At 33.0% G+C, this 57,671-nt stretch carries 51 protein-coding genes (1 of these 51 running past the window's edge); 10 read left to right on the top strand and 41 right to left on the bottom strand.

Annotation, left to right across the window (positions count from 1 at the left end; all coding sequences use genetic code 11):
* Positions 1-124: 124 nt before the first annotated feature.
* The 7 genes from ACU68W_RS05210 to ACU68W_RS05240 all read right to left on the bottom strand — a co-directional run bounded on the left by ACU68W_RS05210 (position 125) and on the right by ACU68W_RS05240 (position 6,301).
* Complete coding sequence (locus ACU68W_RS05210; RefSeq protein WP_002835653.1) at positions 125-808, bottom strand: methionine ABC transporter permease; 684 nt, start codon at positions 806-808, stop codon at positions 125-127.
* A gap of 1 nt (position 809) precedes the next feature.
* Positions 810-1,775 carry a methionine ABC transporter ATP-binding protein gene (locus tag ACU68W_RS05215; RefSeq protein ID WP_094223112.1) on the bottom strand — a complete coding sequence of 322 codons (966 nt, stop codon included), beginning with the start codon at positions 1,773-1,775 and terminating at the stop codon, positions 810-812.
* A gap of 1 nt (position 1,776) precedes the next feature.
* A complete protein-coding gene (locus tag ACU68W_RS05220) occupies positions 1,777-2,580 on the bottom strand; it encodes a DUF169 domain-containing protein (RefSeq protein ID WP_446756218.1) in 804 nt (267 codons plus the stop codon).
* A gap of 32 nt (positions 2,581-2,612) precedes the next feature.
* Positions 2,613-3,296, bottom strand: a complete 684-nt coding sequence (locus ACU68W_RS05225) for a TVP38/TMEM64 family protein (RefSeq protein ID WP_094223110.1) — start codon at positions 3,294-3,296, stop codon at positions 2,613-2,615.
* 86 nt (positions 3,297-3,382) lie between these two features.
* Positions 3,383-4,648, bottom strand: coding sequence for a dicarboxylate/amino acid:cation symporter (locus tag ACU68W_RS05230; protein WP_094223109.1), 1,266 nt, complete (start codon positions 4,646-4,648; stop codon positions 3,383-3,385).
* A 36-nt stretch (positions 4,649-4,684) separates the two neighbouring features.
* Positions 4,685-5,530 carry an SDR family oxidoreductase gene (locus ACU68W_RS05235; protein WP_094223108.1) on the bottom strand — a complete coding sequence of 282 codons (846 nt, stop codon included), beginning with the start codon at positions 5,528-5,530 and terminating at the stop codon, positions 4,685-4,687.
* 9 nt (positions 5,531-5,539) lie between these two features.
* Positions 5,540-6,301 carry an exodeoxyribonuclease III gene (locus tag ACU68W_RS05240; RefSeq protein WP_311437219.1) on the bottom strand — a complete coding sequence of 254 codons (762 nt, stop codon included), beginning with the start codon at positions 6,299-6,301 and terminating at the stop codon, positions 5,540-5,542.
* 173 nt (positions 6,302-6,474) lie between these two features.
* Here ACU68W_RS05240 and ACU68W_RS05245 point away from each other — a divergent pair, with 173 nt between their 5' ends.
* The gene (locus ACU68W_RS05245; RefSeq protein ID WP_446756219.1) at positions 6,475-9,375 is read left to right on the top strand and encodes an insulinase family protein; all 2,901 of its coding nucleotides are present in this window, start codon (positions 6,475-6,477) and stop codon (positions 9,373-9,375) included.
* A gap of 240 nt (positions 9,376-9,615) precedes the next feature.
* On the opposite strand, the gene ACU68W_RS05250 is transcribed toward ACU68W_RS05245, so the two are convergent.
* The 4 genes from ACU68W_RS05250 to ACU68W_RS05265 all read right to left on the bottom strand — a co-directional run bounded on the left by ACU68W_RS05250 (position 9,616) and on the right by ACU68W_RS05265 (position 14,415).
* On the bottom strand, positions 9,616-10,707 hold the full coding sequence (locus ACU68W_RS05250; protein ID WP_446756220.1) for a type II secretion system F family protein: 1,092 nt from the start codon (positions 10,705-10,707) through the stop codon (positions 9,616-9,618).
* Positions 10,697-11,857: a GspE/PulE family protein gene (locus ACU68W_RS05255; RefSeq protein WP_306478976.1), complete on the bottom strand. Its 1,161-nt coding sequence runs from the start codon at positions 11,855-11,857 to the stop codon at positions 10,697-10,699. The genes ACU68W_RS05250 and ACU68W_RS05255 overlap by 11 nt, the downstream gene beginning before the upstream one ends.
* Positions 11,858-11,960: 103 nt before the next feature.
* Positions 11,961-13,709, bottom strand: coding sequence for an ABC transporter ATP-binding protein (locus ACU68W_RS05260; protein ID WP_094223103.1), 1,749 nt, complete (start codon positions 13,707-13,709; stop codon positions 11,961-11,963).
* A gap of 106 nt (positions 13,710-13,815) precedes the next feature.
* Complete coding sequence (locus ACU68W_RS05265; protein ID WP_094223102.1) at positions 13,816-14,415, bottom strand: hypothetical protein; 600 nt, start codon at positions 14,413-14,415, stop codon at positions 13,816-13,818.
* 384 nt (positions 14,416-14,799) lie between these two features.
* Between ACU68W_RS05265 and ACU68W_RS05270 the strand changes: the two genes are divergently transcribed.
* Positions 14,800-16,695 carry an alpha/beta hydrolase family protein gene (locus ACU68W_RS05270; protein ID WP_094223101.1) on the top strand — a complete coding sequence of 632 codons (1,896 nt, stop codon included), beginning with the start codon at positions 14,800-14,802 and terminating at the stop codon, positions 16,693-16,695.
* A 3-nt stretch (positions 16,696-16,698) separates the two neighbouring features.
* Complete coding sequence (locus tag ACU68W_RS05275) at positions 16,699-17,553, top strand: YihY/virulence factor BrkB family protein (protein WP_094208269.1); 855 nt, start codon at positions 16,699-16,701, stop codon at positions 17,551-17,553.
* A 522-nt stretch (positions 17,554-18,075) separates the two neighbouring features.
* Here ACU68W_RS05275 and ACU68W_RS05280 read toward each other — a convergent pair.
* Entirely contained in the window at positions 18,076-19,158 is a 1,083-nt protein-coding gene (locus ACU68W_RS05280; protein WP_446756221.1) for a CdaR family transcriptional regulator, read from the bottom strand.
* Positions 19,159-19,261: 103 nt separating this feature from the next.
* Between ACU68W_RS05280 and ACU68W_RS05285 the strand changes: the two genes are divergently transcribed.
* A complete protein-coding gene (locus tag ACU68W_RS05285; RefSeq protein WP_446756222.1) occupies positions 19,262-20,392 on the top strand; it encodes a glycerate kinase family protein in 1,131 nt (376 codons plus the stop codon).
* 1 nt (position 20,393) lies between these two features.
* The gene (locus tag ACU68W_RS05290; protein ID WP_446756223.1) at positions 20,394-21,659 is read left to right on the top strand and encodes a GntP family permease; all 1,266 of its coding nucleotides are present in this window, start codon (positions 20,394-20,396) and stop codon (positions 21,657-21,659) included.
* 48 nt (positions 21,660-21,707) lie between these two features.
* Here ACU68W_RS05290 and ACU68W_RS05295 read toward each other — a convergent pair whose 3' ends face one another.
* The 13 genes from ACU68W_RS05295 to ACU68W_RS05355 all read right to left on the bottom strand — a co-directional run bounded on the left by ACU68W_RS05295 (position 21,708) and on the right by ACU68W_RS05355 (position 34,365).
* Positions 21,708-22,820 (bottom strand): ABC transporter permease, encoded by a 1,113-nt coding sequence (locus tag ACU68W_RS05295; RefSeq protein ID WP_446756224.1) that lies wholly within the window; start codon positions 22,818-22,820, stop codon positions 21,708-21,710.
* Positions 22,807-23,904 carry an ABC transporter permease gene (locus ACU68W_RS05300; RefSeq protein WP_446756225.1) on the bottom strand — a complete coding sequence of 366 codons (1,098 nt, stop codon included), beginning with the start codon at positions 23,902-23,904 and terminating at the stop codon, positions 22,807-22,809. Before ACU68W_RS05300 ends, ACU68W_RS05295 begins: the two co-directional genes overlap by 14 nt.
* A 1-nt stretch (position 23,905) precedes the next feature.
* Positions 23,906-24,844: an ATP-binding cassette domain-containing protein gene (locus ACU68W_RS05305; protein WP_446756226.1), complete on the bottom strand. Its 939-nt coding sequence runs from the start codon at positions 24,842-24,844 to the stop codon at positions 23,906-23,908.
* A 165-nt stretch (positions 24,845-25,009) separates the two neighbouring features.
* Positions 25,010-26,305 carry a branched-chain amino acid transport system II carrier protein gene (brnQ, locus tag ACU68W_RS05310; protein WP_446756227.1) on the bottom strand — a complete coding sequence of 432 codons (1,296 nt, stop codon included), beginning with the start codon at positions 26,303-26,305 and terminating at the stop codon, positions 25,010-25,012.
* A gap of 178 nt (positions 26,306-26,483) precedes the next feature.
* Entirely contained in the window at positions 26,484-27,668 is a 1,185-nt protein-coding gene (locus ACU68W_RS05315; protein WP_446756228.1) for a TVP38/TMEM64 family protein, read from the bottom strand.
* Positions 27,669-27,680: 12 nt separating this feature from the next.
* Positions 27,681-28,412 carry a YdjY domain-containing protein gene (locus ACU68W_RS05320; protein ID WP_094223091.1) on the bottom strand — a complete coding sequence of 244 codons (732 nt, stop codon included), beginning with the start codon at positions 28,410-28,412 and terminating at the stop codon, positions 27,681-27,683.
* A gap of 92 nt (positions 28,413-28,504) precedes the next feature.
* Positions 28,505-29,014 carry a hypothetical protein gene (locus ACU68W_RS05325; RefSeq protein ID WP_446756229.1) on the bottom strand — a complete coding sequence of 170 codons (510 nt, stop codon included), beginning with the start codon at positions 29,012-29,014 and terminating at the stop codon, positions 28,505-28,507.
* A complete protein-coding gene (locus tag ACU68W_RS05330; protein ID WP_242433512.1) occupies positions 29,014-29,460 on the bottom strand; it encodes a DUF4430 domain-containing protein in 447 nt (148 codons plus the stop codon). Before ACU68W_RS05330 ends, ACU68W_RS05325 begins: the two co-directional genes overlap by 1 nt.
* Positions 29,461-29,462: 2 nt before the next feature.
* Positions 29,463-31,040: an ASKHA domain-containing protein gene (locus tag ACU68W_RS05335; protein ID WP_446756230.1), complete on the bottom strand. Its 1,578-nt coding sequence runs from the start codon at positions 31,038-31,040 to the stop codon at positions 29,463-29,465.
* On the bottom strand, positions 31,024-32,049 hold the full coding sequence (locus ACU68W_RS05340) for an MtaA/CmuA family methyltransferase (protein WP_094223089.1): 1,026 nt from the start codon (positions 32,047-32,049) through the stop codon (positions 31,024-31,026). The genes ACU68W_RS05335 and ACU68W_RS05340 overlap by 17 nt, the downstream gene beginning before the upstream one ends.
* A gap of 7 nt (positions 32,050-32,056) precedes the next feature.
* On the bottom strand, positions 32,057-32,710 hold the full coding sequence (locus ACU68W_RS05345) for a corrinoid protein (protein WP_094223088.1): 654 nt from the start codon (positions 32,708-32,710) through the stop codon (positions 32,057-32,059).
* A 1-nt stretch (position 32,711) separates the two neighbouring features.
* Entirely contained in the window at positions 32,712-33,494 is a 783-nt protein-coding gene (locus ACU68W_RS05350; protein ID WP_094223087.1) for a uroporphyrinogen decarboxylase family protein, read from the bottom strand.
* Positions 33,487-34,365: a GTP-binding protein gene (locus ACU68W_RS05355; protein ID WP_446756231.1), complete on the bottom strand. Its 879-nt coding sequence runs from the start codon at positions 34,363-34,365 to the stop codon at positions 33,487-33,489. The genes ACU68W_RS05350 and ACU68W_RS05355 overlap by 8 nt, the downstream gene beginning before the upstream one ends.
* A 378-nt stretch (positions 34,366-34,743) precedes the next feature.
* On the opposite strand from ACU68W_RS05355, the gene ACU68W_RS05360 reads away from it, so the two are divergent.
* The gene (locus tag ACU68W_RS05360) at positions 34,744-35,817 is read left to right on the top strand and encodes a uroporphyrinogen decarboxylase family protein (protein WP_094223085.1); all 1,074 of its coding nucleotides are present in this window, start codon (positions 34,744-34,746) and stop codon (positions 35,815-35,817) included.
* A complete protein-coding gene (locus tag ACU68W_RS05365; protein WP_446756232.1) occupies positions 35,804-37,126 on the top strand; it encodes a Na+/H+ antiporter NhaC family protein in 1,323 nt (440 codons plus the stop codon). Before ACU68W_RS05360 ends, ACU68W_RS05365 begins: the two co-directional genes overlap by 14 nt.
* 67 nt (positions 37,127-37,193) lie before the next feature.
* Here the strand turns inward: ACU68W_RS05365 and ACU68W_RS05370 are convergent, their stop codons facing one another.
* From ACU68W_RS05370 to ACU68W_RS05445, 16 genes are all read right to left on the bottom strand, one after another.
* Positions 37,194-38,660, bottom strand: a complete 1,467-nt coding sequence (locus tag ACU68W_RS05370) for a C69 family dipeptidase (protein WP_446756233.1) — start codon at positions 38,658-38,660, stop codon at positions 37,194-37,196.
* Positions 38,661-38,785: 125 nt separating this feature from the next.
* Positions 38,786-38,995 (bottom strand): AbrB/MazE/SpoVT family DNA-binding domain-containing protein, encoded by a 210-nt coding sequence (locus tag ACU68W_RS05375; protein WP_294685200.1) that lies wholly within the window; start codon positions 38,993-38,995, stop codon positions 38,786-38,788.
* Between the two features lie 28 nt (positions 38,996-39,023).
* Positions 39,024-39,863 carry a metal ABC transporter permease gene (locus ACU68W_RS05380; protein WP_094208151.1) on the bottom strand — a complete coding sequence of 280 codons (840 nt, stop codon included), beginning with the start codon at positions 39,861-39,863 and terminating at the stop codon, positions 39,024-39,026.
* A complete protein-coding gene (locus tag ACU68W_RS05385; RefSeq protein WP_094208150.1) occupies positions 39,857-40,528 on the bottom strand; it encodes a metal ABC transporter ATP-binding protein in 672 nt (223 codons plus the stop codon). The genes ACU68W_RS05380 and ACU68W_RS05385 overlap by 7 nt, the downstream gene beginning before the upstream one ends.
* Entirely contained in the window at positions 40,529-41,845 is a 1,317-nt protein-coding gene (locus ACU68W_RS05390) for a metal ABC transporter substrate-binding protein (protein WP_094223870.1), read from the bottom strand.
* Positions 41,846-41,913: 68 nt separating this feature from the next.
* A complete protein-coding gene (locus ACU68W_RS05395) occupies positions 41,914-42,588 on the bottom strand; it encodes a ZinT/AdcA family metal-binding protein (protein ID WP_094223871.1) in 675 nt (224 codons plus the stop codon).
* A 339-nt stretch (positions 42,589-42,927) separates the two neighbouring features.
* The gene (locus ACU68W_RS05400) at positions 42,928-43,830 is read right to left on the bottom strand and encodes a nucleoside hydrolase (RefSeq protein ID WP_094223872.1); all 903 of its coding nucleotides are present in this window, start codon (positions 43,828-43,830) and stop codon (positions 42,928-42,930) included.
* Positions 43,823-44,641 carry an energy-coupling factor ABC transporter ATP-binding protein gene (locus ACU68W_RS05405; protein WP_094206314.1) on the bottom strand — a complete coding sequence of 273 codons (819 nt, stop codon included), beginning with the start codon at positions 44,639-44,641 and terminating at the stop codon, positions 43,823-43,825. Before ACU68W_RS05405 ends, ACU68W_RS05400 begins: the two co-directional genes overlap by 8 nt.
* Complete coding sequence (locus ACU68W_RS05410; RefSeq protein ID WP_094223873.1) at positions 44,641-45,477, bottom strand: energy-coupling factor ABC transporter ATP-binding protein; 837 nt, start codon at positions 45,475-45,477, stop codon at positions 44,641-44,643. Before ACU68W_RS05410 ends, ACU68W_RS05405 begins: the two co-directional genes overlap by 1 nt.
* Positions 45,477-46,208 (bottom strand): energy-coupling factor transporter transmembrane component T family protein, encoded by a 732-nt coding sequence (locus ACU68W_RS05415; RefSeq protein WP_094223874.1) that lies wholly within the window; start codon positions 46,206-46,208, stop codon positions 45,477-45,479. The genes ACU68W_RS05410 and ACU68W_RS05415 overlap by 1 nt, the downstream gene beginning before the upstream one ends.
* A complete protein-coding gene (locus ACU68W_RS05420; protein WP_094208144.1) occupies positions 46,205-46,828 on the bottom strand; it encodes an ECF transporter S component in 624 nt (207 codons plus the stop codon). The genes ACU68W_RS05415 and ACU68W_RS05420 overlap by 4 nt, the downstream gene beginning before the upstream one ends.
* A gap of 134 nt (positions 46,829-46,962) precedes the next feature.
* On the bottom strand, positions 46,963-47,373 hold the full coding sequence (locus tag ACU68W_RS05425) for a GNAT family N-acetyltransferase (protein ID WP_094223875.1): 411 nt from the start codon (positions 47,371-47,373) through the stop codon (positions 46,963-46,965).
* An 85-nt stretch (positions 47,374-47,458) separates the two neighbouring features.
* Positions 47,459-51,565, bottom strand: coding sequence for a cell wall-binding repeat-containing protein (locus tag ACU68W_RS05430; RefSeq protein ID WP_094223876.1), 4,107 nt, complete (start codon positions 51,563-51,565; stop codon positions 47,459-47,461).
* Between the two features lie 259 nt (positions 51,566-51,824).
* Positions 51,825-52,121: a helix-turn-helix domain-containing protein gene (locus tag ACU68W_RS05435; RefSeq protein WP_094223877.1), complete on the bottom strand. Its 297-nt coding sequence runs from the start codon at positions 52,119-52,121 to the stop codon at positions 51,825-51,827.
* Between the two features lie 156 nt (positions 52,122-52,277).
* Positions 52,278-54,371: a Tex family protein gene (locus tag ACU68W_RS05440; RefSeq protein WP_094223878.1), complete on the bottom strand. Its 2,094-nt coding sequence runs from the start codon at positions 54,369-54,371 to the stop codon at positions 52,278-52,280.
* 126 nt (positions 54,372-54,497) lie between these two features.
* A complete protein-coding gene (locus ACU68W_RS05445) occupies positions 54,498-54,905 on the bottom strand; it encodes a hypothetical protein (protein ID WP_094223879.1) in 408 nt (135 codons plus the stop codon).
* Between the two features lie 214 nt (positions 54,906-55,119).
* Here ACU68W_RS05445 and udk point away from each other — a divergent pair, with 214 nt between their 5' ends.
* From udk to cls, 3 genes are all read left to right on the top strand, one after another.
* Entirely contained in the window at positions 55,120-55,728 is a 609-nt protein-coding gene (gene udk, locus ACU68W_RS05450) for a uridine kinase (RefSeq protein ID WP_094223880.1), read from the top strand.
* Positions 55,729-55,953: 225 nt separating this feature from the next.
* Positions 55,954-57,201: a tyrosine--tRNA ligase gene (gene tyrS / locus ACU68W_RS05455; protein ID WP_446756234.1), complete on the top strand. Its 1,248-nt coding sequence runs from the start codon at positions 55,954-55,956 to the stop codon at positions 57,199-57,201.
* A 102-nt stretch (positions 57,202-57,303) separates the two neighbouring features.
* Positions 57,304-57,671, top strand: partial view of a cardiolipin synthase gene (gene cls / locus ACU68W_RS05460; RefSeq protein WP_446756235.1) — the 5' end (the start) only. 1,156 nt of this gene lie beyond the right edge of the window; the window shows 368 of its 1,524 coding nt (coding positions 1-368); it begins with the start codon at positions 57,304-57,306; the stop codon falls past the right edge of the window.

A 57,671-nucleotide genomic window follows, 5' to 3' on the forward strand; every position in this document is an offset into this window, starting at 1 on the left:
AACTTACATACCGAATATTTAGTTGTTATTTAGTTTTTCTAAGCCTAATTTTTAGGCTTATTTGATGTGCCATAAATTACAAGATTAATTATTTTTTATTTTCTCTTGACATTTGATAGCTGGTCTATTTTACCTTATTATACATTATATTCCCTATTTTTTGAATAACCATAACTAATAAAATAAGTAATATAACTATAAAATACATAATTGCATAATCAAATCTTTGATAGCCATAAGTTAGAGCTACAGCCCCTAATCCCCCAGCTCCTACGGCTCCCGCAATAGCTGACATGTTTAATAAATTAATTATCATTATTGTGTAATTTTGTATTAAACTCGGAAGTGCTTCGACTAATATCACTTTTGTTATAATTTGAAAATCAGTTGCTCCGAAAACTTTTGAAGCTTTAATTACTCCATTATCTACTGTGCTAAATGCATTTTCTGCCATCCTAGTTGCAAAAGGTATACATCCAATGGTTATTGTAAAAATTGCCGGTACAATGCCAATTTTACTACCTAAAATTGCTCTTGTAATCGGCGTAAGGGCAACTATTAATATCATAATAGGAAAAGCTCTTAATATATCAGTTATTTTACCTAGAATTGCATTTATAATTTTATTTGGTTTCAATCCATTGATATCCGTAATAAACAAAATAATACCAAAAATTATTCCAAAAATTATCGAAAAAATCGCTGAAACAATAACCATAGTTAGAGTTTCAATAATTGCTGGTATAATAACTTTCGGCATATATCTTATTAAGTCTGTATCTCCCAAAAAACTTAAAGTATAAATCATATTAATATCCCTCTATTTCATAATTAAGTTTTTCATCATTTAAAGCAGTTACTGCTTCCTTTAATTTTTCATTTGATACGATAATTTTTATTAAAATAATATTCTCGTTATCTAATTCGATCTTTTTTATATTCTCAAGTTTAAAAGGAACATCAAAACCAGATAATTTATCATTTATTAACAGTAATTCATTATTTGAATATGGAACTTTTATAATTATTTCTGTTTCATTTTCATTGGTTTTAGTTTTATCATATATGAATGTGTTAATATCTTTATCTCCACTTAGCAATAGATCTCTTGTATATCCTGTTTTAATAATTTTTCCATCTTTTAATAGCCCTATCTTATTACAAGCTTTTTCCAATACATCCATTTCATGAGTAACGATGATTATAGTTACTTTCATTTCTTGTTGTATCTTTTTTAACAGCTTTAAAATAGAGTTGGTTGTTTTTGGATCTAGGGATGAAGTTGCTTCATCACATAATAAATATTTTGGTTGTAATACTAAAGCTCTTGCTATGGCTACCCTTTGTTTTTGACCTCCACTTAATTCCTTTGGTCGAAATAATAATTTATCTTCAATTCCAACAAGTTTCGCCATTAATTCAACTCTTTTTTTTATATCTTCTTCTGAATAATTCCAACACCTCATTGGTAAGGCTATATTTTCAAACACATTTTTCCTATTTAATAGGCAAAAATCTTGAAAAACGACACCAACTTTCCCCCTAAATTCTCTCGATTTTTCTTGTTCAAGACCTGTAATGTCTATACCATCAATTAATATTGAACCTTCATCATATGTTTCTAACCCTGTCAAACAATTTAATAATGTTGTCTTTCCTGCACCACTATTTCCTATCAATCCGAATGTTATTTCATCTTCTATGACTAAAGATAAGTCATTAATAACATTTTTTTCTCCATCATAGCTCTTTTTTAAGTTTTTAATCTCTATCATCTTATACATCCATATAATAGTTGTATGAATATTTTATCGGATATTCTATACCTATTTTTTTTAAATTATCAACTATCGATTTCTTGTTTTTGTCATCTTCCATTATATTTATTGTCTGGAATATTCCATCTATGGTTTTATTAAACTTATCACGATGAATACCTATCGACATTTCATTATCTTTCCAACCAGCCTTGTGTCTAGTACCTACGCACAGCATAGAAATATTTATATCTTTGTTAAGTATTTGATTAGCGGTAGATTCTTGACAAATTGCCATGTTCCCTACAAGACTAATATTGTTATTTCTTCCATAATGATAGGTATATCCCTGAACTACACGCATTGCGCTATAAGGTTCTAAAATAATAATATATACATCTGGATTATCTGGAAAACTTGATGCAGGACCTATCAATACTGCATAATTTTTTTTAGCCAAAAATCCTGAATTTTTTCTTACCTCTGAACTAATTTTACTACTCTCATGTAATCCTAGTCTAGCCCAATTTTCTCCATTTGAATTCTTTTCATCTACATCCAACAATCCCAAAGCTAGTGCACCACTTTTACATAAAAAATCTTTCTCAGTAGCTTTGACTATATTACCAGAACTTGCAGCTTTTATCATTTGACAATAGTTAATTGGCTTTCTCAATTCTACTGCTTTGTATCGATCATAATCATCCTTATTTTTTAGAAATTTAACAGCTACTATCTTTCTCTTTAGATTTGGTAGAATTGCCTCTGCTAGTATAGCTGAATTTATTTTTTTACTATCATATTCAATTTTTGCTTTTGACATCTTAACCCCTTATTCTTAGCGATAATACTATTTTATATATTTTTCTTTGCTTGTTTATCGTTATAAATTCTCTTCATCAACATTCCAAGAGCAAACACTCCGAATAAAATTATAAGTCCTTTTACCCATGTAGATGGATTTGTGGATTTACTTGCTGCGTAAGAATAAATCAATGTAGCTGGAAGTTGTCCTATTCCTGTCGCGATGAAAAATTCCCAAAATCCCATTGGAGTTAATCCTGCTGCATAGCTTATCGGATCGAATGGTACGAATGGCAAAAGTCTTGCGACCAAAATTGCGTTCTTCCCATATCTGTCGAAGAATCCTTCTACTTCCTTCAACGCTCCTTTTGTTGCAAATTTTTCTGCGATATCTCTTCCCAAAAATCTCGCAATTCCAAAACAAAGCGCTGCTCCTGCCATTGCAGATGTCCAAGACAATATACTTCCTCTGACCCATCCCCAAATAGCTGCATTAGAAAATGTAATGAAGAAAGCCGGAATTGGTGCTGCAATCGATTGAAGAATCATCATCAAGAATGAAATTACAACCGCAGTCTTTCCAAATGATCTGATGTACGCTTTCACACTTTCAAGATCCTTAAAAGCTTTTGACATATTCGTCACGCCTTCTCTGAGTGGTTTGATAAATACAAATGCTAAAACCACAACTAGAATTACGACAATTTTTTTAATATGTTTATTTTCTAATTTCAAAATTATCCCTCCTTATATTCATTATATCAAATAAAAAAATAAACACTTATTGAAATATTCTATAAGTGTTTATCATTTATTATAATTTACGAATTAAATTTTTCTTTATCAAAATATTCTTCGCCAGAACTGTTAGCGACGATAACTGTACACACAGCATCCCCTGTGATATTTATCGCTGTTCTAATCATATCCAAAATTCTGTCTATTCCCATTATCATTGCAATCGCAGATATTGGAAGTCCGATTGAATTAAATACCATTGATAAAGTTATCAATCCAACTGATGGAATTCCCGCAGTTCCGACTGATGCAAGTGTAGCTGCTGCGATTACTGTCAAGAAATTTTGTGGAGTCAATTGCATTCCGTACGCATTCGCTGCAAAAACCACTGCAACTCCTTGCATGATTGCAGTTCCGTCCATGTTGATTGTCGCTCCAAGTGGAATTGTGAACGAAGAAATTTTTCTGCTAACTCCAAGCTCTTCCAATTTGTTGATGTTCATAGGAACTGTTGCATTTGAAGATGATGTGGAGAATGCAAATCCCAAAACCGGGAAGAATTTCTTCAAGAATTTGAATGGATTTACTTTCGCAAAAATCGTCAATAAAACCATATAAACTAATAAAAGTTGCAATCCCAATCCTAAAACTACTGTGAGCATGTATTTTAACATTGACAATATTGCAGATAATCCCAATGTTGCGAACGTCTTTGTGATAAGTGCAAATACACCAATTGGCGCAAACTTCATAACAATCATTGTCATATCCATCATTATGTCGTTGAATTCTTCGCAAATATTTGCTACGTTGTGTGCTTTTTCTCCCAAATTCGCCAAAATAATTCCAACTAACAACGCGAAGAAAATTATTTGCAACATATTTCCTTCAGCCATTGCCTGAATTGGATTTGTAGGAATCAAATTCAACACAGTTTCTTTGATTGAAACTGCCTTTGCTGGATCTGTTTGTGCAGCCTGACTTACTTTGCTAAGATCAATCCCAACTCCAGGCTTGATAAATGATGCCAACAAAAGCGCCAAAGTTATCGCCAAAGCAGTTGTAAACAAATAAAACACCAGTGTTTTGACTCCAATTTTTCCTAATTTTTTCGTATCTCCCATACTCATCGCGCCAGTTACAAGTGAGAAGAACACTAATGGAACCACAAGCATTTGCATTAATCTAATAAATCCTTGCCCCAATACATCGAATACTCCATTAACTAAAATGGTATCTTTTATATATGATGAAGGAACAAATAGATTAAAAACTATTCCGACCAACAATCCCAAGAATAATCCAATGAATATTTGAGTTGTCAGTCCCATTTTTTTCTTTTGTTTCATAAACATCTTTCCTTTTCTTAAAATTCAGTTTTAAAATTACAAATTATTTTTTTCGATATATTTTTCAAGAGAAGTTTGCCAATCTGTGAATTTGTAAATTTGAGAAGTATTCAACAAGAAATTTTCCAAAGCTGTGAAATCTGGTCTATGACCTTCAATTCTCAAGTTTTCATCTTCGATAACTTCTGCATCAATTCCTTTAATCCTCAAAATTTCTTCTGCAAAATCTTTTCTACTAGCAACTCCCTCACATGATGCGTGATAAATCCCGTAATCGTAAGTATCCATCAATTTCACGATAAATTCAGCTAATTGATACGCACTTGTAGGAGAAGAATATTGAGCCTTAGGAACCAAAACTTTTCCTGTTTGTTGTGCTTCTTTAATAATATCTTCTACCCTGTGATTTACTGGAGAGAATAACCAACTTGTTCTCAAAATAAAATGTTTTACGCTGAATTCCCTTACGAAATTTTCTCCCATCAATTTGCTTTTTCCATACATTGTCGTTGGGTGTGGAGTGTCGTATTCTCTGTAGGCACTTCTGGATTGTCCACTGAACACATCATCAGCAGACATGTGAATTATTTTCGCATCCACAGTGTTCGCTGCAACCGCCATGTTTCTAGCTCCCAAAGCATTTACTCTGAACGCTTCATCTGGATTTTCTTGACAAGCGACAGGGTCTGTAAGTGCAGAACAATTTATAATTACATTTGGTCTATTTCTTCTGGCAAATATTGAAGTTTCATCGGAATTTACAATATCTACAATGTATTTATCCGTTGCTAAGACTTCGTCTTCCAGAGGATCCAAATATTTCTGTAATACTTTTCCTATCTTTCCATCTGCTCCGCTTATCCAAATTCTATTTCTATTCATAATATCTCCTTATAAATTAATCTCCAACTCAACTGGACAATGGTCTGATCCCATTATGCTTTGGTGAATTTTCGCATCCACAAGATTGTCCTTCAAATCATCACTTACTATGAAATAATCAATTCTCCAGCCAGCATTTCTTTCTCTCGCTTTTGCAAAGTAGGACCAATAAGAATACTCATCTGTTTTGTCGGGATAAAAATATCTGAAAGTGTCGATATATCCGTCATTTAATAAAAGTGACATTTTGTTTCTTTCTTCGTCAGTAAATCCTGCTGAACGTCTATTTGATTGTGGATTTTTCAAATCAATTTCATTGTGGGCTACATTCAAATCCCCGCACACAATTACAGGTTTTCTATCTCTTAAAATATTCAAATAATTGTGGAATTCATCTTCCCACACCATTCTATAATCCAATCGTTCTAGTTTTTGTTTAGAGTTTGGAGTGTAGACATTCACCAAGAAAAAATCTTCGTATTCGCAAGTAATCACACGACCTTCAGTGTCGTGTTCATCAATTCCAATCCCGAAACTTACTCCAATTGGCTCAACTTTTGTGTAAACCAAAGTTCCAGAATAGCCAGCCTTGTTAGCTGAATAGGAATATCTGTGATAACCTTCAATGTTCATTTCTTCAGTCATTTGATTTTCTTTCATTTTTATTTCTTGTAAACAAAAAATATCCGCATTCAAATTATCAAATGCTTCCTTAAAGCCTTTTTTCATAACGGCTCTGTATCCGTTAACATTCCATGATATTAATTTCATATTCTCACCTCTTATTTGTTATTTATTATATCATATACAGTTTTAAAAACTGATATTTGTGAATGTAGCTAACAATTATTTATACCCCAAAAAACAAATTTTTAATAAATTTGTGATTTTGTTAAGTTTTCGCAATTTGATATAATATATTAAAAAGAAAAAAGGAGATTTTTATGCAAGATTATAAAAATTTTAAATTAATAGATACAAGAGAATTATCTGATATCAATTCAACAGCCTATCTTTTCGAACACGAAAAAACGAAAGCAAAAGTTTTGAAGCTAGCTAACGATGACGAAAACAAAGTTTTTTCAATTGCATTTAAGACAATTCCACAAGATAGTACTGGGGTTGCTCACATAATGGAGCATTCAGTTCTTAATGGATCCAAAAAATACACAACTCGTGAACCATTTATGGACTTGGTAAAATCATCGCTACAAACATTTTTGAACGCGATAACTTATCCAGATAAAACTTGCTATCCTGTAGCAAGTCGTAACGCCAAGGATTTCAAAAATCTTGTGGACGTTTATTTGGATGCAGTTTTCAATCCAATTGTTTACGAAAAAAAGAACATTTTTTATCAAGAAGGATGGCATTACGAAATAAAAAATGTCGATGATGATATCAAATACAATGGTGTAGTATACAACGAAATGAAGGGCTCCTACAGTTCAATTTATACGATTATTTTTGATGAATTGTTCAAATATTTGTACCCAGACACAACTTATGCACATTCATCGGGCGGAAATCCTTACAATATTCCAGATTTAACTTACGAAAAATTCTTGGAATTCCACGACAAATACTACCACCCATCAAATTCGTTTATTTATTTTTACGGAAATGGAAATATCGAAGAAGAATTGGATCATTTGTCAGAATATTTGGATGAATATGATTACAAAAAAATCGACTCAGACATTCCTTACCAAAAACCATTTGAGAAAGCTAAAAAAGTCCAAGTCGAATACAATATATCAAAAGACGAAAAGCCTGACGGAAAAGATGTATTGGTATATGCTGCAAATGTCGGACACATCACAAATGTAAAAGATGCATTTGTATCAACTATTTTAAGTGACGTATTGTTCTCCAACGAATCTGCGATAATCAAGGAAAAATTATTGCAAGAAAACATCTGTGAATCTGTAGAGAGCGTATCATCTTACGGCCAAGAAATCACAATGGGTGTTATCGCTGAGAACTCAGATGTAAAAAACACTGAAAAGTTTGAAGCATCGGTTAAAAGAGAATTAGAAAAAATCGTAAAAAACGGAATCGACAAGGACGAACTTACTTCTACCCTCAATAAATTAGAATATGATTTGAAAGAGGCTGGAAGTTTCCACACAAAAGGAGTTATCTATTTCTTAAAATCTGCTCTAAGTTTCATGTACTCAGATAGCTACTACGACCAATTACAATTCTCAGAAACACTTGCAGAATGCAGAAAATTGATCGATACAGATTACTACGAAAAATTCATCGAAGAAAAATTGTTAAACAACAACTTCAAATTGATTCTATCATTGAAAGCAACGCCAGGTCTTAATTTGAAAAAAGACAACGAAGTTAAGGAAAAATTAAAACAATACAAGGAAAGCTTGTCTGATGAAGAATTAAATGAATTAGTAGATTTGAACAAAAACTTGGAACAATTCCAATCAGAAGAAGATACAAAAGAACAAAAAGACACTATTCCAACATTGGAACTTTCCGATATTGACGCAAAACTTGAAGATGTAGAAAGAATCGAAAAGAAAATCGACAATTACACATTCTTAAATCCAAATCTGTTCACATCAAACATTCACTACGCATCTTTTATGTTTGATTTGTCGAAGTTCTCGCAAAAAGATTACTTCTATTTGTCACTTCTATCCGATTATATCGGACTAAGCGACACTACAAATTACGATTACAAAAAATTATACACTCAAACATATCTTGCCTCAGGTGGAATATTCACTGCTATTCATTTGAACAATACAAAAAACGGTCAAGATTTAAAATCCAAATTTATGTTCAGCTTCAAAACAATAGAAAAAACAGAAGACGAATGTATTAAAATATTGGAAGAATACTTGTTTAATGTGAAATTTGAAGACAAAAATAGATTCAAAAATATACTTCAAAACCTAAAACAAGAATATAAAACGAGAATTCTTGAAGCTGGAAACCAATTCGCATTGACACGATCAATGGCATCATTCTCAGAAAAAAGCGTATTAGAAGATGAATGTTCTGGAATTAGTTACTACGAAAAATTGTGCGACGTGTTGAATGATTTCGATGAAAAAGCAGACATCACTTTGAATAAATTAAAAGATTACTACGAAAAAATCGTAAATTCAAACGATATGATTGTAAGCATAATCAATGAACAAGAATCCGCAAACAAATTCTTCGATAAATTACAAAAAACATTGATTGCTAAAATATACACAGAAGAAATAGACATCAAATCTTCTCCAACAAAATTCTTCAAATTAAAAGAAGCATACAAGACATCTTCAAATGTGAATTACGTTGTAAAATCAGCTGATTTGAAAAAATACGGGTTTGAATACAATTCCAAAATAACTGTGTTGACCAATATTCTAAACACTTCATTCTTGTACAACGAAGTCAGAGCAAAAGGCGGTGCTTACGGAGTTGGAATGAGCGTAAGCTTGAATGGAATATTATATGTGTATTCCTACAGAGATCCTAACATCAAAAACACAATCGACATCTACGATCAAATCGATAAATTTGTTGAAAACATGAGCTTTGATGAAAAAGAAATGAAACAATTCATCATTGGAACTGTGAACCAATTCAACCCACCAATGACTACATTCACAAAAGGAAGTCGTTCGATTAACATGTATTTGTCTGGAAGAACGATAGAAGATTATGAAAATTATCTTGAAAATATGCTACACACAACTGTAGATGACTTGAAGCAATTTGCTGAAATAATCAAAAAAGCAATGAAAGAAAACCACTTAGTAGTTGTAGGAAATGATACAAAGATAGATGAAGATGCAAATCTTTTCGACAAAATAATCAATGTAGAATAAAATATCCACTAACCAAAAAATAGGACTGTGACAACAGCCCTATTTTTTTGATGATAATATTCAATGCTTTTTTAATAAAATATTCAACGCTCATGCTAAGAATATCATACGGAAAAAATTGACTTTCGTACCGCGTAAGCGAAGCGTGCTTACGATTTTAGGATTTTAAGATTTAGAAATCAACAATTTTTGTAGTCTAGATATTCGTGCATGAACGTTAATATGTTATACCACTGTTTTTTAATTAAACGAATTTATAACATCAAACATAGGAATAGTGATGGATATTACGATAAATCCTACGATTACTGCCATGAAGATTATAAGCATTGGCTCTAATATGCTAATGAATGATTTGATTGCATATTCTACTTCCCCGTCGTAAAATTCTGATAATTTTTCGAATATATCTCCCAATTCGCCTGTGTTTTCTGCAACTTTTAGCATGGAGTTGAACACTTGCGGAGTGATTTTTCTTTTATTAAATGCTTCTTCAAGTGTAAACTCTCCGGATTCTATTTCTCTAAAAATATCGGAAAGTTGTTGTTTGTAGTATTTGTTTTTCATGGATTTTTGAATTATGATGAGTCCATCCAAAATCGTCATGGAATTTTTGTGAGTTATGCTCAAACTCCTCGCAATTTCTGAAGAGATTATAATTTTTCTTTGTTTGCCAAAAATTGATTTGGTCGTTTTGAATTTATCCAGATAATATCCAAATTTTGTTCTTCGATAAGCTATAATACCTCCTGCTGTTATTAAAAGTAAAATAATGAGTAGTAATAATCCGTTCTCGTTTATTGCATTTGATAATGAAATTAAAATTCTTGTAGACAGTGGCAGCACCATGTCAGAGCTTTCAAACAAATCCACGAATGTAGGAATGACGTTTTTGAGCATAAATATCAGCATTACAATTCCCGTAACAGTGAGAATTATAGGATAAATCATAGCATTTTGTACTTTTTTGTTGATATCGTAAGTTCTCTCGTAGTATTTGCTCAAATCGTAGACTACTTTGTCGAGCCTTCCACTCTCTTCTCCTAATTTCATCATTGATGTAAAAAACATATCGAAGTTTTTGTCATTTGAAAAACTTTCCGACACACTCATTCCATTATTCAAATTCTCAGATACTTTGTCCAAACTCGGTTTAAGTTGTTTGAATTCTTTTTGTTCTTTAAGTAGATTTACGATTTCGATGATTGGAATCTTAGCGTTCAGAAGAATTGAAAACTGTCTCAAAAACAAAAACAGTTTTTTCTTCGATACTTTGAGATTTATTTCCCTCTTTAATATGCTATCTTCTTTTAATAAACTGTCAATCTTCATTGTACAACCTCATTGCTTCGTCAAATGAAGTATTGCCAAGTGCTACTTGTATCAAAGCTTTTTTGAACAAACTGTCTATTTTATTTTCTTCACCGTAATTTTTCAAAGATTTCAAGTTCATATCTTTTTTGATTAAACTTCTCAAATCATCGTCGATTTTTAGTATTTGCATGACAGCCATTCTTCCCTCGTAACCAGAACTACATTCATCGCAATTTCCCGGCTCGTAAATTTCAGTTGGATTTAATCCGTTAGATCTGAAAACTTCCATTTGTGAAGGTGTTGGCGTGACTTTTTTCTTACAATGAGGACACAATTTTCTCACTAATCTTTGCGCGATAACAACTTTAAGAGATGCTCTTATCATGTAATCTTCAATTCCCATATCCATAAGTCTGATTATGGACTGATAGCAATCGTCTGTGTGAATTGTTGAATAAACTTTGTGTCCAGTGATTGAAGCTCTAATCGCAAGCTTCGCAGTTTCCAAGTCTCTAATTTCTCCGACCATTATTACAGAAGGGTCTTGTCTAAGTACAAACTTCAACGTATTATCAAATCTCAAGCCAATTTTTTCGTTGATTTGAATTTGATTGATCCCAAAAATATTGTACTCAACTGGATTTTCAATCGTGATAATATTTTTATCGACTGTATTTTCTCGTTCTAGCATTGTGTAAAGCGTAGTTGTTTTACCACTTCCAGTTGGCCCACAAATCAATACCATTCCATTTTCAAATTTCGTAAATCCTTCTATCATTTGTTGTTCACTTTCAGAAATCCCAAGATTTTGCATCCCGATTTTAAAAGATTCTGGATTCAAAATTCTAATAACGCATTTTTGGCCGTGAATTGTGTTGATAATGCTAATTCTAAGATCTATTTTTGTGTTTTCATATGTATATGTAATTCTTCCATCTTGTGGAAGTCTCTTCTCTGCAATATCAAGTTCACTCATTATTTTAATTCTAGTAATTATTTTTGAGTGCATACTCTTGTCCACAGTTTTGTATTCCACCAAACTTCCATTGATTCTGAATCTAATCCTGACATTTTCTTCAAATGGTTCAATATGAATGTCGCTGGAATTTTTTCTGATTGCATCATCAATTATAGAATTTACAAATAAAATATTATCGCTGATTTCCATTGTTGTCTCCTTGTATATATCTAATTTAATTATATCATTAAAATAATTAAATCAATCTACAAATAAAAAAATACCAACTGCATTGCAGTTGATATCTTCTTATTTACACCAATAATCTGCCACCTTGTGTGTACAAATTATAATAATATCCTTTTTGTTCCATTAATTGTTGGTGCGTTCCTCGTTCGATTATTCCTTCTTCAGTCAACACCAAAATCAAATCTGCGTTTTGAACCGTTGTAAGTCTGTGGGCTATTGTAAGTGAGCTTCTTCCTTTTGCCAAGTTTTCCAATGATTCTTGCACGATAAATTCGCTCTTATTGTCAAGCGCTGATGTAGCTTCGTCTAATATCAAAATCGGTGGATTTTTCAAGAAAACTCTCGCGATTGAAATTCTTTGTTTTTGACCACCTGATAACATTACTCCACGTTCTCCAACATAAGTGTCAAATCCATTTTCCAAGTTCATTATAAAATCGTACGCTCCTGCTGCTTTTGCTGCATCGATTACTTCTTGTTCTGTTGCATCTGGTTTTCCGTACAAAATATTTTCTCTGACAGTTCCACTGAACAAATACACATCTTGTTGCACCATTCCGATGTTTGAACGAAGCGATTGAAGTTTGATTTTGCGAACGTCAATTCCTTCCACCAAGATTTCTCCGTCTTCTACATCGTAAAATCTAGGAATCAAATTGCACAACGTCGTTTTTCCTCCACCTGAAGGCCCAACCAATGCAACTTTCTGTCCAGGATTTATTGTGAATGAAATATTGTTTAACACATTTTCATTGTTGTTATTGTATTTGAAACTTACATCTTTTATTTCGATTTTACCTTTGACATTTTCCAAATCAACAGCGTCTTCATCGTCGAAAATCTCGATATCTTGATCCATTATTTCTGTAAATCTTTCGATACCAGTCATTCCACGTTGGAATTGTTCCGTAAATTCTACGATTCTTCTCACAGTTGTAAGCAGCGTTTGAACGTATAGGATAAATGCCACGATGTCACCGCTACTCATTTTCCCTTCTACAAGGAAAAGTCCTCCGAATAAAACCACTATAATGTACATTATTCCATCGAATGCTTTTGTTATCGTGTTAAATCCAGCCATCGATGAGTACGTTTCTGATTTTATATCCAAGAATTTCTTGTTTCCTTTTTGGAATTTTTCGATTTCGACATCTTCATTTGCGAATGATTTTACAACTTTAACTCCTAGCAAACTGTCTTCAATGTCTGCATTCAAAACTCCAATGTGGTGTTTTTGTTCTTTGAAGCCTTTTCTCATTCTTCTGTTGTATTTGGATGCAAACACAATCATAAGTGGAATTGATAAGAATAAAATCACTGTCAACAATGTGTTCAATCTAACTAAAATCGCAAATGAAACTATTATTTTGATAAGTCCAATGAAATATTCTTCTGGACAGTGATGTGAAAATTCCGTAATATCGAACAAATCCGATGTGATACGCGCCATAATTTGTCCGACTTTTGTTTCGTTAAAATACGAATCGGAAAGTTTTTGCAAATGTTGGAATACATCGTATCTCATGTCTGTTTCAATCTTCGCACCCATTATATGACCGGTTTTTGTCATGTAGAATCCTGCGAACAAATCAATTATCTTCATAATCAAAAGAAGACCAGCCATTCTGAAAATCATTTCTCGTGTCAAAGTGTATGTTCCAAGTCCTGCATTTGTCAGTCTTCTCAAAATCATTGGCAACACCATATCTGTAAGTGTTGTAAGCGCCGCGCAGAACAAATCAAACATCAGAATAAATTTGTATTTTTTAAAATAAGGCATTACCCTTTTTATCAGATTGAGATTTCTTTTCATACTTGTATCCTTTCTTTTAAAATTAACCAATACAACAATTATAGCACATTATTTTTTTTAAAAACAAACCGCCACGATGAAATTAGATTTCAAAATGGCGGTCAATTTATTTTGCGGATAATTTCTTCATTAATATTGTAATTGCGAAAAATCCTACCAATATTAAAATGTAAATAATAATATTCAGCGTGAACAAGTTTTGCTTCACTGGTCCTGAAAAAATCGAAAAATATGAAAACAAAACAATTCCAATCGCTGATATAGCAATCAAAATGTATCTGAATTTACTGTCATGAAATCTCTTTTCTTTTCTGGAAATTATAATCGGAGTTGCAATTACAGCTGCAAACATCGTCAAATAAAGTATAACTGCAGACACTGATATTTGTTTAAATTCCAATCCTAAGAAATTTTTAACTAGATTGGTAAAAAGTCCAACAGAAGTTATCAACAAAAAGTAATACACAAATTCTATTAATTTATTCGCTATACTCACATTTGAAAAATCTTCAATGTAGTTGTTGACCTTTCGAAGTTCCGATTTGTACAATTCTTCTGTAGGAAATGCTCCCTTTTTTTGTAACTGCATCAAATCAATATCCAAAAGTTTTTCACATTCACTTAACGTCTTAAAATACAGGTTTCTTGTCTTCAAATTCATCATAATTCTTTGTTTTATATCTGAAAAATCTTCATCCAATTTCATTCGTTTTCACCTCTCATATATAATACCATAAAAAAACTATAAATTATTCAATTGATATTCAAAAATTATTCACGATATTTTATCCCAAATTGTTGGTAAGTTTTTGTGGATAAATGTGGATAATGTGGATAACTTTGTGGATATCTTGAAATAAGCCAAATTTTTTCCACAAATTATCGTCAATTTTTGTGGGAAAAATTTGTATAACTTATTTGAAATGTATGTTCGATAAATTTATTTAACACTCAGTTAATAAATATAATCGAACTTTCAAAATACTTACATTAAAATTCAATTCATTTTCAATGTATTACTTTTCCTAAAGTATATCGTAGCAGTAGATTATGTTATAATTATCTTAATATATAAATGAAGGAGAGTTATATGAAATATTTCGATTACGATTCATTTAAAGACTTTACATTTATTTCAAAGTTAAAAGCTTTAAAAAACTCAGACAATATTTTCTGTGTTACAACCACAGCTAATATAGAAGAAAACAAATACGATTCTAACATACACAAAGTAGGAGACAATAAAAACTTCACAAGTTCCAACAAGGACTCTTCATTTTTTGAATTGAATGATGGAGATTTATTAATTATAAGAAATTCAGAAAAAGAAGAAAATTCTGACACAACATCTTTTTACAGACTTCCTGTCTATGGTGGAGAGGCTGTAAAAGAATTCGATATCAATTTAAAAAACGCTGAAATTCTTTTCGAATTGGAAGATTCTTTTATTGTAAAATACGAATTCGATAGACATCACGAAATGAATAAAATCACAGAAGAAGAAAAAAACGAAGATGTCGAAGTACTCACAGAACTTCCTTATTTTGAAAATGCTGTTGGGTTTACTGACAAGAAAAGAACTAGACTTGCAAGATATTTTCCAAGCATTAACAAAACAGATATACTAACAGATGAATTTTCAAATATTTCATCTGTAGACATCAATGATGACAAATCAAAACTTATTTTGGTGAGAAATTCCTACGAAAACGTAATGAAAATCGAAGATGAATTAGTTGAATACGATTTGAAATCTGGAAAAGATTCTGTGATTTTACAAGGTTTTATGATAATGTCTGCGAAATATTTCAATGACGATATTGTGATTCTCGCCACAGATGGAAAAGAGCACGGACTAAACCAAGACTGTGAAATCTACAAAATTGTAGATAATAAAGCTATAAAGCTAAACGAAGAACACTACTGCCTGTACAATTCCATAGGCTGTGATTTGAAATATTCTTCTGGTAGTCAAATCGAAAAAACTGACGACTTCATGTATTTTGTAATTTTGGAAGGATATGGCAGTGCGATTTTGAGAATGGATAAGAATTACAAATTCGATAAGATTTTCTCCACAAATAATTCTATCAATATGATTTCTGTAAAAAACGATGATGTTTACTACGTCTTGATAACTGAAAATCACGGACAAGAAGTTTACAAATTAAATGGAGAACAACTAACTCATTTGAATAATGACGAATATCATATAAGCAAAAAAGACAAGTTTACTTTTGAAAATGATGGTAATTCATTCACAGGCTGGGTGATTTATCCAAAAGACTACGACGAAAATAAAAAATATCCAGGCGTTTTGTCCGTACACGGCGGTCCAAAAACTGTTTTCGGTGAAGTATTGTTCCATGAAATGGAATTACTGTCTTCTAAAGGATATTTTGTTTTCTATACAAATCCACGTGGAAGTGACGGATACGGAAATGAATTTATGGATATAAGAGGAAAATACGGAGATGTAGATTATTCAGATTTGATGAAGTTCACAGATATTGTTATGGACAAATACCCTATCGACAAACTTGGCTACACCGGAGGATCTTACGGAGGATTCATGGCAAATTGGATGATGACTCACACTGACAGGTTCGATTGTTTTGTAAGTCAACGTTCAATTTCAAATTGGATTTCTTTCAGTTTGATTTCAGATATTGGATATTATTTTGGAACGGATCAAAACCACACTGAAACAGTGTTAGATGATTATGATAAATTGTGGGACAAATCTCCGCTAAAATACGCAAAAAATGCACACACTCCAACTCTTTTTATTCATTCCACAAATGATTACAGATGTCCGGTGTCTGAAGGAATGCAAATGTTTCAAGCTTTGAAACTTAACAACACACAAACAAGGTTTGTGATGTTTTACGGAGAAAACCACGAACTTTCACGTTCTGGAAAACCTAAAAACAGAATCAGAAGATTAAAAGAAATCTGCGATTGGTTCGATGAATATTTGAGGTAGATGATGAAAAAACAGAAAAAAGAAAAAAAGAATTTGTTCTTCAAAAAATTACTGCAATCAATAAAAGAAGACCAAATCCCATTATTAAGCGCACAGACAACTTATCATTTTATAATGAGCTTAGTGCCATTTCTAATAGTTTTATTAAATATTGTGTTGATGGTTGCTGCTAGTAAACTTGATTTGATTTTCAAATGGATGGAAGTAATTCCCTCTGAAACGAGAAATATACTAATGACATTAATCAACACGATTATAAGTAACAGATCCTCATCTGTACTTTCCATCTCTTTGTTGGTGGCGTTGTGGTCTAGTTCTAAAGCTTTGAAATCTTTAATCAAAGCTATGAACAAAGCATTTGATGTGAGAAGCGAAAACGGATTTTTGAAAACACAACTTAAAAGCATTCTATTTACAGTAGTATTGCTTTTATTGTTGATTGTGACATTGGTATTTATCGCATTTGGTGGTTTGATTTTAAATCTAATTGAGCAATATATGAAAATACGAATACCTTACTTCGCACAATTATTCAGATATTTAATCCCTATCGTATCCATGATTTTTGGATTCACATTACTATACAAATTCGCACCTGATTTCGATTCTACAAGAAGTATCAAATGGAAATCGGCAATGCTAGGAGGAACAATCGCAACCATCGGATGGCTTTTAATTACATTGTTGTATTCGTTCTACGTTTCCAACATTTCTAATATGTCCTTAACCTACGGTCCATTGGTAGGCGTGTTCGCACTTTTTGTGTGGATTAATTTATCTTCGCAAATAATCTTGATTTCGGCAGAAATCACAGCCAACTACGACCAAGTTAAAAAAGGAGTTATATATTCAACTTAGAATTAAGCGAAATAAAGTAGATTATAAGCTTTGATAAAAATGCATTGAAACAAACCAAAAACATCGTAAACAATCGAATCATTCGGAAAAAATTGTTCTAAATTCAAGCGAAATGGAACGTTTATGAGTTTTTGTGTTTTATTGTACCTTTAAAATCTTGACGTCAAGCGATTATGTAAATATATGAAATAAAAATAGACAAACCGATACGGTTAGAATATCATACGGAGAAAATAAGCATAAATTCAAGCGAAGGGAATCGTAAAAAAAATTGTGCTGTCTGAGCCGAAGGCGAGTTCACAATTTTAGATTCACAAGCTTAGAATTTATTTATTTGCGTAGTCTAGATATTCGTTCGTATCGGTGTCTATTTTCGTATATCTTGAAGCTACCTTTAGCAATATTTGTAGACAGATGAGCGGATTACGAGCTTTTGCGTTTTATTGTCTTGAAACTACCTATACATATTTTTGTAGTCTAGATATTTGTGCGTGATGGCTTTGCTACTTTTTACTACATTTTCTAATTCAATATAAAAGCCAAATACAACCTGATAAAATCTTCTACATTTCTAGGGTCAAGTCCTGTGATATCTCTAAGTTTATTCAGTCTGTACTGAACGGTATTTTTGTGTACGAACAAATCCTCAGCACATTTTGTTATGCTTTGATTATTTGTCGCATAAATTTTTATCAAATCTTTGTAAATATTGTAATCTTCGTCGGAAATATCTTTCAATACGACTTCCTTGAATTTTTTGATTCTGTCTTTTTTGATACTTCCAAGCAAAATTCCCAAATCCAATGTGGAATAATCCACAACACATTCTTTCCTTTGCAAATTATCCAACCAATCCAACGCAACCATGCAATTGTCATAGTTTTTCTTAAATTGGCTAATCATTTTAAATGACCCACTGATGCCAAAATACACCCTACTGTCTATTGCATCGTGAATTTGGTTTCTAATTTTCTCCAGTTTTTTCTTGATGATAATCTTGTCTACGTTGTTTGAAAGAATCACAATTTCTCCATAAAAAACACTGTATACGAAATTATTGGACAAATTATTCTCCAATATTTTGTAGATTTGCTCGGAGTCTTTCAACAAAAATCTGTTATCAGAGTTTTTGCCGACTATTACGTATTTTTCGTCTTCACTTTCCAGATATCTGTACAATCCGTAATCGTCCAACTCATTTATCAAACTCTCAAACAAATACTTGTTCATGTCCTTTTTTTTTAGTTTGTTCTTCTCAACGAGTTGTTCTTTGACGAGTATTTCGGTCATTTTTTTGATGATGTTTCCGTATTTCATAACTTCGTCTTTGTTTCCAGTAATGCCGATAACGGCGATGATTTCTCCGTCGATTGTAACTGGGATATTAATTCCCTTCTTTGCTCCAACGTATTCTTTTTCATTATCAACAAAAATTGTTTCGTTTAGCTTTACGCATTCCTTGGCAGCTTCGTGATAAGTGCCAATTCTATTTGAATTTGTTGAATAAATAATATATCCTTCTTGGTCAAAAAAGTTCAAATCGTAGTCAATAACATCTTTTAATTTTTCGACTATCATTTTTGCAGTGTGATCAGAAATTCTCATTTGTTCTCCATAATAATAAATTTGTTTGTTCATTTAACATTATTATTACATAAAACATACATTTGTGCAATCGTTTGTTATAAAATTGAGATAGGAGGTTGTTATGAATATATTAGTATTGATAGACTCTTTTAAAGGAAGTTTGAGTTCTTTGGAAGCAGGAGAAATCATAAAAAAAGCTTGTGAAAAAAATCCTTCTAACAAAGTAATCGTAAAACCTGTTGCTGATGGTGGAGAAGGAACTATTGATTCATTAAAGGATATTAAAAACGCTAAAATAGTTGAAGTCGATGTACATAATCCTTTGATGGAACATCACACAGCTAGATATTTGATAGTCGATGATAAACTTGCGATTATGGAAATGAGTGAATCCAGCGGACTTACGCTTATAAAAGATAACTTGGATCCAATGAATGCTACGACTTTCGGAGTTGGAGATATGATCAAGGATGCTTTGGATAAAAATATCAGAGAATTTATCATTGGTATTGGTGGCTCTGCAACTACAGATGGCGGCATGGGAATGCTGAGAAGTTTGGGAGCGCGATTTTTTGACAAAAATGGAATCGAAATCTCAAACGGTCCAATAGGAATTATAGATTTGGAAACAATTGATTTGGAAAATTTCGACGAAAGACTTAAAGAATGCACATTCCAAATAGCTTGTGATGTCGATAATCCATTGTGTGGACAACGTGGTTCGGCAAGAGTATTTGCACCACAAAAAGGCGCAACTCCAAAACAAGTCGAAGAATTGGATAAACTTTTGGGCAAATATCACGAAGTTACAAAAAAAGTTATTCCTGGTGCAAATGATACGATTGAGGGAGCTGGTGCTGCTGGTGGTTTGGGATATGCCTTCAAAAATTATTTAAATGCAGAATTAAAACCAGGAATTGAAATTATTCTGGAAATGCTTGGAGCAGATGAGTTAATCAAAAATTCTGATTTGGTTATCACTGGCGAAGGCAAGATGGATTTTCAAACATCTATGGGAAAAACTCCTGTAGGAATTGCAAAGCTCGCAAAGAAATACAACAAAAAAGTCATCGCTTTTTGCGGCGTTTGCGATAACGATGCAGTCTCTGTTAATGAAAGAGGAATCGATGCGTTCTTCCCTATTCTAAATAAATGTATGCAAACAAATGAAGCTATGGATAAAAAAGTTTCAGAAGAAAACTTGTACAGAAGTGTTGACCAAGTAATGAAATTAATAAATTTATGGAGGTAGTATGGACAACGTAACATTTTCAACGATTGGAGCATTGATAGGCTTAGCGTTATCAATTTTTCTAATCATCAAAAACTTCCACGCAACTTACGCACTTATCATAGGCGCTTTGGTTGGTGGACTTATCGGTGGAGGCGGACTTGTTGGAACAGTGTCTGCCATGGTAAAAGGTTCTGAATCAATGATGAGTTCAGTTCTAAGAATTATGACAAGTGGTATTTTGGCAGGCTGTTTGGTTAAAACGGGCGCCGCAGAAAAAATCGCCGACACGATTATCAAAAAATTAGGCGAACAAAAGGCTTTGATTGCTATTGCGATTTCTACTATGATTATCTGTGCTGTCGGAGTTTTCATCGACATTTCAGTTATCACTTGTGCACCTATCGCCCTTGCAGTTGGTAAGAAATCAAATCTTTCCAAATCAAGCATTTTATTGGCTATGATTGGTGGAGGAAAAGCTGGTAATGTAATCAGCCCTAACCCAAACACTATTGCAACTGCTGAAGGATTCAAACTAAATCTTACATCTTTGATGTATGTGAATATCATTCCTGCAATTTGCGCATTAATCGTAACGATTATTATTGCAATGGCTTTAGCAAAGAAAAAAACTGATGTCATAGATTCAAGTGATTTGGAATCTTCTGAAAGAACAAACTTGCCAAGTTTCTTCGCATCAATTATAGGGCCAGTTACTGTAATTATTTTATTGGCACTTAGACCACTTGCCAAAATCACAATCGACCCATTGATTGCACTTCCTTTGGGAGGATTTGTGTGCTTATTAGCTACAAAAGAAACTAAGAATACCAAAGAATATGTCAACTACGGTTTCTCAAAAATAATCGGAGTTTGTGCACTTTTAATCGGTACGGGAACAATAGCAGGAATTATCAAAAATTCGACATTGCAAACAGATATGATTAATTTGATTACTGCATTTAATCTTCCTGCATTTATACTTGCTCCAGTAGCGGGTATTTTAATGGGAGGTGCAACAGCAAGTACAACTGCTGGAAGTACAATAGCATCTCAAACATTCGCCAAATCATTAATCGATGCAAATGTAACTGCACTAAATGCTGGTGCTATGGTTCATGCAGGTGCGACAGTTATCGACTCACTTCCTCACGGATCATTCTTCCACGCAACTGGTGGATCTGTCAAAATGTCTATCGCTGATAGATTGAAAATTATTCCTTACGAAGCAGCTGTTGGGTTGACTACGACAATCGCATCAGTTTTAGTATATTTAATTACAAAATAATTTTTCTCAAAAGTAAAGGCTATGAGCACACAACTCATAGCCTTATTTTTATTTGTTGATATTATCGTTACCTTTTGGTTTTGCCAAAACAGAAATCACTATAAATACTACGCTAAATCCTAATATTATCAAAAGATTAGGAAGAATTTTTGAAATTTCAGGAAATTCTTCTAAGATTTCATTGTTTCTAATATAGTAAAATCCTGGGAAAATTCTACCTATTGTAAGAGCTGTTTTCCCTAGTAATTCTTGCGGAACAAATGCCCCACACAAAAACGACGATCCAAGTGAAACGATGTTCATTACTCCTTGAACTGTGTTAGAATTTTTGATTACGTTTGAAATCATCACAGCCATCGACACCACAGATATCGTGAATACAAACGAATTAAGCATCATAAGATTGACGTGAGTCTTTGTAAAATCGTATTTGTACAAAACACAGAAAAGTATCATGTAAATTAACCAGAACACAAGTCCTGTGACGATATGACCCAGCATTAACTCCATATTAATTCTAGTTCTTGGACATGGTGATACGTTGTTTCTCATAAGAATCGGCTGTTTTTTGTAGACCAAGGCGATATTTGAAACGACTAATATCACTTGTGCAAGTAGCAGGTAATTTAAAAAGTTGAAGTAGAATTTGGATTTGTCTTTTTTTGAATTTACACTTCCATCTTTAATGCTAACATCAATTTTTTTGTCCAAATCCTCATTCGCATTTTTTATAGCCTCATCTTCAGTAAATCCACTTTTTTCGTAGGAACTTACTTGGCTCAGATAAATATTTATCTTTTCTTTGATATCCATCGCATAAGCATTATTAGGAGCAACTTTGTACAAAACTTCCCTCGTTTTATCGAAATCCTCTGGAATTATCACAGCTGCGTTGATAATATCGTAGAAAAGTTTGTCGTCTACGATTGTTTCATCCATTGTTTTTATCTTGGCGTTCTTGTCCAAATAATCATACAGAGACTTGGACAGTTTGGTGTTCGCTTTGTCTTGCACATAAATATTTACATCAACGGGTTTGTAGGAAGTTTGTGTAGTGTTTTTTGTCGCAAAGCTCATCAATACGAAAAATATTATCGTGTACAAAAGTATGGGAGTTTTGTGTGCCCATGTGATTTTAAAATAATTTTTAAAGACTTTCATACTCTTTACCTCTCATGAAAAATAGTGACGCTACGACAAATACAACTGTAATTATCAAAAGATTTATGATATCTTTATTAAATCGTGCCATCGAATCGTAATAATACAACGAATATACCGCATCTGTAACGACAGCAACAGGATTTATTTTGTTGATAATGGGAAGTTTCTCTGCGATAACTACTTTTATTTCTGGAACCATCATTCCCGCTAAAAACGCCATCAACATTGTAAGTGCAATACCTATTCCGATTTTAGTATCAAGACTTTTCTTATTAGACACTCCTATTAAAATCCCGAGCGTCACTCCACAAAGTGAAGACAAACCTGCCATTGCGATTACAAGTCCCATTCTATCTCCAAATTCTACTTTTAACCCGTATTTTAAATACGCGATAAATATTACAGTTATTAAAAAATTTATTATCCAACTTACAAGAACTGATGCACAAAGCATAGTGCCTTTTTTAGTTGGAGAAACAGCATTTCTTTTAGCATTGGTAGACAAGTTCGCTTCGTATTGGAAACTAACGAACAGTCCCCACATATATCCGTAAATAGTAGTCATCCCCAAAAGAGTGTAGAAAAACACATTGACAGGATCCATGTTTTTTCTGGAAATATCTTGAATGTGATCATCCACTCCCAAGATTTTTCCAATATCAGCTGTTGGATTCTTATTCATTATCTTAGTTATCATCGACACTTTTTGCGTGTATGCATTCATAATCGTCTCCACAATCGTCTCCGAAATCCCAGATTTTTTAGTGTAGATTTTATCCATGGAATGAATGTAGGCTTTTACATCTTCGTTTTTATTCAAAATATCTTCGCTATTAGATTCTACAACCTTGAAATATTTTTCCTTTTCCATATCGTTCATGAAAATCTTAAAATTTTCATCTTGCATCAAAGTTTCATTAACAGCTACATCAATAGTTTTGAATTTGGAGTTTTCAGTAATATTTCCAAATGCAAGCTTAAAGAAAATCCCCAGCACAATTGGGAACAAAAGCGCCCAAAAAAGCATTGCTCGCTGCCTCAAAAGCACCTTGAATGTATTTTTAAATGAATGAACAAACATTTTAATCCCTCAAATCTTTACCAGTTAATTCCAAGAACACATCATTAAGGCTTGGCTTTTCAACATTTAAAGAACTATATTGAATATTTTCCTCGTCGAGAAGTTTAACCAACTTCATTAAGTATCCATCACCGTGTGCAAAGTCGAGTTTAACAGAGCCATTCTTGTTTTGAAATTCCAACAAATGTGGAAGTGCTTTTATTTTATTGATAATATCTTCGCTCAAATCCTTCGAAGTAAAACTGATTTTCTCATTCATTTCAATCATATCTTTGAGTTGTTCTGAAGTACCCTTTGCGATAACCTTGCCCTTGTCGATAATCACGATATCATCACACAAGAAATCAACCTCGTCCATGTAATGCGACGTGTAAATTATCGTGGAACCTTCCTTGTTTAATTTTTTTATTCCCTCAAGAATATTATTTCTAGATTGTGGGTCTACAGCAACCGTCGGTTCGTCAAGGATGATTATCTCAGGCTTATGGGCAATTCCACATGCAATGTTAAGTCTTCTGAGTAAACCACCCGATAATTTTTTCGGCTTAAACTTCACAAAATCATTAAGACTTACCAAATCCAACGATCTTTCAACTAGTTTTTTTCGTTCATTCTTATCTTGAATGTATAATCCGCAAAAATAGTCTACGTTTTCGTAAACTGATAATTCATCATACACCGCCACATCTTGGAACACTACGCCGATTCTTTTTTTGATATCATACGCATCAGAAGACATTTCTTTGCCAAATATCTTGACGCTGCCAGCATCCTTTTTCAAAAGTGACAATATGCAATTGATAGTTGTGGATTTTCCGCTACCATTTGGACCAAGCAGCCCTAGTATCTCTCCTTTTTTTACATCCAAATCCAAATTATCCACCGCAGTGAGTTCCTTGTATTTTTTTACAAGACCTCTTACCTCTATAAGGTTTTCCATAAGATCCTCCATAAATTTTAATTCTATTTATATTATATAATTAATCAATTAGTAATGTGTAAACAAATTGTAAACAAAATGCAAAATAAACTTTAAAAACTTTGATTTTCGACATTTTCCACAAAAAACAGCACAAAGAATATACTTTATGCTGAATTGTTTTCGTTATGCAATTTTTCTTTTATCTTGAACAAAAGCTATAAGTCCGAATACAGCCCCAGTAACAATCGCAGGTAACAGCCATTCGAATCCAACTGAGCTGAAAGGCAAAGTTTTGATTAAAGCAGTAAAACCTTCAAAAATTTTAAAATTTTGATTCAAAACTTCCACAAAACTTATCAAAAATGTAGCAAGAACTGCTCCTTTGTAAATCATATCGTATTTTATATGTTCTTCAAAAATTCCTAAAAATATAAGTACCATAATAATTGGATAAACCGTAGATAAAATTGGAACTGCTGCTTTGATCAAACCTTCAACCCCAATTAGTGAAAGCACTCCTGAAACTACAACTGTTCCTAAAACAATCGGCTTGTATCCCAATTTGCCCTTTGTAATATTCGAGAAAAAATCCCCCGCTATCGCACTGAGTCCAACAGATGTTGTCAAACAAGCAAGTGACACAGCAATACCAATTGCAATTTTACCAGCTGAACCTAAAATATTTTGCACAGTTCCAAGTAGTATGTCTACTCTTGTGTTTTGCACTGTGTATAATTTGGAAGCCGTTGCTCCAGCGTAAATCAAACCACCGTAGATAATTGTTAAAAGAACAAATGCCACAAGTCCAACCCACTTAACTAACTTTAGTCTTTCTTCGTCATTGACATATCCTTTTCTTTTCAAATCAGACACTACAATACCGGTCATAAGAGCTGCACCAAGTGCATCCATCGTTTGATATCCCTCTGCAAAACCTTTCAAAAATATTTGATTTTCAGACGCAATATTCATCACTCCGATAGGATCCACAATACATTTTCCAATAATTACTAATAAAATTATTACCAAACCAGGAGTTAAATACTTACCGATTTTATCGATAACACCCGTTTCATTAAATACAAAAATCGCAGTCAACGTGAAAAATATTAATGCAGTTACCCATTCTGGAGTTCCTGGAAAAACTTTAGACACAAAAACTTCGTGAGTTGTCGCTGCAGTTCTAGGAATTGCAAAAAGCGGTCCAATAGTTAATATGGTAACGGTTCCAAGAATCTTAGCAAATTTATTCCCAACTCTTTTTCCAAGATCTTCTGCTCCTCCACCTAGCTTAGCGGTGATGATTACGCCAAGTATAGGTAGTACAGGGTCTGTCAACAAAAATCCTAGCATCGCTTTTTTGTACTCAGTTCCCGAAAGCACACCCAAATAAGGTGGAAAAATCAGGTTTCCTGCGCCAAAGAATATTGCAAATAATGCAAATCCTACAATAATGACGTCCTTAAATTTCTTATTCAAAATATCCTCCTATGTATTTCTATATCTTTATAGAAAATGATTTCATAATTAAATTTTAATTCTAAAAAGTTTTATTGTCAAATTTATTTATTCCGTTATCAAAATAAAGCGTAAGATTTTTACAAATAAAATTTTGTAAAAAAATCATAGGCCACATCAATGACCTATGATTATAATTTTATTCTACTACTTTTCCGCCCTTTTTCTTTTGTTTGTCGTTGTAAACTTTTTTAGCTATACCAATCATGATTGATAATGCAAACAATGTCAAAAGACCCAAGAAAAGTTTTTGCGCTCCACCAGTCAATGTTCCTCCAACGTATGAATAAACAATTGTTGCAGGTAATTGACCAATTCCAGTCGCTATGAAAAATGACCAGAATCCCATGTTAGTAAGACCTGCACCATAACTTACAAAGTCGAATGAAACGAATGGTAAAAGTCTACAAATTAATATTGCATATTTTCCATATCTTTCGAAGAATACGTCAACACTTTCCATTGCACCTGTACTTGTAAGTTTTTCAACAGCATCTCTTCCTAAAGCTCTCGCTAAGAAAAAGCAAAGTGCAGCTCCTGCCATCGCTGATGACCAAGAAAGCATAGCTCCCTTAACCCATCCAAATATTGCAGCATTTGATAAAGTAATCAAGAATGCTGGAATAGGGGCCGCAATTGATTGAAGAACCATCAAAATAAATGATACAACTGCTGCTTGTTTTCCGTAAGATCTCAAATATGCTACAACTACATCAGTATCTAATTTTGAAATCGTAGAGAAAGCCTCATTAGTTTTAGCTTTAATTGAAGGTACGAAGAAATACAATCCCAATAAAATTCCAATGATTGCCAAAGCGATAATTCTTTGGATTTTCCTCTTGTGTTTGAGTTCGGCTATTTCTTCTGGTGTTTTTTCTTCTCTTAAATCGCTAAGTTTAACTTCTTCTTCTCTCATAGCTTTACGTTCTTCTCTACTATAATACTTTTGATATTTCTTCTGAGTAAGAACTATATAGAGGTTGATTAAGTTAACAATTACGATAACTGCGATTGTAGGAATGAGAATATTCTTAACTGGTCCATGATACATTATAAACTCTTTTACAATGTAGATAAGACTTTGAGTTTTTCCTCCTATGAGAGCAATCAAGGCTATAGCAATTTCTAAAGCGAAAAATACATATCTATTGATATTTGTATAAGCAATTCCTAGTATCAATCCAAAAGCCGTAAAGATAAACATTACTAGCTGCTGGCTAACCATCATCTCAAAATTTACGTTGAATAACAAAAGTAGACAACTTAAAACCCCGATAGCTACGCCCGTAGTTAAATAATAAAATATCGCTCTTAACTTTTTCACTTGATACCTCTATTAATCTTCTAAAGTATAAGTTACAGCTACATAAGTTCCATCTTCTGGAAGAACATCAGGGTTACCAGTAAATTTAACTTCGTTTCTCTTTTCTACAGCTCCATTAGTGTAAGTTGTGTTAGAAATAATTCCTACTGGACAAGAGTCCAAGCAAGTTAAGCAACCTGTTTTTTTGTTTTTTGCTCTTTCTAGGTTTCCACCAAATCTAAAATCAATTTTCTTTCCATTGCTATCTTTGATTACTTCGTTAATGTCATAATCTTTTCCAGCGCCTTCCCAAGTTACAGTAGCACCTATTTTAGATCCTTCAACGTGAGTTTCAGCTGCATTGTCTGGAGTCATGTTTTCACCAGGTTTTGCACCGATTTCGATTAAGGCGTTGTAGAAATCTTCTGGAGTAGCATAAGCTGTAAGCACTGATTTTGCACCGTTGCTACCATCTGTATTTACAGATGCGTGTCTTGTGTTTTCTGTAAAATATTTTCCATTTACTGAAGATAAAACAGTGATTTTCTTAGCTTCTTTGTCAACTTTGATTGGATTTTTCAAAGAAACTCCATTAACTTCGTCATCTGCTTTCTTTTCTTCTTTCTTAGAATCATCCTTAGCTTGTTCAGTTGTTTCAGTTTTGTTTGATTCTGTTTTCTTATCGTCTGCTTTTTGAGAGCATCCTGCTAGTCCTACGATTGCTAGACACAAAAATCCAGCTACTAATTTTTTTCTTAAATTCATAAATAATCCCTCCATTATCAATTTTATTTTATTATATCATATAAATTTAATACTGTATATAATTTAAAATTCATTACATATTTGTAAAGATTTTAATTTATGATTTTTTTCTTGCCTGTAATATAATCTTCTAACTTGTATATTAGGAAAATATATATCACAGCATTTCCAATCATATGGTTGATATCAAATGGAATTGATGTCATGTATCTTGCAATGAATACATTCATTCCCATAACAGTCATGCATTCCATCAACGTGATTATAAGTCCATACAAAAATCCCGAAAGGGACAAAAATATAGTTTTGGTTATTAATGTTTTTCTTAAATTAAAAACATTGAAAATTACATAATTAAATACAGCCAAGATAAAAAAGTCTACCACTTGAAATAATACCCATATTCCAAACCCAAGCACAAAACTTGTGACTACCATCGTGACTGCATTTACAAATAGTGACTCTTTTAGGTTTTTTTCAATTGCAAGTATCAGTATGACATCCGACAAGATTTTTACATTCGGAATTATATTCAAATAAATTCTTGTCAGGATGCATACTGCTGATAATATTGCAATTCTAGTCAAATCACTAGTTTTCATTATTTCATTTCTTGAAATTTAAATTCTATCTTGTCATTTTCGTTAACTTTGTAATCGCCGATTCCTACTTCTGCCATTTTGTCGTTAACATAGTACATCCAGTATTGTTTTTTAGCTGGATCTTGTTTTACGCCTTCTAATTCAGTCATCATACCTTTTTCAAAAACAGCTTTGTGATTTTTTTCAAGGTATTGTTGTAGATTTTCATCCTTTTTGATTTCAGCATCTTCTTTTAAGATTTCTTTGTTGTTAACTTCATCCATAACAACGATTTGAACCTTAGTTGCTTCTTTGTCTGCTGCTTTTTCTTCTGTTTTGTTTTCGTCTGTTTTTGCTTGTTCTTGTGTTTGTTCTGTTTTTTGTGGCTCTTGGGTCTTATCTTTGTCAGCGTTACAAGCTGTCAATGAGAACACAAGCATCATCAATACCAATAATTTTTTCTTCATAATCATCTCTCCTTTGGAAATTCCATCGCCTTAGCGAATATTTTTTCATAGTCCTTTGTCATTGATAGTTCTATATAATTCATATCTTCTGCAAGAGTGGACATTTCTTCTTTTATTTTATCGTTCATTAAACACATGTACGCTCCTATTAAAGATGAATTACCTACATAACTTATTTTGGATTCAATTTCGTAAGGCAGAATTCCCACACCTACGATTGAAGATGGTTTCAAATGACTTCCGAATTGTCCTGCGACAATACATTCGTTCAAGTCGGAAATATCCAATCCCTCTTCATCCAAAAGTTTTATAAAACCAGAAAGTATCGCTCCTTTTGCTAGCTGTACTTGTCTGATATCTGATTGTGTGATAACAAGTTCATCATTCATCATGAACTCTCTTTTATTATCCACAATTCTAACCAAGTCTTTTCTAAAATCATCGACAGAGTTTGGATCTATAATCCTACCTCTCTTATTGACGATTTTATTTCTAACAATTTCGCTGATTACAGCAAGAATACCACTACCACAAATCCCTTTTACAGGTTTGTCGCCAATCGTTTGTAATTTGACGTTTGACCCGTCAATGACAACATCTTCAATGGCTCCTTGTTCTGCTCTCATTCCACAGTTTATATTCATACCTTCAAGTGCAGGACCAGCTGCACAAGAACAACAGTACAATTTTTCGTTAGTCTTCAAAACTATCTCGCCGTTCGTACCAATGTCGATAAACAAAGTGTTTTCTCTGTTTCTCATGTCGGTAACATAAGCACCCGCCACGATATCTGCTCCAATGTAAGCGGAAACATTTGGCAATGTGTAAAGTTTTGCATCCAAATTAAGTCCGATGTCTTCACATTTCAAAGTCTTCGCTTCAGTGAATACTGGCTTATATGGAAATTTCCCCAAACTTCTCGCATCCACACCCAAAAGCATGTGAATCATCGTAGTGTTCGCAGCGATATCTATCTCTTTGATGCTCTTTCTATCTATTTTCGATTCGACAATCATCTTGTCTATCAATTTATTCATAGAACTTACAATGCTGTGTTGTAGAATTTTCGCTGCATTTTCATTTTCAAACTCAAACGTAATTCTCGTAAGAACATCCAAGCCGTACTTTGTTTGCGCATTAAGTGCGGAGTTTTTCGCGATGATGTCTCCAGTTTTCAAATCTACTAAATTCATGCACACAGTTGTAGTACCAATGTCCACGCAAATCCCGTAGCCGTCTCTGTATTGTTTTTCAAACTCTGGCATATCTCCTGAATCAAGTACATCAATGGAGCTGTTTTCGCTTAATGTTTCCACGATGACATCGCCACTCATTGTAACTGCACACGAAAGCCTAACTCCGTTTTCGATTTCTTCTTTTTTCAAAAGTCTTTTTTCGGTATCAGTTATTTCGTTGACATTTCCTTCTACAACTTTTATCTTACACTTTCCACAAGTTAACTTACCATTGCATGAGTTGTCGATGTAGATGTCGTTTTCAAGCAATGCATTCATCAAATTGTAGCTTTTGCCGTCTTCTAATTCAATTGTTCTGTTTAAATTATTAATTCTTATCTTCATAATCGTAATTCTTAGATGCTGTTATTATTGATTTCAAATTTTCAAGTGGCGATCTCATACCTATTCCACAAGCTGGAGACAGGATATTTGATCCGTTGTTTACTGATATTTTAGCTAGTTTTTGAATTTTTTCACTGTCTGAATATTCAAGCGCATAAGTCGACACATTGCCCATCAACACGTGATGCTTCAAAACTTTCTTCGCATCTTTCAAAGATACAATTGAGTCGAAGCTCAAGCAATCAGAGTGAATGTCGTTGCACAAATCAAGTACCGGCGTCATTCTTCCACAAATATGAACAATTTTTGGAACGTCTTTGATCCCATCCAAAAACTTATTCAAATATTGTACAGTGAATTCTTTGAAGAATTTAGGTCCCATAATTTCACCAGTACCAGAAGGATCTGAAACTGCGATAACATCTGCTCCTGCGTCTATTTGTCTATTCGCAAATTCTATTAAATGATCTGTCACATAATCCATAAATTCGTGAACTCTTTGTGGGTCTTTTCTAAGAGCCTTGTAGTATTTTACAGAATCCATTATTGAAGATGCAGTGCTAACAGGTCCTGTGATATTTCCAATAATTGGGGCATTTTTTTCTTCGTCCTTCAAGATTTTAATAGCCTCAATCACGATATCACTTCTGGAATCTTCCTTCTTGAAATCTTTTATCTTTTCCCAATCTTTGATGTTATCGAATGCGTATTCAATAACGTGTGGTTCATAAATTTCATTTCCAAAATCGACAACAGAACCCATATCTTCAGCTTCAATCGTCATGCAGAATGGAACTCCGATATTCTCAAAAATTTTCTCGTCGTAGATAGCTTTTGCCAAATCAGCCATTTTCCTAGAATCCAAGTGAGCTTCTGGAAGATAGATATCTTTCAATTCCATTAGCTCTTTGGATATCATATTCATCATTCCACCCGGACAAATCACAGGAATTCTGTCGATGAAAATATGATTTAAAGCATTCTTTAATCTATCTTTTTCATTAATCATTGTTATACTACTTATCTTTTCCAACTAATCGCTTGGCAGCTTCTACAGCTTCAACAGCGTTTTCTGTATATGAATCTGCTCCAATTTTATCTGCAAACGCTTGAGAAATAGGTCCTCCACCGATCATAACCTTGAATCTGTCTCTAAGACCTTGTTCTTTTAACATTTCGATAACTTTACCCATGTTGTCCATAGTAGTTGTCATTAAAGTTGACATACAAATCAAATCAGCGTCGTTTTCTACAGCAGCATCGATGAAGTCTTGACATTTAACATCACGACCCAAATCGATCATTTTAAATCCTGCAGTTTCCATCATTAATTTTACCAAGTTTTTGCCGATATCGTGAGTATCACCTTCGACAACTCCGATAACTCCGATTCCAAGTATGTCGTCATCGTTCATTTCAACGTATTTTTCCAAAACATCCAATCCAGCATACATAGCATCACTGCAAAGTAAAATATCTGTAATGAAATATTCTTCTTCATCATAAAGTTTGTTTGCTTCAGTCATACCTTTGATAAGTCCGTCAAATATACCAGTTTTTGGATCAAATCCCTTGTCGATATATTCTTGGCACACATCTGCGATGTCTTCATCTTCCATTTCTACTACCATTTCAGCCATTTTATCTAAATATTCTTGTTGTGTTTCCATGTTACCTCCTAATTATAATTTCATTTATTTTCTTAAATTTTCTATCCGACAAATTCATACATCTGTCTCCAAAAATCTTGTGATTTTCTTCAAATAAAAAGTCTACATATCTTTGTTCTTCATCTTTTTCAATTGGTCTAAACTCAGCTTTGTCCAAACTAATCAATGCCATTGTGGATTTTGGGCATAAGTGAAAATTAAATGGTTTGTCGATATTTTGAATATCTTCCAAAAATTTCATCAAAAACTCATCGACATAAAGTTGCATTTGTTTTGGCCCAATAATATCAGCTCCTGCCAAACTATCGGAAAAACTAATCAATTTTATTCCACTATCGACAAGCTTCTCAATATATTCTACCAAAGCTTTTCTGATTTCATCGTAAAGTTCAACGATTTTATCGTGTTTTTTCCTAAAAGATCTGAAAACCACCTCGGAGCTTGCCAAGTTATCTAATATAACCAATGGACCGGCCACCTCAACAATTACTCTTTTATCGTCCTTCATCTTATCAATCGCTTCAAACAAAGCTTTGACATGTTTTTGATTGTAATCAAAATCAATCACAATATCATCTACATTATCGTACTTGTACTTGCTGACTTTTCCAAGTTCTGCAACAGCACCCATGGCTTCTGATTCTAATGTAGAAGACATAGGAATACTTCCATAGTCCTTATCCTTGAAATGTTCTACCAAACAGTCTGCATCTTCAAATAATCCCGGATCAGTTATGGGTGTCGTCTCCATTATAATACAATCATAAGTTCCAACTTTAGCCATTATTCACCTCGATTATTACAAAATCATCACTATCATTTGTAGAATCAGAAATCTCAATTCCACTTAAAGTCTTGCTCACGAAAACTTTCTTATCTAAAAGCTCGACATTTCCTTTTGCCCTGACAATACCTTCCTTGTTCACAAACTTTTCTAATTCTTCCTTTGAATCGAATTTCAATTTCTTTTGAACATTGGTCTTAAACCTAAAATCCTCGTGAGAATGCTCATTGTGTTCGTAGTGATGATGCTTACCACAGCATTTGTGACCGTCGCCGTGACAACAACATTTGTGCTTGTCTTGCTTTTTATTATCCTCAAATTCACTTACAATATCATTTGGATTTATCTTTCTGAAATCTTCCTTATGAATAATTGCATGCTTGTTAAATTGTTCGATTGAATTCTTCACTTCTTCGATTTTTTCTTCTTCCAAGTTTTCAATGTTCGTTATGTATATTATATCAGCGTTTTTTATTTGATCATTGAAAAATTCTCCGAAATCATCGTGAAAGCAAATGTAGCTATCGCAATCGACAATTGTCACACATTTTTGTATTTGCAGATTCTCTTCGTCTTTCAAAACTTCCAATATATCCGTTAGCTTCGCAACTCCTGTCGGCTCAATTATGATGTACTCAAATTGGTCTTTGTCGATTTTGTGAATAATTTCCTTAAAATCGCTCTTCAATCCACAGCAAATACATCCCGAATTGATTTCAATTATATCGTCGTTTTTAATCAACATTGAATCAATACTCACATCACCAAATTCATTCTCCAATACCAAAGTATTTTTGGAAAAACCCAAAATGTGATTGATAAAAGTTGTCTTGCCTGAACCCAAAAATCCCGACACTATTATTGTTTTCATATTATCACCCATTTTTATTTTAACATATTTGATATTTAGTATTGTTCAAATAATAACTACTTATTGGATAATTCAATAAATCAATTTTCTATATCAGATGAAGTAAATACTTTATCATAATAAATTTTCGTGATTATTATCAGATTATTTTCCCGTATTTATGTTGAAAAATCATTATCTTAGAGATAATTTTTTATTTGATTAATATTTTTTATTCTATGTGTCCATTTTGATAAAATTTTATTTAATCTAAACGAATAATAACAAACACTTATAGAATATTTCAATAAATTAAGTGATTTTTATATGATAGAATTACTTTGAAAATTATTGCAATTTTATTTTTATAATATTTGTAAAACTTAAAGGAGGATTTATATGTTCAAAGATGAGATGAGTCCAAAGGAGAGAATGGAGGCTTTCTCAAAAGGCGAAGAAATGGATAGAATTCCAGTTGTTCCAGATATGGGCGTAACTATGAGTGATTATCTTGGATACAAAACTTGGGATTATTATTCAAATTCTGATGTAATAGCAGACACTGAAGTAGCTTTATTCAAGAGATTTTATCACGATTCTATCAGTGTATCCACTACTTTAAGGGGAATGGCTGAAGCTATGGGAACTGAAATTTGGTATCCAGAAGACGGTATTTCCCAATTAAAAGATCCAGTTGTAAAAAAAGTTGAAGATATCGAAAAATTAAAAATCATCAATCCATTAAAAGATGGAAAGCTACCAGTGTTAATAGAAGCATTGGAAAAAATCAGAGATCAAGTCGGAGATGTTGCATCAATCGGTGCTGCAATGACTGGACCATTCTCTGTAGCCGCAAGTGTTTTGGGTACTGAAACTTTACTTCGTTGGATGGTTAAGAAAAAGGATGCCGTTCATAAAATTATGGATATCATCACTATTAACAACGGAGAATACATTAAGGAAGTTGGTAGTAGAGGATTTGGAATGGGATTTGCCGATCCAGTTTCAAGTACTACTTTGATTCGTAAGAAACAATTCGAAGAATTTTCACTTCCATATTTGAAGAGAAATATTGCAGATGTTAAAAAATACTGCGGTTCTTCTGCAGGTTTGCATATTTGTGGTGATTCTAAAGATTTGTGGCCACTATTAAAAGATTCTGGAATTGGTAACTTCTCACTTGATAACTGCGAAAGTTTATTGGAAGCTAAGGAAATTCTTGGTAACGACATTGTTATCACAGGAAATGTTCCTCCAGTAGATGTTATGTATTTGGGAAATACTGAAGATGTAAAAAGATCTGTAAAAGAATGTATCGACATCGGCTACGATTCTCCATGCGGATATGTGTTATCTACAGGTTGTCAAATTCCAAAAGGAACAAAATTAGAAAATATTGATGCGTTCATGGAATATGGACGTGAATTTGGAAATTATAAAAGATTAAAGGAGCTAAAAAATGAAACCAAATAAAAAAGCACTTCTTCCACTATTAGTGTTCGTGCTGTTCTATGTATTATCAGGTGTAGTTCTTGCGATGCGTGGAATTGAAATGCCATTTTATCAAATTCCTTCACCTATTTCTATAATGATTGGTGTAGTGGTAGCATTCATTATTTTTGAAGGAACTGTTAACGAAAAAGCCGACGATTTTGTAAAAGGTTGTGGCGACGAAAACATAATTATCATGTGTATTATTTACTTATTAGCAGGAGCATTTGCTCAAGTTACTAAAGCAAGTGGCGCTGTAGAATCTGTTGTAAACTTCAGTTTATCAATCGTACCTGTAAACTTCTTGGTACCAGGAATTTTCTTAATTTCTACATTTTTGTCAATTGCAACTGGTTCATCTGTAGGATCAGTAGTAGCATTGGGTCCTATAGTTTACGGTGTAGCAGTAAAAATAGGAATCAATCCTGCTCTTATGCTTGCAGCTTTGATTTGTGGAGCAATGGCAGGAGATAACTTGTCATTGATTTCAGATACAACAATCGCTGCTACTAGAACACAAAATATCGGAATGAAACAAAAATTTGTAATGAACTCAAAATTCGGTTTCCCTGCAATTATAATTTCTACAATAATTTTCGCAATTATAGGAAGACCAGAAACGACAATTACAATGGTAAAAGAAAGCTACAACTTAGTTTATGTAATTCCTTATTTATTAGTTATCGTAACTGCTTTGATGGGAATGAACGTATTGTTGGTATTATTCTCTGGTACATTATTAGCAGGAATAATCGGAATGATTTACGGAAAATTCGACACAATCATGTTGTCTCAAAAAATTTTCGAAGGCTTCACAGGAGTATTAGACATATTCCTATTATCAATGTTCACAGGTGGACTTGCTTACATGGTTAGAAAACACGGTGGTATTGATTGGATTATAATGAAAGTTAAAAAGAAAGTTAAAGGAACAAAAAGTGCCGAAGCTGCAATCGCAACATTAGTTGGACTTACAAATGTTGCCATAGCAAACAACACAGTTTCAATCTTGATAACTGGTCAAGTTGCATCAGAAATGACAAAAGAATACGACGTAAAACCATCACGTGTTGCATCACTTTTGGATACAACAAGCTGTGTTATACAAGGAATTATCCCTTATGGAGCTCAAATCTTAATCGCATCAGGACTTTCTGCAGGAAAAGTAGCGCCAACAGATATAATTCCATTCTTGGTTAACCAATACGTATTATTGGCGATGATGATATTGACAATTATCACAAGATTCGGAACAAACTCAGACCCTGCTACAGAAGTTGCAGATGTTTAATTGCAAAAAAAACACCTCTTATGAGGTGTTTTTTGATTGCTATTAATTCATTTGTTATTGTTAAATATTAGTTATCACTTCTTGCAAATCCGTTTTTCATTTCGCAGCTTGCTGTGAATAAAACGTCGTGAAGTAATTTGTCTGTTTTTTCTTTCAAGAAGTCTGCCATTTCTTGGTTTGCTTTTTCAAGTAATTCATGAGCGTTTGCTGAATTTTTAGCAAATTCTTCGTCGTATTTGTTGATGATTTCGTTGGATTTGGATTGAACTGCTCCTTGATATCTTTCGATAAAGATTGCTGTTTTGTTGAAGTGTGCATCGCAAAGTGCAGCTATGATTCTGTTAGCCCAGTAGAAGTTTTCTGATGTTGCTTTTACTACTTGGTCTGCTACATAGCTTGGTGTTGTTTCTACATTTGCATAGAATGCAACAGCTGCGTTGAATGCGTTGCTACCGAATGACAACCATTGAATTGCTCTGATTTCTTCTGGCGCGTAAGGTCTTATTTGTGTAAAGTGAGTTACATTGTCACGGCTAATTCCTAATGGACGATACATTCCACGGTAGTTTGGATCTCCGTGTTTTGCGTAGCAATCGTAAGGTGTTCCTTCATAATGGCTAGACAATATTGTCTTCATATCTTCTACAGTGATTTTTCTTTCTGGAACCATTGCCCATGGCAAATCGTCAGATTCAGGTGTGAAATCAGCATCAACTCCGTCCCAAATCAATGTGTTTGGATTGAAATATCTAAGCATAATCCATGCTCTTGGTGTGTTGTATGTGTGATCTGAATGATCATGAGATCCGTATGCTAATCTTGGATTTACATAATCTTCTTGATCTAAGAATAGGTGATGTTTTTCGGACCATTCTTTCAAATCTTTTGAACACATGAATTCTTTTTGTTCGCCGTAAGCATCATCAAAATCAAAATAATCAATTCCCAATTGGTTTGGCATTACAACGTATGCATCATCAGGAACTCTTCTTGCCATCCAGTGATGTCCACCGATTGTTTCCAACCACCAAATTTCGTCAACATCTTGGAACGCAATTCCGTTTGATTCATAAGTTCCGTGTTCTTCTAATAATTTTCCTAATCTTTCAACACCTTCTCTGGCTGAGTTAATGTAAGGAAGAACCAAAGTTACGAAATCTTCTTCGCCAAGTCCACCGAATTTTTCATCTTTTGTTGGAGATTGAATCAAAGGATCTGCTCCTTGAACTCTTGGGTTAGTAGTGATAGTTTCAGTAGCACTCATTGAAATATTTTTTTCATTAACGCCTGATGCAGCCCAATCTCCTTCAAATGTGTCAGAGTTTGGAAGAGCTGTATATCTCATAGGATTATCTGGTAAATCCACCTTACATCCAGATAAAACTGATTCGTATTTTCTAGGTTGGTCTTCTGGTTTTACAACGATAAATCTCTTAGCTGTAAAAATTCCAGAAGGAGAATCTTCACTTCTTGAAATAATTGTGGAGCCGTCAAAGCTCGCTTCTTTACCTACTAATAATGTAGTACATGCCATAATTATATACCTCCTTAAATGTGATATCCTTTTTTAATATCCAATATCATTATACCCCTTTTTTCATCGTTTTACACTAGGAAAATAAAAAGAACTATCATAATTTTACAATAGTTCTTCTGATTTTATTCCTCTTCACCTAATGCATCAATTGTGTCGTCAGTCAATCCTTTTAATTTTTCGACGTAATTTGCATCGTGGTTTTTCTTAGGAATCAATATTATCTTGTCGTTTTCAAGTTCACATTCGAATATATCTCCAACTCTTAGGTCGTATTTTCTCATTAATATATCCGGTATTGTTATTTTGTTTCCTTTTTCTACTTCGAAATTCATATTATCCTGCCTTCTTGTAATGTTGTATCTACTTTATTTTAGCATTATTTTGTGAATTTGAAAAGTTTTTCATATTAGTTTTTTTAATTTTAGAATATATTACAAATATTATCATTCCTATAACTGCATTTACTACGATTGCTCCACCTGGTTTAATATCAAATTGATAAGATTGAACTATTCCCAACATCATATACAAAATACCGAGTATTATCGTTATGCTGTATGTTTTCTTGTAGCTTTTTGCAATTATGAGCGCTGTGGCTACGGGAAGTACAATCAATGATGTCACCATCAACGCTCCAACTATCTTCACTGCAAGGGCAATTGTTATTGCTGATAAAAATGTAAACACCGCATTGATTCTGTTTACTTTGACTCCTGCAAGACGAGCAATGTTTTTGTCGATTGAAATGGCCAATAATCCAGAATATTGTGAGATGGATACCGCCAGTATTAGAACGAAAATAACAGAAATGTTTATTACATCCATATTTGTTACAGAAGATATGCTTCCAAACAAGTACGATTCAAACGAATTTCCACCTGGTGCAAAATCCGACAATATCGCTGCTATTCCAAGTCCTGTGCTCATTATCACAGCTGTTGCCATGTCACCGTATTGTGGGAATTTTTTCCTGATTAATTCTATTAAAAACGCTGCTATAACACAGACTATTGCAGAACCTATCAATGGGTCAAATCCCAAAATCAAACCCAGACCAACTCCACTAAGTGCTGTATGAGAAAGTGCATCTCCTATCATCGATGTTTTACGATTGACCATTATTATTCCTATCATCGGTATCATTATTGCAAGCAAAAACCCTGCCACCAGTGCTTTTCTCATAAATGCAAATTCTAGCATCGTACAAGCCTCCCTTCTATCATTTCGTATTGTGTCCTATCTATATCCAAAGCTTCTATTTCTTTTATTTCGTGAGTTACCATTATTACAGTGATATTGTATTCTTTGTTTAATTTAGCGATTGTTTTGATAAATTTTTCTTTGTTTTCTTTGTCTACACCAGCTGTCGGCTCATCGAGTATAAGAAGTTTTGGCTCATTAATCATAGCTCTGCAAATCATGGCTCTTTGTTGCAATCCTCCAGACAATTCATTTACAGGTCGGTTAATGTATTCTTTCATTCCCATTTCTTCCATAATTTGTTTTGCCTTGTCGTAATGTTTTTTGCGAGGAATTTTGATAAAACCAAAATCCTCATACAAATTCAATGTTACAAGCTCCAAACAAGTTATTGGAAATGCAATTTTATTGACGATGTTGATTTGTGGAACATATCCTATATCACGATAACTTTTATATTCTTTGATGTTTTTATCCAATATTTTTATTTCTCCATCGTCTGCTTTTAATTCACCTAGCATTAATTTCAGTAGAGTTGATTTTCCACTGCCATTTCCACCTAAAATTAGAGCCATTTCTCCTTGAGTAATTTCTAAGTTCAAATCTTTAAGCACCAAGTCTTCATTATATCCAAAATTTAAGTTACTGATTGTTACTGCATTCATTTATACACCTGCCTTTCTCATGGATTCGTATAAGTTTTTCAAATTCATCTCTATTAATTCGATATAGCCCTGATTATTGTCCTGTTGTTCTTTTGTGACAAATTCCATCGAAGCCAATGGTTTAATATCTCCACCCAATTCTTCTGATAAAGTCTTCGCTTCTTTAGGAGGTTTCCCATATTCATAAAATACCGTAGTAATGTTTTTCGTTTTCGCAAAATCCACGGCTTTTTTTATTGTTTTAAGACTTGGACTTTCCATGCTAGTAAGCCCTTCTAATGGATACTGAGTAAGTCCAAAATCCCTCGCTATATATGCATAAGCGTAATGTGTTACCAAAAAGCTTTTGTTATCTAATTTACTAAATTTTTCTTTGTATTCTGCGTCAATATCTGTCAATTTATCAACGTATTTCAATTTGTTTTTGTGATAAATTTTCTTGTTATCTGGATACTTTTGTATCAATTTATCTTGGATACTATTCAAATATTTTTTTGCATTTACAACAGATAACCATGAATGTGGATCGTAAGTTATCTTGTCAAATCCTGACGAAGACCCTTCCATTACAGGTTTTAATTTGCCCTCATCTTGAAGCAATTTACCGTTAGTATCTTGTAAATAATATGGTAGCAAATCTTCGCTTATTCTGTCCGATACAAAAATCCACTTGCCCTCATCTTTTATATTGTAAAATATCTCTCCAGATTCATGGCCCATTTCAAGCCCATATACTTTTCCCTCTTCCACATCAAAAGTGTTTTTTTGGTGAACAATCTCACCTTTTTGATTCATTATTTCCTTTGCTTTTTTGACTAATTCTTTTTTGTCTTCTCCGTTATCTTTAAAAAACGCAACCCTCATAATATCTTCATGAGTATGCCCAAAATCTATCTTTCGTTTTCCTTTTGTTAAATTTAATTGTGCCATATATTGAAAATCTCCCCTTGAAGCAGCTCCCTTATATGTGATTAGCTCCACCGAGTCTGATAATTTCAATATTTCCAAGTTCGGTAAGTTTTCATGGACTTTGTCAACCCAATGCTCCATGTTTGCCCCATTTACAACGAGCAAATCTGCATCCGCTAATTTTTTCATATCCTTCGCAGAAGGCTCCCACAAATGAGGCTCCTTATCCACAGGCATAAAAGTTCTCACCTCGACAGTATCTCCTGCAATCATCTTCACCAAATCATGCACAGGAAAAAACGATGTGTAGATAACAGGTTTTCCTGAAGATTTTTTCGTGTGATTGGAACATCCCGCAAACAAAACCATGCACAAGGCTAATAGAAAACTCAAAAATCTCTTTTTCATCTAAATTCTCCTTTTCAAAAATCAAAGGACAGGTCGTCCCTGCCCTTTGTCAATTTCATATTCCAACCTTATTCTTCGATTTCTCCGATAATTTGTTTATCAGTTGTGTTTGGTTTTACGAAAGTTGGGAACCAGCCTTCCTTTGCAAATAATTCTTCCTTGTCATTACCATATCTCATGTGGAAATGTGTCAACTCTTCTTCGCCGTGAATTGGCATCATCAACAAAACTTTGTATTTTGCATTAGAATCCACAGCTTCAAAAACATCCCATTCTAGCATGTGTGATCCATGTTTTACAGCCTTTTTTTCCACAAATTTGTACTCAGTTTCAGCTATTTTCTCTCCATTTTCTGAAGGGATTTTACTTGTGAATGTAATCTTGTTTCCGTCGATTTTCAATCCGTTGAATTCACATTTTCTTTTTTCAAGATAATCTTCTTTTGCTTTTTTCTCATCAACATTTTCTTTTTTCGCTAAAGTTTTGAAAGCGCCTTGAACTTCTGGCTTATCCAAATAGCTTCCCATGTTGTTCCATTCTCCATCCCAATCAGACAAGCTTACTTCTTCTTTTTTGTCCTCAGTTTTTTCAGTAGCTTTGCTTTCTTCTTCTTTTTTGTCTTCTTGCTTTTGTTCAGTTTGCTTAGTATTTTCTTTCGGTGCATCTTTTTGCGCTCCACAACCATTCAACAACAAAGCCGCTGACATCACTCCAACCAAAGTCATCAATTTTAATTTATTCATATCAATACTCCTTATTTATATTTGTTAGCACGAAAATACAAACAGTTATTAATATCTCAAAATAAATTCGAATGCATTCCAATTTTATTAACTAATTAACTTACTACAATAAAATTTGGTTTTCTATTCTATCTTCCCTATTCAATTTTAAATATGTAATAAGTTTATTTGAGAATTAAAAACTTATTTAGTTGCAAATTACGTCTAATCTGCAAAATCAATTGTAAAAATCATCCTACTAACTTTATCCAAATACATAATAACATTATTTTTTTATTCTGTCAATAATGATAATCATTTGAATTTAAAAAAACTCCGAGATATTTCTCGGAGTAAGTTTTATTCTGTTAGAGCTTGCATCAATATTTCTCTGAATTTATCGATGTCGATTTTAGTGATTACTTTGCAGTTGAATTCACCATTTTCTTCTTTAATCAAATCTCTGTAGCTCATTCCTCTTGTTTCGTCGTTTTGTGTATCGATTTTGATGTACATATCTTCCGTTTCGAAAACTTTTGGATTATCAAGAACGATTACTGAGCAAGGATCGTGAATTCCCGCATCGTTTGATGCGTAGTATTTCAAAATTCTGTGTGCAAATTTTGTTCTTTTTGTTTCAATTGTATCCAAGAATTGAATTTGCTCATTCGTTATGCTGGCTTTTTGTGTTACGTTTAGTCCTGCCATTATGATTTTAACTCCGCTTTCAAATACGATTTTCGCTGCTTCTGGATCGACAAAAAAATTAAATTCACTGAGACTTGTGACGTTACCTCTTGTGATGGAGCCACCCATGATGCTGATTTGTTCGATTTTTCCCTTGTCTTCTGGAAAAGTTCTTAACAGTAGTGCAATGTTTGTAAGTGGTCCCACTGCAATTATCGTGATTTTTTCAGTTGAGTTTTGGATAATTTCGTGCATCATTGTAACGGAATTTTCGCTTGTAAGTTCATTCACATCTTCTGATTCAATCATATCTCTGAATCCTGCAATTCCATCATCTCCGTGAACCGTTGCAAAGAAAGGCTCTCTTACAAGTGGTACTTCTTGTCCTTTTCCCATAGGAACATTTATGTCCAAAAGTTTTGCCAAGCATTGCATGTTTCTTGTTGTGTGTTCGATTGATACGTTTCCATTTACTGAAGATAGTGCTAACAGCTTTAAATTTTTCGCATTTTTAATTGCAAATAAAGCTGCTGCATCATCAACTCCCGGATCAAAATCCAATATACAATTAATCATTAGCACCTCCAAAATTTTTGATGTAATCTACAAAATCATCCACCGACAATAATTTTTCGTTCAAATTAATTGAGTTGCAAAGTCTTTTTACCACAGGTGGTTGGATGTATGCTTTTTGTAGGATTTCATCTTCATCAAAAACTTCCTTTTTATCAGCATCTTTAATGATTTCTTTGTTGGACATCACGACAACTCTGTCGAAGTTTTCAACGACAAATTCCATATCGTGAGTTATCGTTATGATTGTTTTGTTCAAATCGTGCAAATGATCGATTACTCTTTTCAAGCAACCCATAGAATATGCATCTTGTCCTGCTGTCGGTTCGTCAAATATGAAAATGTCGCAGTCATTTGCGATTGTAATTGCTATCGTTATGAATTTTCTCGTACTAAATGGCAAATCATAAGGATGGTCGTCCAAATATTCTGAAAGTTCACAGATTTCACAAGCTTGTCTGACACGTTTGTCCATTTCATCTTCGTCGACTTTTAATGCTCTCAACGAAAAAGCGACTTCATCGTAAACTGTGGAGTTGAAGATTTGATCGTTTGGATTTTGGAAGACGTAGCCTACTTTTCTGGATATTTGTGCAGTTGTCATTTCCTTTGTGTTTTTGTCACCCAACAAAATTTCTCCAGAACTTGGTCTCAATAGTCCGTTCATTAATTTGGCACAAGTCGATTTGCCGGCTCCATTTTGTCCCACGATTGCAACTTTTTCTGAAGAATTTACGACCAAATTCAAATCGTTAATGGCTTTGAATCCGTTAGGATAAGTAAAGCTTACATTTTTAAATTCTAATTTGCTCATTAGTTTTCCTCCAATTCTTTCTTGCATTCATCTAAAGTTATAGGAACTTTTTTGAAAAATCCTGACTTTTCTTCATTTAATTTGTATGCAAGTTTTGAAACTATAGGCATAGATACATTGTGCTGTTCGATTTTGTCGTTTGATAAAACTTCGTGAGTTTCACCGTTGAAGATGATTTTTCCATCGTCCATTACCACAACACGATCTGCGTATTCTGCTATCAAATCAATTTTGTGTTCGACCAATATTATGGTTTTGTTTTGTGATTTCAAAAGTTTTAAAATATCGAAGATTTCTTCCGTTCCCAATGGATCGAGTTGACTTGTAGGCTCATCGAATATCAAAATTTTTGGATTCATAACGATGATTGATGCGATTGCAACTCTTTGAGATTGTCCACCAGATAATTCATTTGGGTTTTTGTCTTGCAAATCTTCAATCTTAAGAAGTTTTATAACATCGGTTACTCTTTGTCTGATTTCTTCTCTTTCAACTCCCAAATTTTCAAGTCCGTAAGCTATTTCTTCGAACACTGTTTTCTTTATACCAGAGATTTGGCTAAATGGATTTTGAAACACAAATCCTACCAATTTCGCCATTTCTCCACGTTTGATATCGTCGATGTTTTTGTTATCTATAACAATATCTCCCGAGATTTCTCCTTGAACGAAGTCTGGAATTATCCCTCTAATGATATTGCACAAAGTCGTCTTGCCGGAACCATTTTTGCCAATAATCCCAACAAATTCTCCTTGCTTAACGTACAAATCCAAGTTTTTTATCGTTTTTTCTTCTTGAAGTTCATATTTGAATGAAACATTTTTAAGTTCTATCATTATTTAAACCTCCACACCAATGCCAACACAACCAATGCAATGAAAACGTAAAAAATAATTCTGTCTGCAGTTGTTTTCTTGATTTCCTTGAGACATGTTTTTTCATTTTCAGATGCAAATCCACGTGCTTCAAGTGTAATTGTCTTTTCATCAATTTCTGAAAGTGAGGATATAATCAAAGGTCCAAGTGACGGGAAGAACGCCTTCGCTCTGTTTTTGATGGAGCCTGTTGTTTCAATTCCACGTGCTTGTTGTGCTTTTATAATTTTGGAACTTTTCTTAATCATTTCTGGAATCATAGTCATTGTCGCCATTATTACGTAACTTGTAACGTGACTTACTCTTTTTTGTTGAAGAGCTATCATCAAATCTTCAATGTCAGTCGTTTCAAAGAATAATAAAAACAAAGTTATAAGCGTTAGAATGAATTTTGTTTGTTCCAACCCATTTAATATTCCGTTAAGTGTCACTCTCATAAATCCTAAATTCAAATACACGTGTTCTGTTGATTTGTCCAAGAATAATTGGAACAAAAACATTATTAATAATACTAATAACAAAACTATCCACAATTTTTTCACGTATTGTTTGAATTTATTATCCAACAAAGCTAATATCAAGCTTAATGGAAGTACAAAAAGGTATGCGAATTGCCATGGCAAAACCAACGAAATAATAACTGTAACTATAACCATAAAAAGTTTTGTTGTTGGGAAAATTTTAGATATCATTTTGCACCTCTCACGTATTTGTTCTTCTTTTCTTTTATGTATTGAATTCCATTAGGATATCTCAACAAATTTCTGTTCGGAATGGATTTGATAAGGAAATACACTGCAAACGAAGTCAAAAACTTATCCAAAGTTTCTGTAAGAACAGTTGAACCAATAACAGATTCCCATAATCCTTTTCCTGTTGCAACCAAAAACGTCGTGATTGCACTTGAACCACTCGCTCCAGTAACGCCACCAAAAACCAAAACAGTAATTGGCGCAGACGTAATCATCGCCACAAGCCAAATAATAATTCCTACTACAAATGTCTTTGCTGGAGTCTTAAACATTCCCTTCTTTCCACAAATCCCTGCAACCAAACCAATCACACCACTTACAATCATGTATGGTAGTTGTGTAGGATTAGTAACAGATGTCACGATGTTTGTGACAACACCTGTAAGAAAACCAATCCAAGGCCCACACAATACACCTGTGAATACAGTTCCTATAACATCCAAATAAACCGGTAATTTTAATGCTGCATTTAAATTTGCACCAACAAAATTGATAGCTATACCAAGTGGAATTAGTAAAATTACCGACAAGTTATAGCTCATCTTAGATTTAGATTTCATAAATTCCTCCTATAAATTTTACGAAAAAATTTTCGCGTTGAATAAATTTTATCATAATGCGACCAATTGATAAATCATTTTTCGTTAAAAATATTAACAAGAATTTTGTGATACTAAAATATTTAATTCAAAGTTTACAAAACTCTTAGCATACCCTTCTTGTTAGGAAATTGTTTGAAATGAAATTTTTCGTAAAATGCATCGTAAGGAGTGTTCGCAAGCAAAATAATATACGCATCTTCATCATAATTTTCGTCCAAGTATTTGTTAATCTCATTCATTAAAACTCTTCCCAAACCATTTTTTTGATATTCTGAATCCACCATCACATCAGTAACCACAAGACTAATCGCCCCATCTCCGACAACCCTTGCCATCGCAATCAACTTATCGCCATCATAAATCGCTGTAATGAAAAGAGAATTTTCGATTGCAGTTTCCGCATTTTCCTTCGATTTTCTATTTCCAATACCAGATTTTTCACGCAATTCGTTGTAATCATCTGGACTAACTGCTGCATTTTTTATAACGTATTTTGTATTCATAACTCACCTCACAAATATTATCTATTATTTTTCTAAATTTTACAAAAAAAAGAGATATCAGCTACATGCCAATATCTCTAAGGTTTTATTTTGATATACTTTCTGTTCCTCCGATTATTTGAATTTCTTTAATTTTAGAATCATTCAAATATTTTTGAACAGATGATGGGATTTTATCTTTTTCAAGTAAAATTATTGGAGTTTTATTGATTTGTGTTATAGGTCCAGAAACCAAAGCATCCACATAGTTATATCCATTTGCTATAAGGATTTTTTCTGCATTTGGATAAAGATATTTTGCAACTTCAACAGATGTTTCAAATCTATCTTTTCCACTCAATCTAGTTATTTTTATTCTCATGGATTTAAGTTCTTGTTCAACTTTTTCTGAGATTGATAATTTCCCACCTACTATTACAATCTCATTTACATTCCATTGTTTAATAGCTTTTTTCGTATATTCATTTAATTCTTCGATTTGAGTCAACAATACAGGAATATTTTCCTTGGCAGATATGCTATTTCCACAAAGTGCATCTACCATATTAGAGCCACTTGCCAATACTATTTTGTTTTTGTTGCCAAATTTTTCTACAACTTCTTTTCCAACTTGTACAGCTGTTTCGTATCTATCTTTTCCTGAAATTCTAGTTACATTGTATCCAAGGTTTTTTAATTTAGATTCTACTTCTTTTGAAATTGTAGACTCTCCACCTACTATAAAAATATTTTTAGCATTTAATCTTTTTATTTCACCTAAAGTATTGTTATCTATTTTAGTTTTTTCACTTAAAAGTATTGGGCTTTTTAGTGAAGTTGCAAGAGGAGTTGAAGTTAATGAATCAACCAGTTCTTTTCCAGATGCAAGTACGATGTTATCAGAGTTTTTGTAATATTTCTTAGATAATTCGACTGCTGTTTGATATCTGTTTTCTCCTGAAATTCTAGAATTTGTAAAGTTTTTGAATAAATCTTCAAATTCTTTTACTTCTTTTTTATCAGAAGGATTTGTGTTATTTTCTGGAATACTTGGAGTAACTGTTCCCAGATTATTTGTGTTATCCTCTGGTTTATTTGGAGTAACTGTTCCTGGATTATTTGTGTTGTCTTCCGGTTTACTTGGATTGTCTTCTACTGGTTTCTTAGTATACTCAATTGCAATATCATTAATAGACAATGTTTTTGTTTTAATATCCAGCAAATCTTCATCTTGTTTAAATGGCAACAAGTTTAAGTTACCGTATTTATCAATTTCATAAACCGCCACAACTTTTTTATCTTTAGGAACAACTCTTTGTATTGTGAAATCACCCAATGCCATCTTTGTAACTTCACATCTATGAGGATTGATCAATTTGAATCTGAACAAATCAAAATCTTTTCCAGAAAGTTGTCTTACATCTGATTTTTCTGGATATGTTGTTTTAAGCATCAAATCTCCAAAATTCATTCCTTTAATTGTTGTGCTTTTATCATCAGATTTTAATTCTGTATTATTATCATTTTCTGTTCCTTTTGGAACTAATGTAAGATAAGTTGCGTTAGTGCATAAAGTTTGATTGAATACATACTTTCCGTCACCCCATTTTAATGGATGATTTGGTCCTCTTTCTGATTTGTCAACAAGTGTAAATGGGAAATTAGCAATTGCAAATTCATCTTTTGAATCTTCAACTCTTACAGAATATTGCACTCCTTCGTACAAATCAATTGGAGTGATTGGAACTCCCCATTCATCTTCTTCCAATGTAGTTGCAGTTACAGTGTCGTATTCACTTGTAAATATCAACTTAACATTGCTGTAATCTTTTGGATTATTCTTATCTTGTAAGATTCTAACATAATCAATAGTGTATTTGTCTTTGATTACTTCATCTTTTTTCAAAGGTCTTATTGTAAGATGATCAATTTTTGGATCAACTGGTTTTGCGTAAGGGTTTTTAGTTTTGTGCCTAATTGGTAGATTTCCTTCGCCATTTGCTTTGAAATAAAATTCGTTAACTTCCTTATCAAAAGGAGTATCTGATAATATGAATTGCTTATTATTGGAGCCTGTTGATAGCATATAGTCATCATTTTCATATACATATAATGATGCCAATTCTCCTTCGTAAGCCATAAATGTTCCAACTTTTTCAGATCTAGTTAAATTGTATAATGTGAAATACAAGAATTCCATATCACCAAGAGGTCTTGTCTTTCCATTTTCTTTAACCAAAATTGGAATAGGTGCCATTTTTACTTTTTTATCGGATAAATTACATACATCATCCACAGATTCTTTTGAATAATCTAACTTAGTCAACAAAATTTCTTCTACAATTTTATTATCGTCTGTTACGGCTACAATTTTACCATTCACTTTTTTTGCATTTACTTTTAATGTATCTAACTTATATTCGTCGTTTTTCTTCAAACGAATTTCGTATTTCTCTCCTTCTCTTAAAGTGAACTTAGCTTTTGCAGATTTTGATTTGAAGTTTGAAACTTTCTTCGTATTCAAGTTTTCAAGTTCAAATTCCAACTCTTTGTCAACTGGCAATCTGTTGCAAGAACCACACAATACATCTAGTTCAAACTCTTGATCCAATTTTTCTTCTGATTTTTTGCCGTATTCAATTACTGTGTCATAAATTGACAATGTTTTTGTCTTAATATTTGCCACATTATTTTTCACAGTATAGTCTAATTTTGTAAGTCTCCCATCTTTTTCCACTTGATATACAGCTTTTACAGATTTATCTTTAGGAATGTTTCTGTGAATTGTAAAATCTCCATCAGCCATTTTCGAAACTTCACATCTTTTTGGATTGATTAATTTGAATCTAAATAAATCAAAGTCTTTTCCTTCCATTCCCTTAATTTGTGATTTATCAGGGTGAATTGTTCTTAAAAGTAAATCTCTAAAATTCATTCCAGAAACAGATGTATTTCCGTTTGCGCATTTAATTACTGTGTTATTCTTGTTTTCTTCGCCTTTTTTAACCACAGTAATGTAATTCGCATTTCCACAATATGAATGGTTGAATCCATATTTTCCATCATCCCATCCCAATGGATGATTAGGGCCTCTTTCTGATTTGTCAATTATAGCGAACGGGAAGTTTTCTATAGCGTATTGTCCTTTAGGATCTTCGATTTTTACAGAATATTGTACTCCTTCATACAAACTAAAAGGACTCAATAAAGTTCCATATTTATCTTGCAAAATAGGAACTGCAGTTACTGTATCGTACTCACTTGTAAATACAACTTTTAAATCCTTAAAATCTTGCTTATTTCCTTCAATTGGTGATATACAAACATAATCTAATGTAACTCTATCATTGATTTTCTCGTTTTGTTTTAATGGTCTTACAGTCAATGATTCTATTTCTGTTTTTGCTGGTTCTAAGTATGGATTTTTTGTTTTATGTCTAATTGGTAATTTGCCCTCTCCGTTTTGTCTGAAATAGAATTCACTAACAGGTTTTTCAAATGGCTTGTCAGCTAGAATGAATTTTTTATTCTTAGGGCTTGTGAATAGAATGTAATCATCTTTTTCATAAACACTTAAAGCTGGGATTTGTCCGTTGACAGTTTTTACTTCGCCAACTCTCTCAGCTTTTGAAGTATTATACAAATTAAATATAACTTCTTCATCTGATTTCAACGCTCTTTTATTACCATTTTCTTCTACCATTATTGGAATAGGTGCCATAGTTACTTTCTTGTCTGAAAATTCACAAACATCGTCGGCACATTCCTTTGAAAGATCAATTTTGGATACTAGGATATCTTCCAAGATATAATTATCTTCTTTTGCTAAAACAAGATCTCCCTTATCTTCCATTACTTCTACATTAAATGGATCCATTTGGTAATCTTTGTTCTTCTTCAAAGTGATTTTGTATTTTTGACCAACTTTAATATTTTCAATACTAAATTTGGCAATTCCTTGTGCTGATGTAAACTCCATCACTTCTTTTGTTTCTAAATTTTCTAATTCAAAATCCAGTTGGTTTACAACAGGAGTCATATTGCACACTTTGCACAATACTTTGACAGAAAATTCCTTTGTTTTGACATCTGATTGCGGTAATGTAGATTCATTATTTACATTTCCATCAACTTTTTCATCTGCTGCTTTTACCATTGGAGCATATCCAAAAACAAGCGCAAAAGCTAGCAGAAAAGCTACGACTTTTTTCAAAGCTTCCTCCTTATGATTTTATTTTGGTAGTTAATTTTATACCGATATCATTATAACTTAATAACACATTTAAAACAATTAATTTAATAATAATTTATCATCTTATTTAAAAACAAAATTATATACTTTATCACAGCATGTTTATTTGCAAATAACGTAAAAAGCTCCTAATTAATCGCTAAACTAATTAGGAGTTTGTATTAAAAAATTTATAATTTCATTGACAAGGAAACCAATCCTCTGTTTTTATCAATTACAATTATTTTGAAATTTGTGTATTCTTTTTTACAAATTCAATTTTCAAATCCATTCCCAAGCCATCAGCTAGTCTTTTTAAAAGATTTATACTTGGGTTTCTGGTTCCATTTTCTAATTTGCTAATGTCTGATTGATCAATGCCTGTCTTTTCAGATAATTGCTTTTGTGTTAAGTTTTGAGATGTTCTTGTAGAAACTATTGCTCTTATAATATCCATATCTGGTTGAATGTTTTTATATTCATTTGCAAATTCTTTATTTTCCAATTGTTCTTTTAAATAATTATCAAAAGTCTTCATTTTTTGTCCTTTCCGTAAAATCATCTCTGTATTTTTTTGCTTTTTGGATTTCAGACTTCAACTTTTCAGTTTCTACTATAATACTAATTTATGTTATATATCCCATATTGTCAATTGAAATTTCTCACAAAAATAAGCGCTATAATAGCGCCCATTTTATAATTTCATTGACAAGGAAACCAATCCTCTGTCTTTATCTATTCCAATTATTTTTACTTTTACGGTGTCACTTACTTCGCACACTTCTCTTGGGTTTTTGATGTAAGAATTGCTCATCTTAGAAATATGGCAAAGTCCATCTTCTTTTATTCCGATGTCTATGAATGCTCCGAAGTCCACAACATTTCTAACCGTTCCTGTGACTATCATTCCTTCTTCCAAATCGTCGATTGACAATACATCTTGTCTTAGAACTGGTTTTGGCATTTCGTCACGTGGATCTCTCCCCGGTTTTTTGAGTTCTTCAATTATATCACGCAAAGTAGGTTCTCCTACTTCTAGTTCTTCGGATAGTTTTTTAACATCGATATCGTTCAAATCGTATTTCATAATTTGTTTTGCGATTTCGTAACTTTCTGGGTGAACTTCTGTGTTATCTAATATTTCTTCGCTTTCAGGTATTCTCAAAAATCCTGCACATTGTACAAATGCTTTTGGTCCAATTCCTTTTACTTTCAAGATTTCTTGACGATTAGTGAATGGTCCGTTTTCTATTTTGTAATCCACAATGTTTTTCGCAGTTGTTTTCGTAATTCCAGATACGTAATTCAAAAGCGCAGAGCTTGCTGTGTTGATGTTGACACCAACTGTGTTAACACAATCTTCCACTACTTCTTCGAGTGATGATTTTAATTTCTTTTGGTTGACGTCGTGTTGATATTGTCCAACTCCGATTGATTGTGGAGAGATTTTGACCAATTCTGCAAGTGGGTCTTGAATACGACGTGCAATCGAAATAGCACCTCTTATTGTTACATCTAAATCAGGGAATTCTTCGATTGCAAGTTTTGATGCAGAGTAAATACTTGCTCCCGCTTCGTTTACGATTGCATAAAAGATTTCATCGTCGATTTGCGCTAACAAATCAGATACATATTTTTCTGTTTCACGAGAAGCTGTTCCGTTACCGATTGCGATTAGCTTTACGTTGTATTTGTCGATAAAATCCTTCAAAGTTTCGTCTGCTCTTTGGATTTGTTTTCTTGCATCAGTTACAAAAATTACAGCACTGTCCAAGAAATCTCCGTATTCAGAAATTACAGCAACTTTGCAACCAGTTCTAAATCCCGGGTCAAGTCCAATAATCGCAGTTTCTTTGATTGGTGGTTGCATCAAGTATGGTTTCAAATTGCTTTTGAATACTCCGATTGATTCATCGTCTGCCATTTCTTTCATACCTTGACGCACTTCTGTTTCGATTGATGGAACGATCAATCTCTTGTAGCTATCTTTTACTGCTTTTTCTATCAAATCATAAGTTTCAAAATCATTATTTCTTGCGATTTTTCTCATAATTTTGAAAATATTGTAATCGTCATTTAAAATGAATGAAACTTTCAAGAACCCTTCTTTTTCTCCTCTAAATACCGCAAGAACTCTGTGTGCTTTGACATCTTTTACTTTTTCTGAATAATCGTAGTACATCTTGTATGTGCCTGTTTCGTCTTCGTTTTTTTCTTCAGTTTTCATAATCCCATCTGTAATGAACGAAGTACGAACTATATCTCTGAATACTTTTTGTTCAGATACGAATTCTGCTATGATGTCCAAACTTTTACTAATAGCATCATCAACTGTTTTAATTTCTTCTCCGTTGACAAATTCTGAGGCTTTTTTCTCAATCTCAGATAAAGAGTGAGTTTTCTCCATTATCATATCTGCTACTGGTTGAAGTCCCAATTCTACAGCGATTGATCCACGAGTTCTTTTCTTAGGCTTAAATGGAAGATAAATATCTTCTAATTCTGTCAAAATAGTTGCTTCGTCGATTTGTTTTTTCAAATCTTCAGTGAGTTTTCCTTGCTCATCGATAAGACGTGTGATGTCGTCTTTTCTTTCTTGTAAGTTTCTCAAATATGTAAGCCTATCGTTTAATTGTCTCAACGTTTCGTCAGTCAAATTCCCAGTGATTTCTTTTCTGTATCTGGCGATAAATGGAATTGTATTTCCCTCATCTAATAATTCAACTGTCTTAACAACGTTATCATATTTTATGTCTAGTTCTTCTGATAATTTTTGTAGTATATTCATTCTCTTCCTTCTCTTTTAATAAACTATAATCTATATTTTAACATTATTTTATTTATTTTTCCAGATTAAAGCATCTTGAGGTAAAATTTTAAAAACCACCAAGCGTACACTTGATGGTTTGGTTAATTATTTTTTAAATAACTTAGCGTTTTTTTCTTTTTCTAATTGTTCCAAGAAAATCTCTTTTTGAATCAAGTGAGTTTTTCTGATGGATCCAGCAATGTCTGCTACTAACATAAAAATCGTCGCCGCTGACACGTAATAAAAGTCGATAAATGAATATTCGATAAATCCTCTTGATGGAGGTGTAATTTGTCCGATGAAAAGCATCATAAATATCGCTACGAAAACAATCGTAAAATTGAATTTGAAAATAAATCCATGAAAATATCCAAGGACTACTGCGATAGCCAAGAATATCATCAAGCAATGGTCAATCAAAAATCCATGCGCATGAGACAATGTGTATCTGATGATTATCATGAACAATATGTAAATCAACGAGTAAATAATAAGTTTTGTGTTTTTTGACATTTCAATTCTCCTTTTGTTAAAACATTTTCCGTAATTGTAATTTGCTTGAATTTTTTATAAAGTTTGTAATAAAATTTACAAAATAAATCAATTCAATATTATTTTAGCACAATTTATAATTTTAATCTACAATTTATTAAAAGGTTATCCTAATTTACAACCTTGAAAAATTGTAAAATTTATATTAAAATTAACTAATAACTAGGAGGCTATTATGAAACCGTATATTGTGGGAGTCGCAGGTGGAAGTGCTTCAGGTAAGACTGAAATCGTGAAGACTTTGAAAAAACATTTTGAAGATAAAATAGAAATTATTGAACACGATAATTATTACTTTGCTCATGACAATTTGACTATGGATGAACGTGCAAGTTTGAATTACGATCATCCCCAAGCTTTTGAAACGGATTTGTTGATTGAACATGTTAAAAAAATTATAAATAATGAAGAAATCGACATTCCAACTTACGATTTTACAATTCACACTAGAAGCTCTGATACTTTGAAAAAAATTCCCAAGCCAATTGTGATTGTAGAAGGAATTTTGGTTTTGGAGAATGAAGAACTTCGCAATTTAATGGATATGAAAGTCTTCGTAGACTGCGATGGAGATGTCAGACTCAAAAGAAGAATTACAAGAGATTTGGTCGAAAGAAACAGAACTATTGAATCGATTTTGACTCAATATATGGAAACTGTTAAGCCAATGCATGAGCTTTTTGTGGAACCTAGTAAGAAATTTGCCGATTTGATTGTGCCAAAGGGTGGCAAGAACAAGGTTGCTATCGATGTTCTTATCAATCATTTGGCTACGAAATTATAAAAAAACCATTTTGCTATTGACTAGAATTAGTTTCTAGTATAAAATTTTAATAACTTAATAGAAAATTATGATTGTGACCAGTACCGATTATTCGGGAATTACAACACATGAGTTTTCAAGGTAGTTTCATACTTTGCATGGAACATAAGCTTTTGATAAGAAAGGTGGTACCGCGTAGATTCGCCCTTTCATTTCAAGAGTTTTTTTATTTTATAGGAGGAGTTTATGATTAATTACGAATTTGAACATGAAAATGTGTATGACGAATTGGTAGCGCGTGGATATTTTGAACAAGCTACATACGAAGATGAATTGAGGGATTTACTCGGAAAGGAAAGAGTTCCATTTTACATTGGATTTGATGCGACTGCAGATAGTTTGACTATTGGTCATTTTATTCAATTGATGGTTATGATGAGAATGCAAGCTCACGGTCACATTCCAATTTGCCTTTTAGGTGGTGGAACTACAATGATTGGCGATCCTTCTGGTCGTAACGATATGAGAAGTATTATGACTAAGGAAGTTATCGATGAAAATGCCAGAAGATTTTATTCTCAAATGACAAGATTCATCGATTTTGGTGAAGACAAGGCTTACATTGAAAACAACAAGAATTGGTTGTTGAATTTGAATTTCTTGGAATTCATGAGAGAAATCGGCGTTCATTTTTCTGTAAATCAAATGTTGACTTTGGAAAGTTACAAAAATAGAATGAAAAAAGGTCTAACGTTTTTCGAATTTAGTTATATGTTGATGCAATCATACGATTATTTGGTATTGTACAGAAAATACGGTTGTAAATTGCAAATGGGCGGTTCTGATCAATGGTCTAATATTTTGGGCGGATACGATTTGGTTAGAAAATTAGAAAACGACAAAGTTTACGCTATGACTTTCAAACTTTTAACTACTGCTGACGGAGTTAAAATGGGTAAATCACAAAAAGGCGCTGTATGGTTGGACGAAAGCAAGACAACTCCTTATGATTTATTCCAATACATGAGAAATGTAGACGACAGAGATGTTGAAAAATTCTTGTTGATGTTGACATTCTTGCCAACTGAAGAATGCAAGAGACTTGGTAGCTTAGAGGGAAGTGACATCAATAAAGCTAAGGAAGTTTTGGCATTTGAAGTGTGCAAATTAGTTCACGGAGAAGAAAAAGCAGAAGAAGCACGTCAAACAGCAAACGCATTGTTCAATTCAAACGCTGTTGATGAAAATATGCCAACAACTGAAATGAAAGCTTTGGATTTTGAAAATGGAATTGGTTTGTTGAATTTGTTGACAATGACAGGACTTACTCAATCAAACAGTGAAGCGCGTAGACTTATAACTCAAAACGGAATTTCTGTTAATGACAATAAGGAAGCTGATCCAAAAAGAATTGTAACAATTCACGATTTTAACGACGATGAACTTATTATAAAAAAAGGTAAAAAAGTATATCACAGAGTAAAATTGGTATAATATTTTAAAAATAAACCCTGGCGATTTTGAATTGATTTTCAAAGATTGTTGTGGTTTTTGTGTTATAATTAAATAAATTTAAAAATATTTGTGGAGGTGCAAATGAAAAAATTATTCAAATTTTTAACTAGTAGAATAATGCTTTTGGCAATTGTATTTATTATTCAAATTTCGCTATTAGTTTATTTGATTTTAAGTTTTCAAAGAAATTTTGTGTATGTCTACACATTAAACATTATAATATCCTTCGCTTTTACTATAATGGTGGTCAACACCGATGTAAACCCGAGTTTCAAACTGGGATGGCTCATCCCTATATGGATATTCCCGTTGTTTGGAGCGGTGTTCTATTTGTTTTTCAGAAGAAACAGATTCGTTCGTGCACAACAAAGACGAATGGATACGATTAGTTCATCGTTTAATAACCATATTTTGTCAAATGGTAATGTAATTGACGAATTGGAGGGTGA

It is taken from the genome of Finegoldia sp. P2-F-LR, assembly GCF_052932265.1.

What these genes read in the sequence shown, in the direction of transcription:
- ACU68W_RS05210 (WP_002835653.1), bottom strand. Translation starts at nt 808, where the DNA reads ATGATTTATACTTTAAGTTTTTTGGGAGATACAGACTTAATAAGATAT.
- ACU68W_RS05215 (WP_094223112.1), bottom strand. Translation starts at nt 1,775, where the DNA reads ATGATAGAGATTAAAAACTTAAAAAAGAGCTATGATGGAGAAAAAAAT.
- ACU68W_RS05220 (WP_446756218.1), bottom strand. Translation starts at nt 2,580, where the DNA reads ATGTCAAAAGCAAAAATTGAATATGATAGTAAAAAAATAAATTCAGCT.
- ACU68W_RS05230 (WP_094223109.1), bottom strand. Translation starts at nt 4,648, where the DNA reads ATGAAACAAAAGAAAAAAATGGGACTGACAACTCAAATATTCATTGGA.
- ACU68W_RS05235 (WP_094223108.1), bottom strand. Translation starts at nt 5,530, where the DNA reads ATGAATAGAAATAGAATTTGGATAAGCGGAGCAGATGGAAAGATAGGA.
- ACU68W_RS05240 (WP_311437219.1), bottom strand. Translation starts at nt 6,301, where the DNA reads ATGAAATTAATATCATGGAATGTTAACGGATACAGAGCCGTTATGAAA.
- ACU68W_RS05245 (WP_446756219.1), top strand. Translation starts at nt 6,475, where the DNA reads ATGCAAGATTATAAAAATTTTAAATTAATAGATACAAGAGAATTATCT.
- ACU68W_RS05250 (WP_446756220.1), bottom strand. Translation starts at nt 10,707, where the DNA reads ATGAAGATTGACAGTTTATTAAAAGAAGATAGCATATTAAAGAGGGAA.
- ACU68W_RS05255 (WP_306478976.1), bottom strand. Translation starts at nt 11,857, where the DNA reads ATGGAAATCAGCGATAATATTTTATTTGTAAATTCTATAATTGATGAT.
- ACU68W_RS05260 (WP_094223103.1), bottom strand. Translation starts at nt 13,709, where the DNA reads ATGAAAAGAAATCTCAATCTGATAAAAAGGGTAATGCCTTATTTTAAA.
- ACU68W_RS05265 (WP_094223102.1), bottom strand. Translation starts at nt 14,415, where the DNA reads ATGAAATTGGATGAAGATTTTTCAGATATAAAACAAAGAATTATGATG.
- ACU68W_RS05270 (WP_094223101.1), top strand. Translation starts at nt 14,800, where the DNA reads ATGAAATATTTCGATTACGATTCATTTAAAGACTTTACATTTATTTCA.
- ACU68W_RS05275 (WP_094208269.1), top strand. Translation starts at nt 16,699, where the DNA reads ATGAAAAAACAGAAAAAAGAAAAAAAGAATTTGTTCTTCAAAAAATTA.
- ACU68W_RS05280 (WP_446756221.1), bottom strand. Translation starts at nt 19,158, where the DNA reads ATGAGAATTTCTGATCACACTGCAAAAATGATAGTCGAAAAATTAAAA.
- ACU68W_RS05285 (WP_446756222.1), top strand. Translation starts at nt 19,262, where the DNA reads ATGAATATATTAGTATTGATAGACTCTTTTAAAGGAAGTTTGAGTTCT.
- ACU68W_RS05290 (WP_446756223.1), top strand. Translation starts at nt 20,394, where the DNA reads ATGGACAACGTAACATTTTCAACGATTGGAGCATTGATAGGCTTAGCG.
- ACU68W_RS05295 (WP_446756224.1), bottom strand. Translation starts at nt 22,820, where the DNA reads ATGAAAGTCTTTAAAAATTATTTTAAAATCACATGGGCACACAAAACT.
- ACU68W_RS05300 (WP_446756225.1), bottom strand. Translation starts at nt 23,904, where the DNA reads ATGTTTGTTCATTCATTTAAAAATACATTCAAGGTGCTTTTGAGGCAG.
- ACU68W_RS05305 (WP_446756226.1), bottom strand. Translation starts at nt 24,844, where the DNA reads ATGGAAAACCTTATAGAGGTAAGAGGTCTTGTAAAAAAATACAAGGAA.
- ACU68W_RS05320 (WP_094223091.1), bottom strand. Translation starts at nt 28,412, where the DNA reads ATGAATTTAAGAAAAAAATTAGTAGCTGGATTTTTGTGTCTAGCAATC.
- ACU68W_RS05325 (WP_446756229.1), bottom strand. Translation starts at nt 29,014, where the DNA reads ATGAAAACTAGTGATTTGACTAGAATTGCAATATTATCAGCAGTATGC.
- ACU68W_RS05330 (WP_242433512.1), bottom strand. Translation starts at nt 29,460, where the DNA reads ATGAAGAAAAAATTATTGGTATTGATGATGCTTGTGTTCTCATTGACA.
- ACU68W_RS05335 (WP_446756230.1), bottom strand. Translation starts at nt 31,040, where the DNA reads ATGAAGATAAGAATTAATAATTTAAACAGAACAATTGAATTAGAAGAC.
- ACU68W_RS05340 (WP_094223089.1), bottom strand. Translation starts at nt 32,049, where the DNA reads ATGATTAATGAAAAAGATAGATTAAAGAATGCTTTAAATCATATTTTC.
- ACU68W_RS05345 (WP_094223088.1), bottom strand. Translation starts at nt 32,710, where the DNA reads ATGGAAACACAACAAGAATATTTAGATAAAATGGCTGAAATGGTAGTA.
- ACU68W_RS05350 (WP_094223087.1), bottom strand. Translation starts at nt 33,494, where the DNA reads ATGGCTAAAGTTGGAACTTATGATTGTATTATAATGGAGACGACACCC.
- ACU68W_RS05355 (WP_446756231.1), bottom strand. Translation starts at nt 34,365, where the DNA reads ATGAAAACAATAATAGTGTCGGGATTTTTGGGTTCAGGCAAGACAACT.
- ACU68W_RS05360 (WP_094223085.1), top strand. Translation starts at nt 34,744, where the DNA reads ATGTTCAAAGATGAGATGAGTCCAAAGGAGAGAATGGAGGCTTTCTCA.
- ACU68W_RS05365 (WP_446756232.1), top strand. Translation starts at nt 35,804, where the DNA reads ATGAAACCAAATAAAAAAGCACTTCTTCCACTATTAGTGTTCGTGCTG.
- ACU68W_RS05370 (WP_446756233.1), bottom strand. Translation starts at nt 38,660, where the DNA reads ATGGCATGTACTACATTATTAGTAGGTAAAGAAGCGAGCTTTGACGGC.
- ACU68W_RS05375 (WP_294685200.1), bottom strand. Translation starts at nt 38,995, where the DNA reads ATGAATTTCGAAGTAGAAAAAGGAAACAAAATAACAATACCGGATATA.
- ACU68W_RS05380 (WP_094208151.1), bottom strand. Translation starts at nt 39,863, where the DNA reads ATGCTAGAATTTGCATTTATGAGAAAAGCACTGGTGGCAGGGTTTTTG.
- ACU68W_RS05385 (WP_094208150.1), bottom strand. Translation starts at nt 40,528, where the DNA reads ATGAATGCAGTAACAATCAGTAACTTAAATTTTGGATATAATGAAGAC.
- ACU68W_RS05390 (WP_094223870.1), bottom strand. Translation starts at nt 41,845, where the DNA reads ATGAAAAAGAGATTTTTGAGTTTTCTATTAGCCTTGTGCATGGTTTTG.
- ACU68W_RS05395 (WP_094223871.1), bottom strand. Translation starts at nt 42,588, where the DNA reads ATGAATAAATTAAAATTGATGACTTTGGTTGGAGTGATGTCAGCGGCT.
- ACU68W_RS05400 (WP_094223872.1), bottom strand. Translation starts at nt 43,830, where the DNA reads ATGATTAATTGTATATTGGATTTTGATCCGGGAGTTGATGATGCAGCA.
- ACU68W_RS05405 (WP_094206314.1), bottom strand. Translation starts at nt 44,641, where the DNA reads ATGAGCAAATTAGAATTTAAAAATGTAAGCTTTACTTATCCTAACGGA.
- ACU68W_RS05410 (WP_094223873.1), bottom strand. Translation starts at nt 45,477, where the DNA reads ATGATAGAACTTAAAAATGTTTCATTCAAATATGAACTTCAAGAAGAA.
- ACU68W_RS05415 (WP_094223874.1), bottom strand. Translation starts at nt 46,208, where the DNA reads ATGATATCTAAAATTTTCCCAACAACAAAACTTTTTATGGTTATAGTT.
- ACU68W_RS05420 (WP_094208144.1), bottom strand. Translation starts at nt 46,828, where the DNA reads ATGAAATCTAAATCTAAGATGAGCTATAACTTGTCGGTAATTTTACTA.
- ACU68W_RS05425 (WP_094223875.1), bottom strand. Translation starts at nt 47,373, where the DNA reads ATGAATACAAAATACGTTATAAAAAATGCAGCAGTTAGTCCAGATGAT.
- ACU68W_RS05435 (WP_094223877.1), bottom strand. Translation starts at nt 52,121, where the DNA reads ATGAAGACTTTTGATAATTATTTAAAAGAACAATTGGAAAATAAAGAA.
- ACU68W_RS05440 (WP_094223878.1), bottom strand. Translation starts at nt 54,371, where the DNA reads ATGAATATACTACAAAAATTATCAGAAGAACTAGACATAAAATATGAT.
- ACU68W_RS05445 (WP_094223879.1), bottom strand. Translation starts at nt 54,905, where the DNA reads ATGTCAAAAAACACAAAACTTATTATTTACTCGTTGATTTACATATTG.
- udk (WP_094223880.1), top strand. Translation starts at nt 55,120, where the DNA reads ATGAAACCGTATATTGTGGGAGTCGCAGGTGGAAGTGCTTCAGGTAAG.
- tyrS (WP_446756234.1), top strand. Translation starts at nt 55,954, where the DNA reads ATGATTAATTACGAATTTGAACATGAAAATGTGTATGACGAATTGGTA.